Here is a 56440-nt window from a genome sequence, read left to right as displayed (position 1 = left end):
TCCCGGCTCCTGGAACCAAGCCACGCGAGTGACCGTCAGGCGCGCGGCGTCAACCACAACTGCGGGAACGCCAACATGTCGTCGAACAGATTGAACGCCGGGTGCTCCATGGTGACCGTTGCGGCGGCGCCGGTGAAGAGCTTCAACAGTCGGGCTTCGAGTGCCCGCATCTTCGGGTAGTCGTTTGCGACCGGCTGAACCAGGCGATAGCCGATGGTCGAGTGGAACTGGTAGGTGTCGAAGTTCGCCGCGCGTACCTCCAGCAGCGCGCTCAACTCGCGGCGGGCACGCCACAGGGCGTTGTGGGTGGCGTCGTCGGCCGGGGTCAGGTCCATGGTGAAGTTCGCCTCGAATGGACGGAACCCCTTGACCTTCATGTTGATCGGACCGAGCGGCGTCAGGCCGGAACCCTGCGCCTGGAGACGGGCGAGCACCCGTTGCGACGCCTGGGAAACGTCCGTGCAGTCAGCGAGCCACGCCGGGAGCGTCTTGTCCTTGACGTGGTTCTGGGTGATGACGTCGAAGACAGTCATGTGCAGGCTGTTGTGCGGCAGGCAGACGTACTGGGGCGCGAGGTCGGAGTCCTTCATGAGCGCCATGGCCTGCTGCTCGGCCTTGAAGAACGCCGAGTCCTGCGGCACCCGGCACACGAACGTGTTGCCCCGAAACCGCTGAGCATTGCCGTCCAGATCCCACTTCATACCGGGGCCGGCCGCCAGCGGAGCCCGGTACTGCCCGGAGTCGGCCTCGTTGTCCTTGCGGTTGCCCGCGTCGTACGCCGTGTCCGCAATGGGCTCGGCGGCCGCGTGACCCGGCAAGGCCAGACCGGTGGCAAGCGCACCCGCCGTACCAAGAAGCATTGAGCGTCGGTGCAGGGCGTTCATCGGGTTCCCTCTCGCCGGGTTGGGGATCGCCAGCTATGAGACGGTTACTGCTTGAACGGTCAATGAACTCCATCCATGAGTCGTCCCTTGGCGGGGCCAACAACCCGGAAGAACCGCCTACTCATGGCTCGACAGTGCGGCCCGAGTAGTCCAGCCGCTGCATGCTGGACGTGTCCAAGGTGCTGCCTTCAGCCGGTGCTGCATCGGGGTGAGGCGCGGATCACACACGGGTTACGACCGATCCGGGACGTTCTCACCCTGTTTCTGTTTGGCTGGTGGCATCGACGGTCATAGGGGGTCTGCACGCATGGCGCTCACACACTGGGGATTCATCTACACGGCGGCCGGGAGTGCCGCAGGCGGCGACGTCAACGTCGTGGACACCGGCACGTGCCGCACTGTCCTCGTCGGGGTGGAGAAGCCCGATCAGGGCCTTGACGCCGCGCGTCGCCTGGTGGGCGAGGGAGTGCAGCTGATTGAACTGTGCGGAGGATTCGGTCCTGTTTGGGCCGGGCGCATCATTGAGGCGATCGACGGGGCAGTCCCCGTGGGCACGGTTGGCTACGGTCCTGAAGCAGTCGACCAAGTGCACGCAATCTTCTCCTGATCATGAATGGGAGATCGTCCTTGGCTGTCCAGGACGTCTGCGGGTATTGCCGGAGGTATGCGTCTGTGTCTCGGCCGAACCGGCGGAGCTGTCAGCCAGCGGCGGCTGCGGTGTCGTCGTGGACGAGCAGGCCGTCGTGACGCAGCCGCAGCCCCGGGGTCGGCCGGTGGGGCACAAGCCGCTTGTCATGCATCAGGTGTTGCACGGTGGCGTGCCTGGACACGGTGGCGAAGTCGGCGATCAGGCGCCGGCGATGTGGCCGAGGTTCTTCAGGTGAGGCCGCCGTCGGTGCGGATGTTCTGGCCGGTGACCCAGCGGTTGTCCGGGCGGACGAGCAGGGCCACGAGGTCGGCCACATCCTCGGGCCGGCCGATCCGGCCGAGCGCGGTCATGGCGGCGGCGCCGTCCAGCGCGTCCGGGTGGGCGCCCGCCCGGAGGAGGTCGGTGTCGGTCGGTCCGAGCGAGAGGGTGTTGGCTGTGATGCCCCGGTGTCCGAGTTCGCGGGATGCGACATGGGTGATCTGTTCGACGGCAGCCTTGCTGGCTGCGTAGAGGGCCTCGCCCGGGCTGGGCCTGGCTGTTCAGGGGCATCAATGCGGCCTCGGCCGACGACTGAGGGCGGCCGCCATGACCCTGGACCGAACACGAGCAGGCTACGCAGCCATCGGCATCGTCATACTGCTCATGCTCCCGCCGTTGATACTGCGGGCACAACGCCACCTCGCCCCGAAGATCTACGAGTCCGAACACCCCGGCCGGTACGTGGCCCAACTGATCGCCACCAGGCTCCTGGTGCTGACAGCCACCTTCGGCGCGAACTACCTACTGGGCCGCCTGGTGGACCCACAAGGCGGCCAATCCCTCCTCCTGCCGGGTGCGGCACTCCTGCTCGCCGTCCTGTCGATTCCATGGCAAGTCCGCCACGCCTACCGCATGCGAGCGAGCGCCTCGCATCCCGCGAACCGGCCCGACTTGTCGGCGCCACGCCTGACCGTCGCGAAACTGATCCTGCTCTTTGCGGCCCTCCTCGCCCAGTTGCTGCTCGAACGGTACATCCCGCACTCCGCCGCCGTGGTCGCGGTGGCGATCGTCGTCGCACCACCTGGGAGGACTGCTGGCTGAAGGTCCGGTGGTGCTGACCTTCTATCGTGGCGCCTGGTGCCCGTACTGCAACATCGCCTTGCGCTCGCTACAGGAGCACCACGACGCCATCACCGCACGGGGTGCCAGGCTGGTGGCTGTCTCGCCGCAGGTGGCCGATGAGTCCTTGTCGCTGGCCGAGAAGCACCAACTGGCCTTCGATGTCCTCGGCGATGTCGGCTCCGAGACCGCCAAGCAGTACGGACTCGCATATGACCTCCCCGACGACCTAGCTGCCGTCTACGACACGCTCGGCAAGGACCTCCAGCGCGTCAACGGCGGCCACTCGCGCACCCTGCCTTTGCCCGCCACCTACGTCATCGACCGCGCCGGCACCATCGGCTGGGCTCCGGCAACATCCCCTCCCACGCCTGAGTCGCTCTCCCCGCTGCGAGCCCCCGCGCTCTTCAGTCCCAGCTGCCGATGCAGCCGAGCCGCCGACATTCCGCTGCAATGTCCGGCCCACGCCTGCGCATTGGCGTAGCGATCTGGCACACGTCCAAGTCGGGCGGGGTCGGTTCCCTTCGGGGCCGGCCCCGTTTCTGCGTCTGTGCCGAGTCTGTGCCGGGGCGTCGGTGTCACGGCGGGTGCAACGCGGCTCCCTCGACAAGACGCGGGCGGACGATCTGCTGGCCAGGCTCGACCGGCACACCACCGATCACCAGGAAGAATCCTCCGTCGTGCTGGCAGCATGATCAACCCCCGAAGGACTTACGGAGCCGACCACTTAGCCACAGCCTCATAGGGGGTGTCCGCCTTCAAGTACGGCGCAACCGGGCGCCCCTCCTCCGGGCCTCAGCCGGAAGCCTTGGGCGTGGGCCGACAGGGCTGGCCCGGTCTTCCGTTGAAGACGCCGCCGCAGGTGCCGTAGCGGCGGCCGTTTCCGGTGTAGAGGCGGAGGGTGTCCCAGACGAGGGGTCTGTGGGAGCCGGTGCGGTAGACGTATTGGGGTTGGTGCGGCTCGCCCACGTTGAAGCGGTTCGGCTCGTTGGTGTCCCGGGCTCCCTGCGGGCTGTCCGAACGGCTTTGCCAGAAGGCGTACCGGGAGAGCTTGTCCCAGTTGAGGGTGTAGTTGCGGACCTTCTGGCTCAGTACTCCGTTCTTGCCCTTCCAGTTGGTTTTGACTTGGTCGGTGACCTGCTTGAAGCGGGCGGCCTCGGCGAGGACCACGGCGGACTGGCAGAGCGACTCGGAGGAGGCGCGCGCGCCCCTGGCCGCGAAGTCCTGAACGGCCTTGTTCATCGTGTCCGCGGTGACCGCGAGCTTGCCCTTGTTGATGTCGGGGCAGAGCGCTTCGTAGCGCACGCCGTGCGGCCAGTCGTCGGTCTGCGCGGGGAACGGGTAGCGGCGCCAGGGCTTGACGTTGGTTTCCTTCTTCTCGAAATCGACGTATCTCCGGGTCCGGTTGTTGTACATCCCGGCCACGTACGCGTCGTCCTTGCGCAGCAAGAAGGTGACTCGTGCGTCCCCGTCCATGGTGCGGGCTTCGACGGCGACGAAGTCGGCCTCGCTGTACGGGCGCGGGGTTCCCTCGGTCTCGGCCTCCCGTTCCTTGCTCGACCGGGTCACACGGAGTTCTCGCGGGCCGTTCGAGGTCTGGTAGTTCGAGCGCGGGGCGAGAGCGCCGCGCAGTGCGTCGATGAATCGCGCGTATTCCAGGCCGGAGGCCCACTGGTTGCCGCCGAACTGCATGACCGGCGGCAGTGCGGGGGCCGACGCCTGCACCGGTGACGGGGCGCACGAGGCGAGGGGGGTGAGAGCCAGGAGGGCGGTGGCCGCGGTGACGGCCGTACGGGGCAGGCGGGAGTGGTGCCGCGGGGAGATGCGGGGGCGCATCGGCATGGACATGGGCTGCTATCTGCCTTCGAGCGTGGCGGGTACCGGTTCGGACCGCGTGTCGGGCTTGGTGGGACGTTCGGTGACCGTGGTGCTGGTGGGACCGGGCGTCGGCTTGAGGACCGTGCCTTTCCGGTCCTTGAGCGAGGGTGTGGCGGTGAGCCTGCCGGCCGAGGCGACCTGGCCGGCCAGCGTGACCGTGTACGCGGCCTGCGGGGCGAGGGCGGGCACCGGCACGGTGAGGACGGACCGGCCCTCCGCCGTGCCCACCGTCGCGCCGGCGACGGTGGAAGCGGGGTCGGGCTCGTATCCCGCGCCCGTCAGCTCGGCGGTGAACGTCGCCCCGCTCAGGGTGCACCTGCCGACGTTGGTCAGGTTCCACACGTGGGTGACGGTGTCACCGGTGTACGGCGCGGACGGGCGTACGGAGGTGACGACATCGGCCTTCGGCGCCACGGTGACGGTCACCTGGTCACCGCCCGCGGACACTTGGCTCCTGCTGCCGACGACGGCCGCTCGGCTCACGGTGAGCTCGCGCCGTGCCGGGTCGGCGCTGACCGCGGCCCGTACGCAGACCTGCACCGCGCCCTCCGGGGGAAGGTCTCCGACGGGGAGGCTCCACCGGCCGCCGTGTGCGGGGTCCGGTACGCCGCTGCACGGCGCCGCGTCCACGGTGGCGTAGCGGAAGGAGAGTTCGGCGGGCAGGGTGACGACCAGTGTGGCCGACTTGGCGGTCGAGGGGCCGGAGTTGGCAATCGTCCAGACCAGTGAGGTGTCGTCACCGGCGGCGACCGGGTACGGCAGCTGGAGTTCGCCGATCTCGACGGTACTGCGCACGGCGACCTGGAGCCGCGCCACATCACCGACCGGCTCCGCGCCGTCGGCGCTGAGCCGGGCCAGCACCTGGAGCGGCTGGGGGTCCGCCCCGCCGGTGCCGGTGGCGGGGAGGTCGGGCAGGACGTCCGCGGTGACGGCCACAGCGTGCTCAGCGCCCTCGCGGAGGCAGCCGAGTCCGATGATGAGCCGTCCGTTGTCCTGCCGCAGCGAGCTTGGGGGCTGCCCGTCGACGGTGACGCCGGCCGCGCGCAGCCCTGTGGGCAAGGTGATCTGAAGGGCGGCCTGGTCGGTGGCGCACCGGCCGGACTTGGCTGCGGTCCAGGTCAGGCAGGTCTGGGTGCCGGCCTCCACGGTGCGGGTCTTGGCGGTCTCCGCGTCGGGTGTGAGGCGCAGCGCGGCGTCGGAGCTGAGGTCGGCCCAGGCTGCGGCGCTGAGCGTGCTGCCCGTGTCGCTGAGTTCGGCGCGCGCGACCACTGGGCCGGGGGCCTGGCCGAGCTGATCGACATCCGCGGTGCCGGTGGCATGGACGCTCACCGTCGCGCCGGGGCTCAGCTCGCCCAGCGGCACCGGGGAGGCGGAGACCGTTTCGGCGCTGCCGTCCTGCTGCACGGTGATCCCGGGGTTCTTCAGTTCGGGTGGCAGGACGAGGGTGGTGGTGGAGCCCGCGGCGACCGAGGGACCGGTGTTGCGGACGGTCCAGACGAAGGCGACCGGTTGGCCGACAGGGGTCGGGCTGGGCGTCCCCAGACCGGTGATCTCCAGAGCACTGCGATGGGTGACCGGCACCGGGTCGCAGGTGGCGGACGCCTTGGCCGCGTTACGGGCGGTGGCCGTTCCCGTGACGCCGGAGGCGCGGTCCTCGGCAGCCGGGGCGAGCGTGACCGTGGTGGTGAACGTGCGCCGCTCGCCCGGCTGGAGCCGCTCGATCCGCGGCCAGGCCACCCGTTGGGCACCCTCGGCCGGGGCTCCGCCGTGCGAGGCGGCCCGGTAGGGGGACGAGGCCGGCAGTCCGGCGCCGAGCGTGACCTCCTCGGCCGCGGGCCCGCCGGTGTGTGCCAGGGTCCATACGTACGTGAGGTCCCGTCCCGCGATCACTTCGGCGGGCGCGGGCTGGACGGTGAGGCTCAGCGCGGCCCGGCACGTCGCGGTCTGCTGGTTGGTGACCTCGCGCGGGCTGTCCTCGGCCCTGGCGTAGGCGGTGGCGGGGAGGGAGGCGGGCGCCTTCTTGCCGACGACGGCGGTGGCCCGGAGGACCAGGGACCTGCCCTTGGCGAGCGTACCGAGGTCGGCGAACACCAGCTCGCGCTTGTCCGCCTCCCAGGTGGCGGTCTGGTTCCCGCCCTGGATCACTCGGCCCGCCGGATCGTTCACGCCCTCCGGCAGGCGGACGCGTGCGCGGGTCTTGGTGGCGGCCGACGGTCCCTTGTTGGTCAGGGTCCATGCGTAGGTGAGCTTCTGTCCGGGGTCGACGGGGTCGGGGCTGACCGAGCCGTCCAGCTCCAGGTCGGCCTTGGCCCGAGCCTTCGCCTCGGCGCTCTTCCACACCGGTTGCGCCTGGGCGGAGCCGGCCGTGGCACGGGCCTTGAGGGTTCCCGTGGTGGTGTCGTCGACGGTGCTGCGCACCGAGAGGGTGACCTGCCGGCCGGGGGCGAGCGACCTCAGGTAGCCGGTGATCACGCCTTTGGTGGGGACCGCGGTGAAGCCGCTGACAGCCGTGGGCGTGATGCCGGACGGCAGGGTGAGCACGAGGTAGACGTTGGTGGCGGTGATCTTACGGCCGGTGTTCTTCAGCACCCAGGTGTAGGTGAACCGGCCGCCGGCGTCGACGGATGCCGGATCCGCCTCGGCCTTGACGAATTTCAGCGTGGTGGTCTTGGTCTTCTCATCCTTCTTGTCGTGTTCCTTCTTCTTCTCCTCGCTCTCGTCCGAGTCGTCGGTCCCGGGCTCGTCTCCGCCGCCTCCGCCTCCGCCGCCGACCACCGGAGGAGGGAAGGGCGGGAACGGCGGGAAGGGCGGGATCGGGGCGGGGATGGTGAACGGTCCGCGGTCCTCCCTCTTGACCGGGACCCTGATGGCACGTTGCGCCTGGGGGGAGCCTTCCGTGCTGAACCGTCCGGTGGCGCTGACCTCCTTCTCACCGTCCGCGCCGCTGCCGACCACCGTGATCAGGGTGAACCACCCTTGCGCACCGGGTTCCAGGCCCGGGTGCACGTACGGCAGTTTCTGCCCTTCGGCCAGGGTGAGGGTGGCGGGCAGATCCACGTCGCAGGTCACACCGCGGGCGAGCGAGGGCCCCTGGTTGTGCAGGCACCAGGAGAGTGCGAGCTGGTCCTTGCCCTGGACGGTGCCGGGCACGAAGCGGGTCTCCGTGACGGTCAGCGGTGCTTTGACCGTCACGGGGACGGACGCCGGCCGTTCGCCGGTGGTGGCCGGGGCATCGGTCGCCGGGTCCTTGGTGGCCGCGTTCGCCCGTGCTGGGAGGGCAAGGCGGTCGCGGGCCTCCGGAGCGGCCCACACGGTGACCTTGAGCTCGACGGGGCCGGACGGCGGCAGGGCGGGCAGCTTCCAGCACGCCGTGCGGCCCTGAACGGTGGCGGCCGGCGACGCCGAGAGGTAGTGCGCATCGGCGGGCAGGCTGACGGACGCGGTGACCGCGGTGGCGGTGGACGGACCCGTGTTGGCCAGCGTCCAGCGGAGCGTCACGGGGCTGTCGCGGTTCCCGGCCACGACCGACGCCGGGTCGGCGCTGCCGGCCTTGAGGGAGAGGGCGGCCCGCGCCTCGGCGGTGGCGGTCGCCTCCGGCGCGGTGGCCTGGACCGGCTTTCCGGTCTGGCCGTCCGTGGTCGGCGAGGTGGCCCGCGCCGTGGCGGTCTGCGGGCCGACGCTCTCAGGGCGGACGGCCACGGTGACCGAGAGCGGGACGTCGCCGGGCGGGCACCGGCCGAGGTCCCAGCCGACGGTGTGGTCGGCCGGCCGGAAGACACCGCCGTGCGTGGCGGAGACGAAGGTGACGCCCTTGGGCAGGGACGCGGTGACGGTCAGATCCCGGGCGCTGGAAGGGCCCCTGTTGCGCAACTGCCAGGTATAGGTGAGGGGTTCCTTGCCGGCGACCACCTGCCGAGGCGACGCCGTCGCCGAGGGGAAAGCGACGGTGGCGCGTTCCTGGACCGGGACGGTGACGTGGTGTTCGCCGGTGCCGGCCGGATTGCCGGTGTCGTCGGGTGTGCTGGACCAGCCGGAGGCCTCGGCCCGCAGAGCGGTCCAGGCATCCGGGGAGGTGGCTGCTCGCACGGTGAGGATGCGCTGGGTGGCGGGCGGCAGGGTGCCGAGCTTCCACAGCACGGTGCCGTCCGACTGCGGGGTGCCGTTGTCGGTGGCGGAGGAGAAGGTGGTCCCCGGCGGCAGGGTGGCCTGTACGGAGGTGTCGGTCGCGGTCGACGGCCCGGTGTTCGTCAGCCGCCAGCCGAATGACGCTTCCTGGCCCGCCTGGACGGGGGTGGCGGGTTCACCCGCCAGCATGAGCTTCGTCCGGGCGGTGATGTCGACCGAGACCGTGTCGGACGGTTCGCGGGCGGCCCGATAGGCCCAGCAGGAGGCGTCGAGGTGCCCGCGGAGTTCTGGGGGGTAGCGGAAGGTCGCCACGATCTGCGCCGTGGCGCCGACGCCGAGGTACGGCACCATGAACTGCATCTCGCGGCCGAGGGACTGCCCGTTGACGGCGATGTCGACCAGCTCCGGGCCGGGCCCATGAGGCGGTTGCCCGTAGGACACGGCCGCGCCGACGTAGTCGGCGCTCGACGGGCCCTTGTTGGTGAGGGTCCATGTGAGGCTTGCCGCGGCCCCGCCGGCCACCGGGCGGGCCGGCTGGACGGTGCCCGGCGAGAGGTACAGCGCGCAGTTCTGGACGTACGGGATCTCCTGGAGCGGGCTCCCCGCCCCCGGTACGTCGATTCCCGTGCCGACGAACTCGGCGCGTGACCGCAAAACGGTATGGCCGAAGGCGGGGTCCCCCAGCACCCGCACGACCGGGAACGCCTGCGCCCCTGCGCGGGCGTCGTCGACCGAGATCTCCGCGGACTCCAGAACGATCTTGCCTTGGCTCTGCTCCGCCACGGTGAACAGGCCGTTGGGATCGGCGAACCGCTGGAAGGCATAGCCGCCCTCATAGGTGATCCGGAACCTGCCGGTCTTCCCCGCGCCGACCGGGCCCTCACCGATCCGGACGCTGGTCTCCAGCGTCAGGTCGAGCCCCTGAACGGCCGTCCGCGGATCGGGACGGACGCTCAGGGAGACACCATCCCCCTCGGACCGGATCTTTCCCTTGGCTCCCGTCATGGTGCCGGTCATCTCTCAACTACCTCCGTACGAGGGGATGTTGCCGGACGAGCGAGCGCGGCCGGCGCGGACCGGCCCCTGGATGAGGACGGGCCCTTGGCTGAGACGAGCTCCGGAGCGGGCCTCCGCGGCGGCTCGCGCACACCATCCCCGACGCGGCCCACCGCGTGGCCACGGCCGGGTGGCGCGGCGCCCGACTCCGCCGCCTTCGTGTTGCCTCGGTTCGGCCGCCCGGCGCAACGCGGGGCCAGAGCGGAGTACGGCCCTCCGCTCACCGGCGGATGACCGCCAGGGGCTCCGGCGTCCCGGCTGCCCGCCGTCCCGAATTCCCGTTCCCGCGAATGCTGAGGGCGCCCCTAAGGGGCGTTACGTGACTCGGCCGATGGAGGCCGTATTGCCCAGCCGTTCTCGTCGAGTACCTCCGTGCTGTCGCGGATGGCCTCGACGAGTTCGCCCCGCTGGACGGCTATGTCGTCGAGGGCGGCATCGTGACGCCGGCTGTGGCCAGGGCTGCCACTACCGGGTCACCTGATCTTTGCGCTGCCGCAGGTGAAGGTCGTTTTTTGAAGGAGTTCTGGTGTGCTGCGGACGCCGGTCAGATGCTCGGCCAGCGCGAACGCTGCTGGTGCCGATAGGTCCTGCGCGGTGTTGGAGGTCTCCTCCCAGAACTGGAAGCCGATGTCGTGCATGGCCTTCAGGAGTTCGTCGAGGGCCGTTCCCCATCGGCTGTCGGGGAATCCAGGCTCGAAGGCCAGGCGTCGTCGGAGTCCAGGAGGCCAAAGGCCGCCTCTACTATCTGCTCCGCCCCGGTCCGCGGAGGCTCGTCACGTCCCTGGAGACGGCGGAGAACCTTTGAAGGCGGCAGCCCGTGCACCAGGGTGAAGCAGTATGCCTCTGCGAGCTCGGGGAAGCGCTCCTCGAACCACACGTAATCGGCAGCAGTTGAAGTCATGCCCGAGATCCTCGCTGATGCCACTGACATCGGTGGCCAAGGTTGAGCCGGCGGGGGAGTGGCTTGGCCGGCGGCGTTCTGGAGGGTGTGCGCGATGACGCGGAGCTGGTGTGGGAACCAGGGCTTGGCCGTCGTGCGCAGAGAGCTCTCGTTGGGGAGCCGTGGTGTGAACTCGGCGTGGAAGGCTCGGAAGCCTTCCTTGTCGCTGGACACGGCCAGGTGGCGCCAGCAGGGCGCGGCGGGCTACGGCCGCACCCTGTGGCGGGCCGCGATGGCCTGGGGGCCGCCCACGGCGCCGACTGCCAGCTCCTCAGCGGCAACGACGGGGCTGCCTAACAGGTGAGGCGACGGGATCCAGACGATGCAGACCGTGTGAGGATTCGGGCCCGCGCCCCTGTCAGTGCTTGCCGGGCTTGTTGGCCTCCTTGGCCTTCTTGGGGCCTGGTTTGACGTCGGTCGCCCTCTCCGGCTTCTGCTTGGCAGGCTGTACCGGGGGTGAGGAAGCGGTCTCGTATGGCGTCGAGGGGGGCGGCGTGGCGGGGCTTGTGCTCGTAGACGGGTTGGTCTGCGGCCCCTGCGCTGAGCCGGTGCCGGGCGAGAACCACACCATGCCCAGCACCAACGCCAGGGTGAAGAGGCCGGTGCCGGCCAGCACGGCCACCAGCCGGGAACGGCGGAGGAACGGCAGGGGTGAGCGGCGGGACACGGCCCGGTGCACGCTCGTTTGCCACTCGGTGTCCGCCACCGGGGCGGAGGCACCGTCGGAGTGGCCGGTGGGAGCGGGGACGGAGCTTGCAGGGGCGGCGGCCGTCGAGCCGGTGGCATGCGGCCGGCCCGGGCGACCGTGAGCCTGTTGCTCGCTGGGCAGCGGCTCCGGCGCGCCGCGCCAGGCTCCGCGCCCGAACCAGTCGGCCGCCTCCTCGGCCGTGGGCCGGCCCTGGGGCTCCTTGGCCAGCAGACCGAGTAGGTAGTTCTCGAAGGCGGGCGGTAGATCGGCGCCGAGTTGCCGGGGTGGGACCGGGGCGGCATCGAGGTGTTGATGAAGCACCGCGACCGCACTGTCCGCCTGGAACGGCGGCCGACCGGTGAGGAGTTGGTAGAGCACACAGCCCAGGGAGTACACGTCGGATGCCGGTCCGGCGGTGCGGCCCAGGGCCCGCTCGGGCGCGAGGTAGAGGCTGGTGCCGACGATGTGCCCGGTGGCGGTGAGTGCGGCGCCGGGGTCGTCGAGGAAGCGGGCGATGCCGAAGTCGCCGATCTTCAGGGTGTCGCCGGCGTCCAGCAGGAGGTTGGCCGGCTTGATGTCCCGGTGCACGATGCCCTGCCGGTGCGCGGCGGCCAGCCCAACGGCGGCCTGTGCGGCGATACGGGCCACGTGCTCGGCGGGCAGCGGTCCGGAGACGGTGAGCAGGTCGGCGAGGCTGTCCCCGTCGACGAGCTCCATCACCAGGAACAGGCGGTCTTCGTGCTCGCCGAAGTCGAGCACGCCGACCACGTGTGGGTGGCTGAGGCGACCGGCGGTCTGTGCCTCCAGTCGGAAGCGGGAGGTCGCGGTGGGGTCGGAGTCGTGGGGGAGCATGAGTTTCACGGCAACCGGCCTGCCGAGCGTCTCGTCGATGGCCCGCCAGACCTCCCCCATCGCGCCCCGCCCGAGGGTGTTTCCCAGCCGGTATCGGCCCGCTATCAGCACTTGTTCTTCATCCTCATACCAAAGACGTCTTGATCGCTGCAAGCCATGGCTCGCCGTGGGGCGCGGATCAAGGTGCGGGGCCGCAGTGGCTCCAGCCTACCGGCCTTGCGACCTTGTCTTTCCGGGCGGCGCAGAGCCCGGCTGCTACGGGCAGCCCCGCCAGAGGGCGAGGATGCGTGCATGGTTCTCGGCTGAGTCGTGACAGCTTCAAGTTGCTCCATTCACAAGAGCGCTGGATTCGTGGCCATCTCCCGCCACCAGTGACATTTCAGGGACGTGGCGCGCAGGAAGGAGTGACCCGTTCATGAGGGTCGAGGCGCTCACCCTCATGGAGAGGTGCCTGGGCGCCGATCGCAGGAGCGGGCTGGTTCCCCCCGTGCCGGCCCGCTCCCGCGCACATACGACAGCCCGGGCGACCCACGTGGCATGGCACCCGGGCTGCTGTGAGTAGCCAATCCCTCAGAGGCCGTCGGATGGCACTGGCGGCCAGGATATTTGCCTTCTCGCACGCGCCGACGACGCCCTGCCCGGCATTCACGTCGGCGACGCGCGACTGGCAGTTTTCCGTCCGGAGCATCATCTCTACATCCGGAGCATCATCGCGCTCCGCCATTCTCCGGTGCAGCGGGCCCGCGGAAAGTGGATGAGGGGCATCAGAAGAAGCGGATGCTCTCACGCGGAGCGCCTATGGCGTTCGTCCGAGACGCGAGCGTCGGTGCTGGCTCCGTGCTCGGCGTCACTTGGCACCTCGGAGTTCTGAAATCGGGGTTCCCATGGCCCAACAATCCACGCCTTGGGCTCAAGGGACCGAAAGCAAGCACACTCGGATGATTACCTCAGGCCGGGCTTTTCACCCAATCGATGAGCCGAGCCCACCAGTCGCCCCTCGACCGGTCCGGTGCACTCGCCGGGGCGTCAGGGGCGCGTGTGCGTCGTGACGACCCGCCCTGTCGGGCCGGCGCCGATCCCGTTGGAGTCGCCGCTTTTACTGGGCGCGCACGCTTGCGTTCCGCAGGCTCACACATGCACCGCTGAGCGTTGGGTACGCCCTTGAGTACTTGCTCCACATGCCTCCCGCAACCCTCAAAGGTCAACTTCCGGCACGACGGACAGACAGCACGTTGGCACACGATTACTTCCCTTGGTTCTTCGCTTGAGATCCACGATATTCACGCCATCACCACAACAGGCTCCAGAATTTGCAACTCCTTCAGGAATACCTTCCTCGCGGCGGCGTGATCCGCCTTCATGAAGTCGAATCACGATCCAAGTTACCTCGCCGGCGGTCATGAATATCCGGACATGGCAGGCAGTGCCGCATATCCGTCGCGGAGAGAGTATCTCACTAAGTAGTGCCAAGTGACCTGTTTGAAAAAATTCCCAGAGTTGCTCGGGACACCGAAACGATGGTTGCATCTCGCCCGGTCGAGAAAGGGAGGCAAGCACCTCATGTCATTGCCCGTCACCGCATTGCTTTTGAGACCTTCGACCGGGCACAGCAAGGGCAGGAATCGAGAACGGCAACCACTCTCCCCGAACGAGTGGTGCGCCGGCCAGAAGGGAGCAACGTGAGTTGCTCGCATGCCGCAGGATGCCCCCTTTTCCCCCTACTCAGGGCGAGCTTGCAAGGTTGGCGCGAGTACTACTGCGACAGCGCAGATCGATGGCTCGGCTGTGCCCGCTACCAGATGTCACTCACCGGCGAGCGCGTGCCGATCAGCCTGCTGCCCAACGGAGCCAGCGCGCGACATCTCGAAGCCCCGGCCGAGGCGGGCCGATCCAGCGCCACCAGCGCGACGGCCGCCCCTCGACAGTCCCCGCCGTCACGACCCACTCCGGGGTCACCGGCGCCCGCGTCCTGGCCCCAGCCGGCACCGACCCAGCCACATGAGCAGTCACAGTCGGGGCCTGGAACCGCAACACCGGAAGCCATGGCCCAGTACGGAGCCACACCTCCACCAGCAGATGTCTGGCATGACCGGCCGTCACCGCCCCCACAGGTCGACCGACCTTCAGACAGCCTCGCTCGACAATCACGGCACGCGCCCGCCCCGAAGTGCGGCTGGTGGGCTCGTTTTGCCGATTGGATGAGAGGACCCGCATGAGTACCTACTGGCCCTGGTGGGCGGGCGCTATCGGGCTCGCTCTGGTCACCATCAACCACACCTTCATCACTGATCGGTCTCTCGGGGTGTCGGCCGCGTGGGATCGCGTGCTGCACTGGCGTCGCGAACGCGAGCTCGAACGGATGGATGAGGAGTTCGCCGACGATCAAGCTCTGGCCGAGGCGCTTGCCGCAGCCACAGCGGAGCATTTCGGCACCGGCACCGGCGCGTCCAGCGTGCCGCAGGCTCCGCACGAAAAGTCGCAACCACTGGAAGCCGACACCGAATCGGCAGCGAGTGAGCGTCCGGCAGCCACGAGCCTGCGCCCGGCCCCGCTGGTCACTCAGGCTGCCCTGCTGTTTTCGATTTTCCTCGGTGGGTTCATCGCCGCGGTCGCCTCCGGGCGGTTCCACCTCCGCTACGACATGGGCCCCGGTTTTCGGGACCTGGTCACCGCCGATTCGACCACCATGATCGCCATGCTGTTCGTGGGGGGTGTGCTGGTCGGCTTCGGCACCCGGCTGGCCGGTGGGTGCAGCTCCGGCCACGGACTCAGCGGCTGTGGCCGGCTGCGGCCGGTCAGCCTCGTCGCGACCGCCGTGTTCTTCGGCACCGCCGTCGCGGTGTCGTTCCTGCTGTGGAAGGTGATCTGATGCGTACTCGGGGCGCGATTCTGCTGGCCAACATCATCACCGGACTAGCTCTCGGTTACACCGTCACCAACATCGGTTTCGGCGACTTCGCTGAGCTGAACCGCATGTTCACCTTCCAGGACCTGCGCATGTTCCTCTCCTTCGCGGGTGCTGTGGTGATCCTCGTGTGCGCGTTCGCTCTGCTGCGGGTCCGCCGCACCCCGGGACGCATCCACGCCGGCGTGATCCCCGGCGCGGTGTTGTTCGGTACGGGCTGGGCGATTTCAGGCGGGTGCCCGGCAATCCCGATCATCCAGGTCGCCAGCGGATACCTACCTGCCCTGATCACTATCGTCGGCGTCATCGTCGGTATCCGGTTGTGCCGCTGGGCCAACGCCCGGTACTTCCACCTCGACCGCGGCTCCTGCGGGCTGTAACCCAGCACCCCACACCGAAACGAGCCATGCAGCTTGGGTCTCTCACTTTGACGATCCTTCCGACGGCCTCCGGCAGCGCGTGCACATCTGACAACGTGATCAAGCCCCACCGGAAGAGCAGCACGTACAGAGTAGGTACGCGACGTACATACGGCTCTCCCTCGCGCCCGTGCTCGGCACCAAGCGACTAGAGATCTTCGGCCGCGCCAACGGCCAGGTCAGCATGTCCATGGACGTATACGCACATCTGGCGCAGGACACACAGGGGAAAGTCCGGGCGAGCACCGCCCTGGCCGCGTTCTGGGCCTCGAGAGGGTCCCGCTTGCCGCTGTGAGAGGTAAGGGAACCCCCGTCGGCTTGCCGGCGGGGGCGATCTCCGCCAGCTCGGGGCAGCAGCGGCGCTGGCCGGGAGCTCTGCGACTCGGACCTGGGAAGACCGCGATGAAGTCCTCATGCTCCGCGAACCCGGGGCTGAGGAAATGACGCGTTGCTGAGACAGCAGCCCAGCGACATGGCCTGAGGCAACGAGAAGAATCACAGGTCAGAGCGGTCCGGCAGACAGCGATTCGACGGGACCATTGCGACAGAGGGTGTCGTGGTTCGTCGGTATCTTGGCTCCGCGGCGATCGGACAGCCCGATCGGCCACATCACGGAGGAGCGACAAGTGGGGTCTCAGGTCAATCCGTGCATCACGTTCAACGGCAACGCGCGGCAGGCGATGGAGTTTTACCGGGAGATCTTCGGTGGCACGTTGCAGCTGGGAACTGTGGCGGACTTCGGTTCACCGGACTCGCCCAACGCCGAGAAGGTCATGCACTCCCGGTTGGACACTCCCGCCGGCTACACGCTGATGGCATGGGACTATCCCGATGACCGGCCTGGCCACCCGCCCTATCGGCCAGGCAACAATGTCGCGGTCTTCCTCGACGGCGACGACCGGGGGCTTCGCGACTACTTCGAGAAGCTGTCCGTCGGTGGCACCGTCACGCTGCCTCTGGAAAGGCAGGTGTGGGGCGACGAGGCGGGCTCGCTGGTTGACCGGTTCGGGATCAGCTGGATGTTCAACATCACCGCCCAGAACCGCTGATCAGCAGACTTCCCATCGAGGCCGTCCTGGGGCATCCCGGCCTCCACGACGCCGTGTTCCGCGGAAGGTGCCGGCGGGCAGTCCCTCATTACACGTCCGGCAGCAACATCCACGCCCGGGGGAGCAGCCACTGGGACATCATCACCTACAAGTGCCCCAGGGCGCCCCGGACGCGTCACGGGCGTCTGACGGTGCGGCTGATCGCGCCGGCCACCTCCGGGTGGGACAGGTACTCCTCGATGTTGTGTGCCCGGTCGCGGGCGTTGGCGACGGCCAGTTCCGTCAGTTCGTCGCGCCAGCTGTCGCCCAGCGGACATCCGATGGCGACCGCGTCGGTCGGGCACCAGGCGTTGAGCCAGTGGTTCACCCGCTCGGGACGCTTGGGGCCGCCGGCGAGGAGCCGGCTGTACACGCTGTCCAGGCCGAGGGGGCTGCCGGCGGTGACGAGCAGGGTGAAGTCCAGTTCCGGCGCGAGCCGTTCGATGAGGTCCATGCCGACCACGGTGCCCAAGCTGTGGCTGACGAGGACGAGTTCACCGGAGGTGGGCATCGAGGCGAGCACGGCGTCCAGGACCGCGTCGCGGACGCCTGGATCGTCCAGGTACGCGGCGACGTCCCGGAGGGTCGTGGCGATGACCAGCTCGTCCAGGTCGGTCCTGGCGGCCAGCCAACTCAGCTGCCGTTGCAGGGCTCCCACCAGGGAGCCGCCGAAGCGCTCGGTGGCGAGCTGGTCCCCACCCGGCATTCCCGCGGCTTCCGCCGCTTCGGCCATCAGCTGCTCATACGTGCCTCTGGCCGGACCGGCGGGTGCGCAGGCCTCCGCCGTCGACCCGTCGGCCACCGCCTCGACGGGCTGGGGGGCGGCTTCGTGCGGCTGGATGGCCTGTACGAGGCGGTCTCCGTAGTACGGGAACCAGGCGTCCGCCGGGTCGATCGGGGTGAGGGCTGCGCGGGTCAGCCCGTAGTTGAGCCCCGCGGCCCAGGTGCGGCGCAGCTCCTCGGGGTCCTTGCCCTGCTGGCTCCTGCCGTGCAGGAAGACCAGGTGCCGGTTCCCGCCGAAGGCCGTCTTCCTGGCGCTGAGTCCGACGCGTACCGCGGCGGTTTCGGTGGCCGGTGCAGCAGCGGCGGCGAGGGGTGGGACAGCCGCTGCCTGCGGTGGTGCCGGTTGTACGGCCGGCACCGCCTCCTGGAGGCCGGAGTCCTCGCCCATCTCGGCCAGGAGCGCGCGGCGTGCGGGATCGAGCGGCAGGGTCGCGAGCTGTTTGAGGAGGGAGCTGATGCGGACGCCTTCGTTCGACACCCAGTTGATGGCGTCGTCACCGTCGCCGGGGCGCCAGACCTGGCCGTCCTTGCGCAGTGTGCGGCCCTGTGCGTCCTTCTCCGGCACCCCACTGTGGTGCAGCGCCACCACTTCCCACTGGTCGTTGAAGACGGGCGAACCCGAATTCCCCGGCTCGGTGTCGGTCTTGTAGTGCAGGAAGTCGTCCAGCCGCACCTGAAGTGCGTTGTCGCGGACGGCGATCTCCTTGAGGCGGCCCATGGGGTGACCGATGACGTTCACCGGTTCACCGATGACCAGCTTGCCGAACTGAACGCTGAGCCTGTTCCATCCGAAGGCCTCTCCCGGCTGCCGGTTGTCACTGAGGGGGCGCACCAGGACCAGGGCGAAGTCGAGCCGTTCGTCCGCGACGAAGAAGCTGCCGGGGTCGAGTTCGAGCCGGACCGGCGGGCCGGGGACGTTGTCGATGGTGACCTGGGCGTCGAACTCGACGAAACACTGCTGGGCGGTCGCCTCGTCGGGCAGCACATGGTGGTTGGTCATGAGCAGGCGCGGCGACACCAGGAATCCGGTGCCGAGCGGGAGCTCGCGACCGTTCTCCCTGGTCGAGATCCGGGCGACGGTGCGTGCCGCCCGTGCGCCGCGCGGCAGGAAGCTCCATGCCTGGAGTTCCTTGGAGAGGCCGAGAATGCGTTCGTACGCCTCGGGCGCTGCCAGCGGTGCTTCGCGGATGCTCTCCACCGCCGCCGCGGCGGGTACCCCGTGGCGGTCGAGCAGCCGTGTCGCTCGGGTGGCGATCGCATCCGGCGAGTCCGGGAACGGCACCCCCTCGTCCTGCTTCCGCTCGGCGGTCCGCCGCTCCGTGCCCGTCCGGCGGTACCGCTCGGCAGCGGCGTCGGCCTGCTTCCGTCGTTCCGTGCTCGTGCTGCCGGTCACTCCCATGGCCACCCACCGCTCCCGTCCTCGCCTGTGCCTGCATTCCTCTCCAGCAGGGAGGCAACGGGGAGACTGCGCGACAGGGAGGGGGCAATCGGGTGGCGGGACCTTGGTCCCGAGATGCGGGGGCCTGGGCGTCTGAATAACGTGATAGCAGGGGAATCCCTACGTGCGGATGCTGAGGGGAGGGGTTCCGCAGCGTCGTGGAGGCCGCAGCACCCGCGAGGAGATGCATCATGGCCAAGCCACGCGCGGCCCGCCGGCCTGTGTCGGTCTACGCACTGGCCGGGGTCCGGCTCTTCAACGGGGTGACCGGCCTGCTGACGCCCGCCCTGCTCATCCGGCGACTCGATCCCGGCCGTGAACTCAGTCCGGCGGCTGTCTACGCCTTCCGGCTCTTCGGGATCCGTACGGTCCTGCTCGGCCTCGACCTGCTGACCAACCGCGGCGAGCGGCTACGGGAAGACCTGCGCGAGGGTGTCCTCATCCACGGCAGCGACACCGCCACGGCGGCAATGCTCGGCATCCGTGGTCAAGTGCCTCCGCGTACGGCCGTCCTCACCACGCTCATTTCGGCCACCAATACGGTCCTGGCCGCCAACGGCGCGGACATCGGGAAAGCGCGCTCCAAGAAGGCGTGTGCCTGGAAGGCGTCCCTCGGGAAGAGGCGGCGGACGTGACCTTGGACCCCGGCGCTCCCCCGGTCGAGACGGGCTTCGACTACGTCGTCGTCGGCGCGGGCGCCGGCGGCGGACCGCTGGCGGCCAATCTCGCCGCCGCGGGCATGCGGGTGCTGTTGCTCGACGCGGGCGGCGCCGAGGAGAACGACAACTACCTGGTGCCCGCCTTCCACGGTGACGCCTCCGAGGACCCCGTCCAGCGCTGGGACTACTTCGTGCGGCATTACGCGGACGAGCAGCAGCAGCGGCGCGACAGCAAGCTCGTGCCCGGCGAGGGCGTGCTCTATCCGCGCGCAGGGGCGATCGGCGGGTGCACCGCGCACCATGCGCTGATCAGTGTCTATCCGTATAACCGTGACTGGGACGACATCGCCAGGGAGACCGGCGACGCGTCGTGGCGGAGTACGGCCATGCGCCGGTACTTCGAGCGGCTGGAGCACTGTACGTACCGTCCCCGGCCCAAGGAGCCGCCCGGGCACCCGCTGCTGGCCGCGTTGCTGAGGCATCTGCCGTTCGTCTCGGCCCGTTACCGCAACGACGCATGGCACGGCTTCGACGGCTGGCTGCCGACCGCCCTCGCTGATCCCGAACTGGTCGTCCAGGACGGGCAGTTGCTGAAGGTCATCCTCGCCGCGGCGCAGGACACCCTCACCGATTTTCTCGGCCGGCCGCTGTCCCCGCTGGAGGGGTTCGGTTCCTTCGTTGATCCCAATGACTGGCGGGTGCAGACCCACGCTCTGCAAGGGCTGTGGCAGATCCCGCTTTCCACGGCCGACGGGCGGCGCAGCGCCGTCCGCGAGCGCGTCGAGGCGGTCCGGCGCAGCCACCCGCACCGCTTGGTCGTACGGACGAATGCCCTGGTGACCCAGGTCGTGTTGGACGAGCGCGGGGCGGCGACCGGTGTCGACTACCTCGACCAGGCGCACGCCTACCGGGCCGCCCCCGGCAGCGGGGGAGACGTGCCGCCCCCGGCGTTGCGCAGGGTGCTCGCCTCCCGCGAGGTGATCCTGGCCGCGGGGGCCTTCAACACGCCCCAGCTGCTGATGCTTTCCGGTATCGGCCCGCGGGCGGAGCTGGCGCGGCACGGCATCCCGGTGCGGACCGAGATCCAGGGTGTGGGCAGCAATCTCCAGGACCGCTACGAAGTGGGCGTGGTCAGCCAGATGGACCGTGAGTTCCCGGTCCTCAAGGACTGCGACTTCCACGCGCCGGAGCCCGGGCGGACGCCGGACCGCTGCTACCGGGAGTGGCAGCTGGGCGAGGGTGTTTACACGACCAACGGAGCCGTGGTCGGGATCACCCGCAAGTCCCGCCCGGAGCTGGACGCCCCCGACTTGTTCATCTTCGGCGGCCCCTTCGACTTCCGCGGCTACCGTCCAGGCTACGCGCAGGATCTGACACGCCACGGGGACCGATTCACCTGGGCTGTTCTGAAGAGCCGCACCCGTAACACGGCGGGCACGGTACGGCTGCGCTCCGCCGACCCCCGCGACACCCCGCTGGTGAACTTCCGGTACTTCACCGAGGGCACGGACCAGGAGGGCGTGGACCTGGAGGCGATGGCCGATGCGGTGGAGTTCGTCCGCGGGATGAACCGCCGGGCCGGCTCGGTGATCCTCAAGGAGTTGTGGCCCGGCGAGGAGGTCGGGAGCCGTCCGGAGCTGCGCCGCTTCGTGCGGGACGAGGCGTGGGGGCACCATGCCTCGTGCAGTTGCAAGATGGGCCGGGCCGACGACCCCTCGGCCGTCGTGGACAGCCGCTTCCGGGTGCGCGGTGTGGACCGGTTGCGGATCGTCGACGCCTCGGTCTTCCCCCGTATTCCCGGATTCTTCATCGCTGTCCCGGTCTACATGATCAGCGAGAAGGCGAGCGACGTGATCCTCGGCGACGCGGAGCGTACTGGTACCGGCACGGCCCCGTCGCTGCAGGCGAAATGAACAGGACCGACGCAAGGAGCACTGCAATGAGCGCGCACCGACACAGCCCCCGGCGATCCCCTTCCTGTTACCGCGCCTCTCTCCCCTGGCGGATCGTCACCGGCGTCGCCACGTACCTCGACCGGCGTCTCGGATGGGACAAACTCCCCGTCATTCCCGGGCTGTTGACCCTCCTCGGGCTGCGGGTCCGGCTCCGCCAGAAGAACCTCCACGACACCGGCGCCCTGCCGTCCGTCAATCTTCCCGATCCCGCTCCGCCCTCGGCGAGCCACCAGGTCAACCGGACCCCCGATGGCAGTCACAACGACCTCGCCGAGCCGCGGATGGGCATGGCGGGAACGCGCTTCGGCCGTAACATCCCACTGGACCGCATCGCCCCGGCCACGCCCGAATCGGTGCTCTCCAGGCCGAACCCGCGGGAGGTCAGCCGCGCGCTGCTCACCCGCCACGAGCTGACGCCCGCCGAGACGGTCAACTCCCTGGTCGCCGCATGGCTCCAGTTCATGATCCGCGACTGGTTCAGCCACGGTACGAGCCCGGAGGAGCGGCCCTGGGAAGTGCCGCTCATGGACGACGACCCGTGGCCGGAGCGCCCGATGCGGATCATGCGGACGCCGGACGACCCGACCCGGGACCCGCAGGCGCCTGCCGGGACGCCCGACACCCGCGTCAATGTCTCCTCCCACTGGTGGGACGCTTCGCAGCTCTACGGAACCAGTGAAGAGCAGCAAAGCCAGTTGCGTACCGGTGAGTTGGGCAAGCTCCATATCTGGAACAACCACAACGACCGGTCCCCGTTCTTCCAGGACCCGGCCAACGATCCGTCCCGCATACCCGGCTTCTGGCTGGGCCTCGCCATGATGCAGAACCTGTTCACCCACGAGCACAACGCGATCTGCGACCATCTGCACACGGCCTACCCGTCCTGGGGCGACGAGGAGCTCTTCCAGCGTGCCCGGCTCGTCAACGCCGCACTGCTCGCCAAGATCCACACCGTGGAGTGGACGCCCGCGGTGATCAGCCACCCCACCACCGTCAAGGCCCTGCGGGCCAACTGGTGGGGCATCGCGGGTGAGCGCGTCCACAACCTCTTCGGGCGGATCAGCGAGAGCGAGGTCATCAGCGGCATCCCCGGCGGCGACACCGACCACTACGGCATCCCGTACGCCCTCACCGAGGAGTTCGTGGCCGTCTACCGTATGCACCCGCTGATCCGCGACGAGTGGCATCTGCGCTCCGCCACCGACAACGAGACCCTGAGCGAGTGCACCTTCCGCGACATCGCCGGACCCGCGGCGCTGAAGGTCCTCACGACCACGCCGATGGCCGATCTGCTCTACAGCTTCGGCACCCTCCACCCCGGTCTGGTCACCCTGCACAACTTCCCCAAGTTCCTTCAGGAGTACGAGCGTCCCGACGGTCATCTCCAGGACCTCGCCGCGACCGACATCCTGCGCAGCCGGGAACTGGGCGTCCCGCGCTACAACGAGTTCCGGCGGCTGCTGGGGCTGAAGCCCGCGGAGAACTTCGAGGAGCTGACGTACAACCCGGCGTGGGCCGGGGAGATCGAGCGCCTCTACGAGGGCGACATCGAGAAGGTCGATCTGACGGTGGGGATGTACGCGGAGAAGCTTCCGGCCGGCTTCGCCTTCAGCGACACGGCGTTCCGCATCTTCATCCTGATGGCCTCGCGGCGGCTGAACAGCGACCGCTTCTTCACCGAGTACTACACGCCGGAGGTCTACTCGAAGGCCGGTATGGCCTGGATCGACGACAACACCATGGTCACCGTGCTGCTGCGCCACCACCCGGAGCTGCGTACGGCCCTCGCGGGCCTGGACAACGCGTTCGTACCGTGGCACACGGCCCGGGGCAGCCGGTCCCGGACGTGACCACCCGGCCGTACGGCCCGCGTCGTACGGCCGCCGCCGTGGGTTGCGGGTCAGGTCTCGCAGTTCGTGCACTGGCTGCGGCGGGATGAACGAGGGTTTCACCAGGCCGTGGGCGCCGATCTGGGTCAGCCAGGCCGCTTCCGAGGCGTTCGTCTTGTGGCCGGGCAGGTTCTTGATCTGGCGCGCTTTGACCAGGATCACTTCAAGTCCTCGCCCAGCAGGTAGTAGAACGGCTTCCAGTAGTGCGACGTCGCCTCGATCACCACCAGGGTCACCTGTGCGGCGAGCAGGTGATCCCGGAGGGCGAGCACCGCGCCCGTCGTCGATCCCCAGGCTGTGGTCCCTGTCGTGAAGGACCCCCGCCGCTTCGTACTCGGGGTGCGGACGCACGCCTTGGTGTGACCGCCCCATCAGACGCCTGCGGCCTTGCCGGTGAGCACGACGAGCTCCAGCTCCTCATACTGCTTGTCGTCCTCCGCAGGGGTGCCCCTGCGGCGGCGGTCCAGGACGCTTGCGAGCCAGCCGAGGGCGAACCCGACCGGGACGGTCACCAGACCAGGTGTCAGCAGCGGGAACCAGTTGAAGTGCTGGTCTGGGAGAACCGCGCCCGGGCTGCCGGAAATCGCCGGCGAGAAGATGGTCAGCACTATCACCAGGGCAGATGACCCGCACATGCACCACAGTGCCCCGACCTTGGTAAATCCTCTCCAGAGCAGGCCGTAGAGCAGCACAGGCGTCAGGGCGGAAGCAGCGAATGATAGTCCGAGCACAAGCATGAACTCGTGCTTCCACTGAACGGTCACCGCCGCCAGGGCGACCCCCAGCGCGCCGATGACTGCCGCGCTCCAGCGCGCCGCGCGCACCTCCCTCCCTTCGGCGAGGTGACCGCGATGAACCGCGTGGGCGTATATGTCGTGAGCCACCGAAGATGCCGCGGCAAAGGTGACGCCGGCGACACCCGCGAGAGCCGTCACGAACACCGCGCAGGCGACTGCGGTCAGCAGCAGACCGCTGCTGTCAAGGGCGAGCGCCAGCATCGGGATCCCGCCGACTCCGCCCGCGTTCGTTTGGCGGAGCGGCTCGGCACCGACGATCGCCGCAACGCCCACACCGATCACCACGACCATGGTGCAGAGCGCGGCAGTCAGGCCGACCGCCCAGCGCATGGACGTTCGCAGGGATCGCGTGTCCCGGGCGCTGTACAGGTGCATCGTGAGGTGCGGCAGAGCGACCACGCCAAGGATGCCGGTGAGGTGCAGCCCGAAGAGATTCAGCGTGTGGTGGGGGCCGGAGCCGAACTGCTGGTCGGGGCGCAGGAACGCGGTGCCCAATCCGCTGCCCTTCTCCGCGGCACCGAGCAGGCCATTGATACTCCAGTCGAACCGGTTGAGCACCATGACGGTGATGACCGCCATGGTGGTGAAGAGCAATGCGATCTTGCAGATCTGCACCAGGACGGTGGCTTGCATTCCCCCGAAGGGGGCGTAGCAGACCATGAGAACGCCCAAGCCTGCGATGCACGCTGTTTCCGCCCCTGCGCCGGAGAGCCCGAGCAGATAGGTGGTCGTCGTGCCTAGGCCGGAAAGTTGGAGGACGAGATACGGCAGACATACGGCCAGGACCAGCACGCCCATCATGATTCTGACGGCTCGTCCGGGAAACCGTCGCGCCAGTGCATCGCCCATGGTGTAGCGGCCGGCGTTGCGTAGTGGTTCGGCCAGCAGCACCATCAGGAGAGCGGGCGCCGTCACACGACCCAAGGCGAGCCACACGCCATCGGATCCGGCGAACACGATGACGTTGGTGGTGGCCAGCACGGTCAGCAGGGTGATGTATTCGCCGGCGATGGCGAAACCCCTCTCCCACGCCTTGATGACCCTGTTGCCCGTGAAGAACTCGGCCGCGCTGTCCGCCCCTGATTCCGCGAACACGCACAGGAACAGGCACAGAAAGATGAAGAGCAGAAAGAAGATGATGATCAGCGACTGCGTCGCGGGCGACGTTTGGCTCACAGCGCATCTCTCCGCCCACCGGCGGCCAGACGGTCCCTGACCCGATCCGCTGCGGGGTCTTGGTGCTCCTTGGCAGCCCGGCCGTAGTAGCACACGGTCCAGAGAACGATGATCAGTTGGAGGGTCACCAGGAGCAGTCCGGCACTGACATGTCCGAGCACTTCGGTGCTGAGGGCGGGTGCGGCGATGCAGCAGACCGCCGTGAACAGCAGGTGCGAGGCCAGGAGCCAGCCCGCTGTGCGGCGGCGAATCCGCCGGGACACGGCGCGAAGGCGGCGGAGTTCCGGGCCCGCGGGTGACGGCGGTGGGGGTGGCGGCACCCACGCTCGGGGATCTTGCCGCAGAGGATCGTGCCAGAGGTCGCGCGGTGAGGTCACAGGGGAAGCTCCAATGTTGTCCTGATGACCCGCGAATGCGAACTGCCGCGGGCGGTCGAGTCTTCGCCGCAACGGAATCCATGTACGTGCGCGCCGAGTCGGGTCACGCCAGCAGGGCGTCGATGCTGGGGGTTGGGCGCTCCCACGGCGGCCTCCGAACTCTTGGCGGCGCCGACCAGCGCGTCCATCTCGAGACTGGTCCGGCTTCGGCGTCCCGCAGCATGGAGGTCTTGAACGCGCCGACCTCGCGGGGGACCGTGTCCCCGCCGCCTCGCACGTATCCGAAACAGGATCATCCGTCTCGGGGAAACCGATTTGGGTGGCCTGAAGTTATGTCTATTGATGACTGCCGTCAAGTATGTGCACAGCATTGGCAGGGTAGTAGGAGGATGTGCCTGTGAAGCGGTACGTGAAGGCGTGGACGGGAGGTCAGCATGACGGACGTGGAGGTGGAGAACGAGCGACCGGCGCTGCGGCCGCAGTCGATCACGCCGGCGCTGCTGGGTGACTATGTCCTGGGACGCGACGTGGTGGTGTTCTCGGGCAGCTACATCGAGGCACTTGGGCGCGTTGGGGTCTCCGAGCAGGCGACCCGCTCCACCCTCACCCGGATGGTCAATCGCGGGCTCCATCAGCGCTGTCGCCGAGTTGCCGCACGTACTTGGGACTGACTCCACGCTCGGTGGCGATCCTCAGTAACGGCGGAACTCGCAGGCCGTCTCTTGCGTGATCGCCAGCCGGGACAGCCGCTCCTCCTCGAGAATCAACTGCTCGCTCAACCGGGCCATCTCCTCACGAAGTTGCTTCACACGTTCCCGCGCGGCAGCTTCCCGACCCACCAACCGACCCAGCAACGATCGCAAGCGAGCTACACCCATCAGCAAATGTGAACACCGGGCGGAACTGCACCTCTTCGGACACGTCACCACCAGCCATGCACGAGCTCGAAAAGCGTGTTGCCGAAGGCTGTGATCCGGGAGTTCCTGCGGATCGGGTCCTGCTGGTGGCCGTCTGCTATCGCACGAATCTCGCGATGCGGCAGCTCGCGCCGCTGTTCAGGCATCCGCACAGTCCTCTGCAACACGCTTCAGCCGCCGGACACCTTTAGCTCGGCCTCGATATTGGCCGCGGTGGCCAGCAGTGGCGGCAGCAGATGACTGCATATCGAGTCCGGCGTACCCCGGCTGATGTGTGTGGAGAGGTTGACGCCGGCTACCACCTGCTGGGACTCGTCCCGGATGGGCGCGGCGATCGCTATCAAGCCCTCCTCCAACTCCTGGTCCACCAAGCACCAGCCCCGTGCCCGTACCTCCTCCAGCTCGGCGGCGAGCACCTCCTTGCGGGTGATCGTCCTGGGAGTCAGCGGAGCCAGGGACACGGTGTCCAGATAGCGCCGCAGCGGAGCGTCCGGCAGACCGGCCAGCAGGATCCGGCCGAGAGAGGCGGCGTACGCGGGGAACCGGGTCCCGACACTGATCGATACGGTCATGATCCGCCGGGTGGGAACCCGGCTGACGTACACCGCGTCCTCACCGTCGAGCACCGCCACCGACGAGGATTCGTGAACCTCGGCGACCAGCCGCTCCAGGTGGGGTGCGGCGATCTCCGCCAGCGACAGACTCGACAGGTAGGAGTACCCCAGCTCCAGGACCCGTGGGGTGAGCCGGAAGAGCCGGCCGTCGGTGGCCATGTACCCCAGGTCGTTGAGGGTCAGTAGGAAACGCCGGGCGGTGGCACGGCTCATGCCGGTGATTCTGGCGACCTCGGCGAGGGTCATCTCGGGCGCGTCAGCGGTGAACGCCCGGATCACGGACAGTCCGCGTTCCAGGGATTGCACAAAGTGCGGCTCGCGTTCGTTGTCCTTCACTGTGCCCACCATCTTTCGTCGACCGTGTCGCTGTGGAGCCGTCCAGGCCGGGCCCAGCGGGAGAAACCCTTCGCGCATGGAACACCTGTTCCGGGCAAATGCTAGGGCTTGGTCGTTTCGAGAGCCCAACCCTGACTGTCCGCAGGTACTGCCGCATCCGCGGGTGCCGCCGAGTCTGTGTCGCCGCTGTGGTGTTTGGCGCGCTGGATCTGCTCGTAGACATGCGCGCGCAGCTCGGCGAAGCGCGCACTGGAGCGGGTGTGCAACTGGTCGCGCTCATCGGGGAGATCGATGACCAAATCCTCCTGCACCACGGTCGGTGACTTGGATAGAATGATGGTGCGCTGGCCGAGGTAGACGGCTTCGTCGATGTCATGGGTGACGAAGAGGACGGTGACTCCCAGCTCGTGCCAGAGGCGCCGGATGAGGTCCTCAAGCTCGGCGCGGGTCTGCGCGTCGACCGCGGCGAAGGGCTCGTCCATGAGCAGGACCTTCGGCTCGAACGCGACAGCGCGGGCGATGGCGACGCGCTGTTGCATGCCTCCGGAGAGCTGCCAGGGGTAGGCCTGGTGGGCGTCGGCGAGACCGACCACCTCCAGCGCGTGGTTCACCAGTTCCTTCTCCCGCGGCTTGCCCAGCTTCTTGTGGCGCAGCGGCAGGGCCACGTTGTCGCGCACGTTCATCCAGGCGAACAGGGAGCGGCCGTACTCCTGGAACACCACCGCCATGCCGGGCGGCGGGCCGTCGACCGGTCGGCTCTCCAGACGTACCTCTCCGTCGCTGGGGGTGAGCAGTCCCGCCATGCACTTCAGCAGCGTGGTCTTACCGCATCCGGATGGGCCGACCAGGCACACCAGTTCTCCGGCATCGATATGGAAGGTGAGGTTCCGTAGCGCTTCGACGTTGCGGTGGCGGCCGGTGTAGATCTTCTGCAGGTCTCGAACGTCGAGCATCGACGCCTCCTTCATGCGAATGTCCGGTTCAGTGGCCGGTTCGGCGGGCGGTCATGAGTTCCGCTGGGCACGGCGCAGGCCGTGGTACCAGGCCAGGACCCGGTTCTCGGCGAACCGGAAGAGCAGCGACAGGACGAAACCGAGCAGGCCGAGCAGCAGCACACCGCTCCACATCTCGGGAATGGCGAAGGAACGCTGAAACTGCACGATGGTGAAGCCCAGGCCGTTGCTGGCGGCGAACATCTCGCTGATGACCATGAGGATGATCCCGATGGGCAGGGCCTGGCGCATGCCCGTGATGATCTGAGGGCTGGCCGAGCGCAGTATCAGATGCCACAGGCGGGAGGGGCCGCTGATGCCGTAGGACCGGCAGGTGTCGCTCAGCACCTCGTCGACGGCGCGGACGCCCTCGACGGTGTTGAGGAGGATCGGCCACATACAGCCGCCGACGATGACGAGCACCTTCATGGTGTCGCCGATGCCCACGAATAGCATGATCACTGGTACGAGCACCGGCGGCGGGACGGCCCTGAAGAGTTCCAGGACCGGCTCCAGGACATCCCGGACGACGCGGCTCGTACCGATCAGCAGGCCGAGTCCGACGCCGATGACAACGGCGAGGAGATAGCCCTCGGTGAGCCGGGCCAGGCTGGGCACCACGTCCGACAGCAGCCGGTCGGCCGTCCAGACCCCCCCGGATTTCTGCAGGACGTCGGAGAGCGCCGGGAAGTAGAAGTTGGTGCTGCCCGCGGTGGCGTACCACCAGAGGGCGAACAGGACCGCGGGCAGGCCCAGGGCCAGCAGGATCCGTCGTGCCACTGTGAAGACGGTCATCCGACTATCCCTCCTTGCGCATGGATTGGTGCCAGTGCATCGCTCGCCGCTCGATCACCCGTGCCACCAGGTTGACCGCCACTCCCAGAAGTCCGCTGACCAGGACCAGGGCGTAGACCTGGGGCACCGCGCCGGACACCTGCGCGACGGCGATCTGATGGCCCAATCCGGGTGAGCCGATGATGAGTTCGGCGGTGATCGCGAGCACCAGTGCCACGGTGGCGGCCAGCCGTAGACCCGTCATCACATAGGGCAGGGCGGTGGGCCACAGGACGTACCGCACCCGTCCCCAGCCTCCGAGTTGGTAGCTACGGGCGGTGTCGTCCGCGACCGGGTCGAGGTCCTGCATCCCGGCGAGCACCTGGATGAGCACCTGCCAGAAGGAGGCGTACACCACCAGCAGCAGCGTTGACATCAGGTCGGTGCCGTAGAGCAGCACCGCCACCGGTATCAGGGCCACGGACGGGATCGGCCGCAGGAACTCGATGGTGGAGGCGGTCACGGCGCGCAGCACGGGAATGGAGCCGATCACGACACCGACCACCACGCCCGCGACGACGGCGATGGCCAGGCCCAGGCCCCACCCGGTCAGGGTGTCACCGAGCGCGGTCCAGAACGCGCTGTCGTCGAGCATGTGCCACAGGGCACGGCCCATCTCCGAGGCCGGCGGGAGGTAATCGGGGGAGACCAGACCGGTGTGCGGCAGTACCTCCAGCAGCGCCACCAGTCCGGCCAGTCCGGCCAGTCCGCGCAGCGGGGTGGCCGCACGGCCCAGGCCACGCCGGGCGAGGGGCGCGCCGGGGCCGGGGGCCTTCCGCACAGGATGGAGCGTCGACGGCGTCGTCATGAGAACAGGGCGCGGAGGTCCGGTGACTTGGTGAAGATGCCGTCCTTCTCGCCGAGCGAGGCCAGTGTCTCCACGGACGCCCGGTTGACCTCCGTAGGCCAGCGGGGGAGCGTGAGCGCCTTCACCACCGAAGCGTCGATCTTGGTGTAGGCGGTGAGTATCTGGCGCGCCTCGTCCGGGTGCTGGTCGGCGTACTTCAGCGACTCGGTCATGGCGGCGACGAACTTCTTCACCAGTTCGGGGTTCTCCTTGGCGAGCTTGGCCGAGGTGAAGTACGTCGCGACGGTGAGATCCGGGTCGGTCTCGGCGAACGGCGACGCCACGACGCGGGCGCCCTGGGCCTTGGCGATCGTCAGCGCGGGCTCGCCCATCCAGGCCGCCTCCACCTGCCCGCCGTCCAGTGCGGCCGGCATCTGGTCGAACGGCATCTCGACGAACTTGATCTTCGAGGGGTTGCCGCCGGCCTTGCGCACCGACTCGCGCACGGTGGTGTCCCCGATGTTCTGCAGCGTGTTCACCGCCACCGTGCGCCCGGCGAGGTCCTTGGCCGACTTGATCGGGCTGTGCTTCTTGACCGCCACACCGCTGACGTCGGCTCCGACCTTGCCCGTGGAGGCCGCCCCGTTGACCACGGACTTGATCGGCACCCCCTTGCTTTGGGCGATCATCAGCGAGGTGACATTGCTGAACCCGAACTGGAACTGCGCGCTGACCACACCGGGAACGATGGCGGCGCCGCCCTGGGCGCTCTCCACCGTCAGCTTGATGCCGCGGCTGCTGAAGAAGCCCTGCTTCTCACCCAGGTAGAGCGGCGCCACATCGACGATCGGGATGATTCCGACTTTGACCTGCGTCGTTCCGCTTCCGTCGGCTGGCGCCGAACCACCGGACGAAGAGGTCGAGGCTCCGCATCCGGCCGTGGCGACAACCGTCGTTGCCGCTATGGCCATCCCAACAAATCGTCTTCGCATTTTGCCTCCTGGTAATAACAGCCAAGTGTGCGCGATGCGAACACTCGTTCACTCGTCGAACTTGGCGGAACGGTAGAGCCGCGGTTGCGGGCGCGTCAATGGGTGATGTCGAAGGTGTTCCGAATTGAGTCCGGGAGGCGGGGGAACGGCTGACCGGCGCGGCCGGGTGGCGGCGCACGATCAGTCCGACCACGTCCCCCACGGACAGTGCGAGGTGCGCCTGCAAATTGCTCACTCGGAGCCGGCCGGCAATGGCCGCCGACCTGTATGCCGGAACCGCCGCTCACGCCGTGACAGCAACGGTTCAAGACGGTCCCGAAGCTCATCCGACGCGATCCACGGCGACGTTCCCACATCGAACCGAACGCTCAACTCCCTGGTTTGGTAAGCGAGAGCGGGTTTCGGTGCACCTTCTGACGCCGGTCGGGAATCTTGGCTGGTCAGGCCGATTTGTCTAGGGCGAGGCTGGTGAACTGCCGGGTGGAGTGGCTGGGTGGCTGGCGCCCTCGGGGGCGGGTGCCGGGTGGTGAGCAGCGGGGAAGGGGCGCCATCGACCTGGGCACGCTGAGTGCGCTGGTGCACTGCGTGCGAACTCAGCAGGGTGTGTAGTCGGACTTCATTGACGCTGAGAATCCGCGGGACGGTTCCTCGGGCGCGGGGCACGCCGTGACGGGCGCGTGGCACCTGGCGAAGGTCGAGGAGTGTGTACGTATCGCCAAGTAGGAGCGGGGCGACCCGTGCCCACGGGGTGGGGCGCGGTTCCAGCCGGGCATCGCGGCGGACCTGGGGACCTGGCCGCTCGGCACGGCTCAGCCCCGGTCCCGGTCGGACACCCGCAGCAGCAGTGTGTGCGGGGCCTTGCGCTGCTCGGCGCCCAGCGGGGCGAGCGGGTCGTCGGTGACCCGGCGGCTCGCCTTGTCGGTGTCGCGTAGCGCGTCCCGGCCCGCGTCCGCCAGGACCGCGATGCGGCTGCGGCGGTCATCGGGGGAGGGGTGGCGCTCGACGAAGTCGAAATTCTGCAGGTCGTCCACGAGGCTCACTGTGGCGCTCGGGTCGTAGTCGAGCCGTTCTCTGTGCCGGTGATCTCTTGCTCCTGGCGCCGGGGCCGTGCCGGGGCTTGAGGTGTGTTCTTGCCAGCATGCTGGATACCAAGGTTTCGGGAAACTATTGACGACAACAATGATTGGTCATAACTTCTATTTCGTGAGTCACTCGGGACCGGGCAGCAGTGTCCCTGCGTCCCCGCAGCACCCTCACCCTCGTCCGGCCGAAGGGGCACCAAGCCGTGCCGAACGCTTCCACCGACCTGACCGGCAAGGTCGCCGTCGCCACCACAGAGGCCGCTGAGCGCATGGCCGGCCGCGCTGTCTCCGAGTTCGGGCGACTGGACATTGTGGTCACCAACGCGGGCATCCTGCGCGACAAGGTGCTGTGGAAGATGTCCGATGAGGACTTCGACGCCGTCATCACCACCCACCTCAAGGGCACCTTCACCCTCGCCGCCGCCGTCTAGATGCGCGAGCAGGACGAGGGCGGCAGCCTTCTCCTCGTCGGCTCCCCAGCCGGTCAGCGTGGCGACTTTGGCCAGACCAACTACGCCGCCGCCAAGGCGGGCATCGCCCCCGTACATCGGGTCGAACCGCAACGGCGAGCCGCTGCCGGATTTCCTGCGCAAGGGCGAGGCTTCGGCGCCGCCGACGACTGCCCCGCTCTCGTTCCCTTCCTCGCTTCCTCCGCCGCCCGTGACGTCACCGGCCAGTACATCGGCATCGGCGGTGACAAGCTGGATGTGTGGTCGCACCCACAGGAGACCAAGGTGGCGTACGCCGACGGCGGCTGGACCCTGAGACCATTGCCGCCACCTGGCACAGCTCGGTCGGCAGCGAGCCGGAGTCCGTCGGCATCCCGGCACCCAAGATCCCGGAGGCGTGAGTATGTCTGCCATTAGCGTGGACGATCTGGTCGCCATCGACGTCCACATGCACGCCGAGCTCTCGTCCAAGGGAAACTCCTCCCTGGACGACGACCTGCACGATGCCTCCAGCGCGTACTTCAAGGTCGAGGGCAAGCGGAAGCCGACGCTGGAGGAGACCGCCGCCTACTACCGTGAGTGCAGGATGGCCGCTGTCATCTTCACCGTTGACGCCGAGTCGGCCACCGGCACCGAGCCTGTCCCGAACGAGGAGGTCGCCGAGGCGGCCGCCGCCAACGCGGATGTGCTGATCCCCTTCGCCTCCATCGACCCCTTCCGGGGCCGGGCCGGGGCGAAGCAGGCCCGGCGCCTGGTCGAGGAGTACGGAGTCAAGGGTTTCAAATTCCACCCCAGCATCCAGGGTTTCTTCCCCAACGACCGCGCGATCGCCTACGAGTTGTACGAAGTGATTGAGGAGACGGGCTCCATCGCCCTCTTCCACACCGGCCAGACCGGCATCGGCGCGGGCGTACCGGGCGGCGGCGGCATCCGGCTGAAGTACTCCAATCCGCTGCACATCGACGATGTGGCCGCCGACTTCCCGCACCTGAAGATTATCCTGGCGCACCCGTCCCTCCCCTGGCAGGACGAGGCGCTGGCGGTGGCCACCCACAAGCCGGGCGTCCACATCGACCTGCCCGGCTGGTCGCCGAAGTACTTCCCGCCGCAGCTGGTGCAGTACGCCAACACGCTGCTGAAGGACAAGGTCCTCTTCGGCTCCGACTACCCCGTCCTGACGCCCGACCGGTGGCTCGCCGACTTCGACAAGCTGGCAATCAAGGACGAGGTACGCCCGAAGATCCTCAAGGACAACGCCGCCCGGCTGCTCGGGCTCACCCACTCGTAGCTCACCCACTCGTAAAGGGGCGCGACGATGCGCAACGAGGGACTGGGATCGTGGCCCGCGCGCCGGGCCCGCAAGACCCCACACCGCGTGGTCCTGATCCACCGAGACGTGGCGGTCAACTATGCCGCACTGCACGCGCGTACCATCCGCCTCGCCCACGTCCTGCGCGCGGCCGGCATCCGGCGCGGCGACCGGGTCGCCTACCTGGGTGCCAACCATCCGTCCTACCTGGAGACCCTGTTCGCCGCCGGGGTGCTGGGCGCGGTCTTCGTACCGCTCAACACTCGGCTGGCAGGACCCGAGGTCGCCTACCAGTTGGCGGACTCCGGGGCCAAGGCGCTGATCCACGCCCCCTCGCACGGTGTCCTGGCGGAGGGTTTGCGCGGCGAGACCGACGTACGGACCCGTATCGTCGTCGGTCCCGACTACGAGCACCTGCTCGCCGACGCCTCCACCGAGCCGATCGACGAGCCCGTCGGGCTCGACGACATCTGCATCATCATGTACACGTCCGGGACGACCGGCCGCCCCAAGGGCGCGATGCTCACTCATGGCAATCTCACCTGGAACGCCGTGAACGTACTGGTCGACCAGGACCTCATCGCCGACGAGGTCGCGCTGGTCTCCGCCCCGCTCTTCCACACCGCTGGGCTGAACATGCTGACGCTCCCGGTGCTGCTCAAGGGCGGCTGCTGCGTCCTAGTGGAGGCGTTCGACCCTGGCGGCACCTTCGAGCTGATCGAGGACTACAGGATCACCTTTATGTTCGGGGTGCCGGCCATGTTCGACCAGATCGCCCGCCATCCGCGCTGGGCCGGGGCGGATCTGTCGTCCCTGCGCATGCTCTCCTGCGGCGGCTCGCCCGTACCGACCTCGCTCATCGCCACGTACCAGAGCCGCGGTCTCACCTTTATGCAGGGATACGGGATGACCGAGGCGGCGCCCGGCACCCTCTTCCTGGACGCCGAGCACGCGGTCAGCAAGGCGGGGTCGGCCGGTGTGCCGCACTTCTTCAGCGACGTACGGGTCGTCCGGCCCGACCTGAGCCCGGTCGGGGTGGGGGAGACCGGCGAGATCCTGGTGCGCGGGCCGCACGTCATGCCGGGGTACTGGGGGCTGCCTCAGGAGAGTGACGCGGCGTTCGCCGACGGCTGGTTCCGTACCGGGGATGCTGCCCGGGTCGACGAGGACGGCTTCGTCACCATCGTCGACCGGCTCAAGGACATGATCATCTCGGGCGGGGAGAACATCTATCCGGCCGAGGTGGAGGACGTGCTGCTCGCCCATCCCGGCATCGTGGAGTGCGCCGTCATCGGCGTGCCCGACGAAAGGTGGGGCGAGGTCGGCCGCGCGGTGGTCGTGGCCCGCGAGGGAGTGCGGATCGACCCCGACGAGGTGCTGGCCTCGCTGGCCGGACGGCTCGCCAAGTACAAGATCCCCAAGTCCGTCGTGGTCGTGGAGGCGCTGCCCCGAACGGCCTCCGGCAAGCTCCTCAAGACCCGGGTCCGGCGCCAGCACGGCTCGGCCTGACCACGGCGCCGACCACCCCCGATTCCCGTCACGAAAACACCGAGTCACGAAACCGGAGACCTTCCATGGGCATCACCGTCAACGGCCTGGACGAATTGAAGAAGCTCGCCGGCGCCGACCTGGGCACCAGCGACTGGATCGACATCACCCAGGAGCGCATCAACACCTTCGCGGACGCCACCGGCGACCACCAGTGGATCCATGTGGACGTGGAGAGGGCCAAGGAAGGCCCCTTCGGCGGCCCCATCGCCCACGGCTACCTGACGCTGTCCCTCTTCATCCCGATGTTCACCGAGCTGTTGGACGTCGAGGGCGTCACCACCAAGGTCAACTACGGCCTGAACAAGGTCCGTTTCCCCTCCCCGGTGAAGGCCGGCTCCCGGGTCCGGCTGGTGGCGCGGCTGGCTGAGGTGGAGGAGGTGGCCGGCGGCGTGCAGATCACCGTTGAGGGCACCATCGAGACCGAGGGCGGCGCCAAGCCTGCCTGCGGCCTGCAGAGCGTCTCGCGCTTCTACGCGTAGCGACACCCCAGGAGACGGAGCCCGGCGACTTGGCGGATACGCCGTCAGGCCACGGGCACCCGGGCGGCCACATGCAGGTCGTTCTCGATGTGCGTGGCCGCCTCCCGCAGCGGGGGCAGCAGCTCGGCACGCGCCTGCCCGGCGGAGCGGCGGCTGGCGTGCATTGAGACCGCCGCTATGACGTGTCCGGCGCGGTCGTGGACTGGTACGGCGATCGACCGCAGGACCTCCTCAAGCTCCTCGTCGATGAGCGAGTGGCCGTCCCGGGCGACCTGGTCGAGGATCTCGGCCAGGCGGTCCGGGGAGGTGACCGTGTGCCCGGTGACCGGCTTGAGGACCGCGTGCGACAGGCGCGTTCCTTGGAGGGCAGGCCCGCGAGCAGTACCCGGCCCATTGAGGTCGCGTACGCCGGGAAGCGCGTCCCCACCGTGATGTTGACGCTCATGATGCGCACCGTGGGGACCCGGGCCACGTACTGGATGTCGTGCTCCAGCAGCACCGCCATCGATGCCGAGTCGTGCACCCGCTTCATCAGCTGAACAAGGTGCGGCTCGGCGATCTGGGGGAGTGTCAGCCCGGACAGGTGGGCGAACCCGAGCTCCAGGACGTGCGGGGTGAGCAGATGGCGCGACGCCGGGTCGCCTGGTGGACGAAGCGCAGTCCGTCCGAGTCCGGGACCGCTATCGACACCGACTCGTCGAGACTGTCGGCGAAGGGCGTCGGCCAGGGGGCCCAGCACGCCCGGCAGGCGGCAGGCTTCCAGATAGGCGTTGCCGAGTTCCATCAGCCGGGGGGGGTGAGCACGGCGTCGCGGCCTTCGACGCGCAGATACCCGGCGCGAGCGAGGGTGCTCACCACCCGGTCGACCGTGGAGCGGGCCAGCCGGGTGGCCCGTACGAGATCGCTCACGGGCTGCCGTCCGTCGGCCGCGGCCAGTTCGCGCAGTACCGCGAGGCCTCGGATCAGGGGCCCACGCACTCTTTCGGGGTCGCGGCAGTGGCGGCGTGAGATGTCATGGGCACTTCAGTGTGACGAAATCTCGTCGCAACCGTACTGGCTCGCAACGTTGACAGCGGCAACGGCCTGGGAGCAGACTCTGGAAATTCGCATTATGGACTAAAGTTCACTGGACGAACAAGCTTCGAGGATGGGAACCGTGGCTGACATCCGGACTCTGCAGGAGGCGGTGGCGGAGCTGATCCATGACGGCAACACTGTCGCCATGGAGGGCTTCACCCACCTGATCCCGTTCCAGGCGGCACACGAAGTGATCCGCCAGGGGATCACCGACCTGACGCTGGTACGGATGACACCCGATGTGGTCTATGACCAGCTGATCGGTGCCGGACTGGTGAAGAGGCTGGTTTTCTCCTGGGGCGGCAACCCCGGCGTCGGCTCGCTGCACCGCTTCCGCGACGCTGTCGAGAACAGCTGGCCGCGGCCCCTGGAGGTCGAGGAGCACAGTCACGCGGGCATGGCCAACCGCTATGTCGCCGGCGCCTCCAGTCTGTCCTTCGCCGTGCTGCGCGGCTACCGCGGGACCGGCCTGGTCGAGCGGACCGCCACGGTCGCCACGGTGACCTGCCCCTTCACCGGCGAGGAACTCGCGGCCGTCGCCGCCATCAACCCGGACGTCACCGTCATCCACGCCCAGCAGGCAGACCGCGCCGGAAACGTACAGCTATGGGGCCTGCCAGGAATCCAGAAGGAGGCCGCGCTAGCCGCCGAGCGGGTTCTGGTCACCGTCGAAGAGATCGTCGACGAGCTGGAGCCGAAGCCCGGCACCGTGTTCCTGCCGACCTGGGCCATTACCGCGGTCGCCGAAGTCCCGGGCGGCGCCCACCCGTCGTACGCCGCCGGATACACGGTCCGCGACAACGACTTCTACCGCGCCTGGGACTCGATCGCCCGGGACCGCGATGCGTTCCAGTCCTGGATCGAAGAGCACGTGCTGCAGACCGACGGAAACGTGCTGAAGACCGCAGGAGCGGCCTGATGGCCACCCCCACCGCGACCGCGACCTGGACCACCGACGAGCTGATGGAGGTCAACGCCGCCCGCGCGCTGGCCGGAGCCAGGACCTGCTTCGTCGGCATCGGCTTGCCGAGCACTGCGGCCAACCTTGCCCGCAACACCGTCAACCCCGGTCTCGTCCTCATCTACGAGTCCGGCGCCATCGGCTCCAAGCCCGCCCGGCTCCCGCTGTCCATCGGCGACGGCGAACTCGCCGAGACGGCCGACACCGTCGTCTCCGTACCCGAGATGTTCAGCTACTGGCTCCAGGCCGGCCGGATCGACGTCGGCTTCCTCGGCGCCGCCCAGCTCGACCGGTACGCCAACATCAACACCACGGTCATCGACCGCGGCCCGGACAAACCCGAGGGCCGGCTCCCCGGCGCGGGAGGCGCCCCCGAGATCGCCGCCAACTGTGGCGAAGTACTCATTGTGCTCCGCCACTCCCCACGCAACTTCGTCGGCGAGCTCGACTTCGTCACCTCCGTCGGCCACGGCTCCGGCCCCGACGACCGCAGGAGGCTCGGCCTGCGCGGCAAGGGGCCGACCGCTGTCATCACCGACCTCGGCGTCCTGCGGCCCGACCCGGCCACCGCCGAGCTGGTCCTGACAGAACTCCACCCCGGTGCCACCGTGGAACAGGTGCGGGCGGCGACCGGCTGGGAGCTGAAGACAGCCGACGCCATCGGCACCACCGCCGAGCCCACCGCCGGCGAACTCACCGCGTTGCGCGCCCTCAAGGCTGCCGGAAAGGCCGGTAGGTGATGAGTGACCGCATGAAGGACGTCTACATCGTTGATGCCGTCCGCACCCCGGTCGGCAAGTACGCAGGCGCACTGTCCGGCGTGCGCCCCGACGACCTCGCGGCCCATGTCGTGCGGTGCCTCCTCGGCCGTACGCCGGACCTCGACCCGGCCCGTATCGGTGATGTCTTCTTCGGCAACGCCAACGGCGCCGGCGAGGACAACCGCAATGTCGCGCGGATGGCGGTGCTGCTGGCCGGGCTCCCGGTCACCGTCCCCGGTGTGAGCGTCAACCGGCTGTGTGCCTCCGGCCTCGAAGCCGTCATCCAGGCCGCCCGGTCGATCGCGGTCGGTGACACCTCCATCGCGCTGGCCGGCGGCGTCGAGTCGATGTCCCGCGCGCCATGGGTCCTGCCCAAGCCTGAAGGGGGCTTCCCCGCAGGACACCAGGAACTGTACTCGACCACGCTCGGCTGGCGCATGGTCAACCCGAAGATGGAGCCGCAGTGGACGGTTCCGCTCGGCGAGAGCGCGGAGCTGATCGCCGAGAAGCACGGCATAACCCGTGAGCAGCAGGACGCCTACGCGCTGACCAGTCACGAGAAGGCCGCGCGCGCCTGGAAGGACGGCCTGTTCGACGCGGAGTTCGTGCCTGTCGAGATCCCGCAGAGCAAGGGCGAGCCGGTGCTCTTCGCCCGCGACGAATGCGTTCGCGACACCGCCTCTCTTCAGGCCATGGCCAAGTTGAAGCCGTCCTTCCGTAAGGAGAACGGCACAGTCACCGCAGGCACCGCCTCGCCGCTCAACGACGGTGCGGCCGCGCTGCTGCTCACCGACGAGGAGGGGCTCGAAGCCACCGGCCGGGAGCCGCTCGCCCGGATCCGGGCCTCCGCCGTCACCGCGATCGAGCCGCACTACTTCGGGCTCGGCCCCGTCGAGGCGGTCAACCGGGCCCTCGCCAAGGCCGGAAAGAGCTTCGCGGACCTCACCACCCTTGAGCTCAACGAGGCGTTCGCGGCCCAGGTCCTCGGCTGTGTGGCCGAATGGCCCGACCTGGACCCCGCGATCCTCAACCCGCGTGGCGGAGCCATCGCCATCGGCCACCCGCTCGGCGCTTCCGGCGCCCGCATCGCCGGGGCGGTCGCCCACCAGCTTGCCGCCGCCGGTTCCGGCACCGGGGCCGCCGCCCTCTGTATCGGCGTGGGCCAGGGGCTGGCCCTGGTGCTGGAGCGATGAGGCACCCCCGCGCAAGCGCGCCCCGCACCCTGCCGGCCACCGAGGAGATCCAGTCATGACCGCAGCCGCCCCCAGCGCGGAGCCCCTGAAACAGGAGCAGATCACCCGCGAGATCGTTGACGAACGAGAGGCGTACGCCAAGCGCGTCGCCGACGGCGCGCCTGTCGAAAACCACCCGAACCGCGACTACGCCCCCTACCGAAGCAGCACGCTGCGCCACCCCAAGCGGCCGCTCGTCGCCCTGCGCGACCCCGAGGCCGTCGAACTGTCCGGCCCGGCCTTCGGTGTCACCGACGTCACCGCCCTCGACCACGACCTGACCCGCCAGCACCAGGGCGAACCGCTCGGCGAGCGCATCAAGGTCACCGGCAGGGTCCTGGACCGCGCCGGACGCCCCGTGCGCGGCCAGCTCGTCGAGGTCTGGCAGGCCAACGCGTCGGGCCGCTACGCCCACCAGCGCGACGACCACCCGGCGCCACTCGACCCCAATTTCACCGGCGTCGGCCGCTGCCTGACCGGCGAGGAGGGCGAATACGAATTCGTCACCGTGAGGCCCGGCGCCTACCCCTGGCGCAACCACCTCAATGCCTGGCGACCTGCGCACATCCATTTCTCGTTCTTCGGGACGGCGTTCACCCAACGGCTGATCACCCAGATGTACTTCCCCGGCGACCCGCTCTTCGCGTACGACCCCATTCTGCAGTCCGTGGCCGACGACGCCGCCCGTCAGCGTCTCGTCGCGGCCTACGACCACGACCTGTCCACCCCCGAATGGTCACTGGGCTACCGCTGGGACATCGTCCTCGACGGCCCGTCCGCCACCTGGATGGAGGAGGGTCGCTGATGCCGTCCCCGCTGCCCACGCCGTCGCAGACCGTCGGCCCCTTCTACGGTTACGCCCTGCCCTTCCCGAAGGGCGAGGAGGTCGCCACCGCCGGACACCCCGACACCATCACCGTGCACGGCCAGGTGTACGACGGCGCCGGCCTACCGGTCCCCGATGCGCTGCTGGAGTTCTGGCAGACCGCCCCCGACGGTTCGCGCCCCGCTGCCTCAGGATCACTGCGCCGCGATCCCGTCACCGGCGGCTATCTGGGACGCAACGGTGTGGACTTCACCGGCTTCGGCCGGGTCGCCACCGACGCGGACGGCCACTACACGCTGCGTGCGCTGCCGCCGGGCGGCGTGCCGTATCTCGCGGTCATCGTCTTCGCACGTGGTCTGACGCGCCACCTCCACACCAGGGCGTATGTGACCGAGGGCGCGAACGACCCCCTGCTCGCCTCCCTGGAACCGCAGCGCCGGGCCACGCTGCTCGCCGCCCCCGAGGGCGAGCGGGTCCACCGTTTCGACATCCGTCTGCAGGACGACGGAACGCATGAGGAGACGGTCTTCCTTGACTTCGACTGACGACGACGGCGGGCTGCTCTGTCCGGGCTGGACGGGATCGGCCGCGGAGCAGGCGACGGGCGACGCCGCGTACGTGCGGGGCATGCTCGACGCGGAGGCGGCGCTGACTCGGGCCCAGGCCACGCTCGGGCTTGCGCCCGAGGGGGCGGCAGCAGCGGTGACCGCGGCCGCTGCCGATACCTCGCGCTACGACGCCCGCGACCTCGCGCTGCGCGCCCGCACCGGTGGAGACCCGGTCATCCCGCTGGTCGCCCACCTCACCGCGGCGGTCGCCGAGCGTGACCCGGACGCGGCCCAATACGTCCACCGCGGCGCGACCAGCCAGGACATCCTCGACACGGCCACGATGCTGGTCGCGGCGCGGGCCCTGGAGCCCGTCGTCGCCGACCTGGACCGTACGGCACAGGCCTTGGCGCGCCTCGCGGCCGAGCACCGCGACACCCCCATGCCCGGCCGTACCCTCACCCAGCACGCCGTCCCCACCACCTTCGGCCTCAAGGCCACGGGCTGGCGCGCCCTGGTCCTCGACGCGCGTGACCGCCTCGCCGCCGTCCGCTCGGCCCTGCCCGCCCAACTCGGCGGCGCGGCCGGCACCCTGGCGGCGTTCCACGCCTTCGCGGAAGCCGACGGCTCACCCGTGGGGCCCGATCTCGGCCTGCGGCTGCTCGCCGCCTATGCCGCCGAGACCCGGCTGGCCGAACCCACGCTGCCCTGGCACACCCTGCGGACACCGGTCGCCGACCTCGGCGGGGCGCTGGCCTTCACCGCCGGGGCGCTCGGCAAGATCGCGGCCGATGTGCTGCTGCTGTCCCGTACGGAGACTGGTGAGGTCGCCGAGGGCCGCGGCGGCGGCTCGTCGGCGATGCCGCACAAGGCCAACCCCGTACGGGCGACCCTCGTCGCGGCCGCCGCCCGGCAGGTGCCCGCGCTCGCCTCCGTCCTGTACGGCTGCCTCGTTACCGAGGACGAGCGCCCCGCGGGTGCCTGGCACGCCGAGTGGCAGCCGCTGCGACAGGCACTGCGGCTGACCGGTGGCGCCGCACGCGACGCTACCGAACTCGCCGAAGGGCTGCGGGTCCACCAGCACCGCATGCGCGAAAACCTCCACGCCACCGACGGCCTGATCGTCTCCGAACACGTTGCCGCAGCCCTCGCCGCCGTCATCGGCCGGGGCGAAGCCAGAGCGGTCATGGAACGGGCTGCCCGCCGCGCTGTCGAAGAGGGCCTCGATCTCGACGCGGCGCTCCAGGAGGAGCCCGACCTCGCCGAAGCCCTTCCCAGGAATCGCCTGCGCGAACTGACAGACCCGGCAGCCTACTTGGGCTCGGCGGGTGCCCTCGTGGACCGTGCGCTGCGGGCTCCCGGCAGCGAGGGGTTTGCTCCATGACCGCGTCTGATCGCCGCCGTCTGCGAGGGATCCGCCGCTCGGGGTGCCCGTTCGCAGCCGACGTCCGGCCCGGTGGATTGCGTCGATCAGGAGTGCCGGCCTGTCCTGGGATGGCCGGCGCTTGCCCTCGTCGTGGCGGGATTCCCCGTCCCGGACGGGCCCCGTGGCACCGCACCACCAGTTCGAGGAGACCGCATGATCACCCCTGGCCCTGCGCAGCGGCTGCTGCATCACCGCGAGGACGGGCCGGACTCCGCGCCGCCGCTGATCCTCGGGCCGTCGCTCGGCACCTCGCTGGCTGTGTGGGAGCCCCAGGTCCCCAGCCTCGCCCAGAGCCACCGGGTCATCCGCTGGGACCTGCCCGGGCACGGCGGTTCACCCGCCGGCCTGCTCACGGACACCGAAGGCGGCGCGGCCACCGTCGGCGGCATCGCGCGGCTGGTGCTCCAACTCGCCGACGCGCTGGGCATCGACCGTTTCGCGTACGCCGGGATCTCCCTCGGCGGTGCCGTCGGCGCTCATCTCGCCGCGCACAACCCCGAGCGGATAGAGTCGCTGGCCCTCCTCTGCTCCTCGGCGCGTTTCGGCGAGCCGCAGGGCTGGCACGAGCGGGCGGCGCTCGTCCGCGCCAAGGGCACCGACCCGGTCGCGGACACGGCAGCCACCCGTTGGTTCACCCCCGAATTCGCGGCCGACCCAGCCGCCGAGGCACTGGTGGCCGACATGCGGGCCGCCGACCCGGAGGCGCACGCCGTCTGCTGTGACGCGCTGGCCGCGTTCGATCTGCGCGCCGAGCTGCCGCGCATCATCGCGCCCACCCTCATCGTCGCGGGCCGTCTGGACATGGCGGTGCCGGTTGGCCAGGCCCGCGAACTCGCCGACCGCATACCCGACGCGAGCCTGATGGAGGTGGCGCACGCCGCTCACCTGGCGAGCGTCGAACGCCCGGCGCCCGTCCTGGCCGCCCTTCTCTGCCACCTCGCCGAAAACGGGGAGAGCCAAGGCGCGGAAGCCTCCCAGCCGTCCGCCGCTATGGCCGTGCGCCGTGCCGTCCTCGGTGACGCGCATGTCGACGGAGCCATCGCCGCGACCACCCCCTTCACCTCCGTCTTCCAGGACTTCATCACTCGCTACGCGTGGGGCGAGATCTGGACCCGGCCCGGCCTGAGCCGGAAGACCCGCAGCTGCATCACCCTCACCGCGCTGGTGGCCCACGGGCACCACGAAGAGCTGGCCATGCACATACGCGCCGCGCTGCGCAACGGCCTCACCCCCGACGAGATCCAGGAAGTCCTGCTCCAGTCGGCGATTTACTGCGGTGTCCCCGCGGCGAACGCCGCGTTCGCCATCGCCAACCGAATCCTCGAAGAAGAGGTGCACTGATGCACACCACCGTCGGCATCATCGGCGGCGGCCCCGGCAGTTCGGTGACAGCGGGCCGGACCCGGAGTTCGACCGCAAGGCGGTCGAGTGGATATCCGGCGGCGACATCGAGAAATGCCTCGGTGAGCCTGGAAAGCCTGTACCTGCCGGGCAAGGCCACCTTCACCCTCTTCATCGCACTGTTCGAAGAGGACTACGATGAACCTCTCGGCTTCCAGCAGGAATACGCCCGACGCCTTGCGCACGCCACGATGCCCTACCCCGACATCACCGTCTGAACAGCGTTGGCCCAGCGAACGGTAAGCACAGGAGCCTCGGTGAAACAGCCTGTTGTACGGTCCGGTTCCGGCACCGGGCCCGTGTTGAGCCGGGCCCTGCAGATCCTCGGCGCCTTCCGCGCGGACTGCACGGAGATGACGTTGAGCGAGCTGTCCCGGCGGTCCGGGCTGCCGGTCTCGACCGTGCACCGCATGCTCGGCGAGCTCCTTGCCTGGGGAGCCCTGGAGCGCGACGCTAACGGCTGCTACCGCGTCGGCCTGCGACTGTGGGAGGTCGGCTCGTTGGCACCGCGCGGGCAGGGGCTGCGGGAACGGGCGCTGCCATTCCTCGAGGACCTCTCGCAGATCACCCGCGAGAACGTGCAACTCGCGGTGCGGGAAGGGAGAGAACTCGTCTTCGTGGAGCGCATCGCAGGCTCCGGTGCGGTTCCCGTCCTGACCCGGGTCGGTGGGCGCTTCGCGCTGACCGCCACCGGCGTCGGTCTCGTCCTGCTCGCCCACGCTCCCACCGAGACGCAGGACACGGTGCTCGACGGCCCGTTTGAGCGCTTCACCCCGCACACGGTCACCGACCCTCATACGTTGCGGCGCATGCTGGCCGAGGCACGCACCAATGGCTATGCGGTGAGCGACCGCCAGGTCACGACGGACTCCCTGTCGGTTGCCGCGCCGGTGCGCGGCGGCGACGGTGCGGTGATCGCAGCGGTCTCACTGGTGGTACGCCATGGCAGCACCTCCCCGCACGCGCTGGCCCCGCTGATCTGCACCAGCGCCCGGACAATCTCCCGCGCCATGGCCGCGCCGCGTATCTGAACCACGCTCTCGCTCCGGCCTGCCGCGCGCGGCCGGCAGTTCGGGAATGTTTCCCGGCATCCGGAAGGGCCCCTGGTGACCCGCCGACCACCGCACGATGGTCGTACTGTCGATGCCCAAGCCCCGGCCCGCCCGGGACGCACCCGCCTGGTAGCGCCGGGTGTCGACGGCCACCACGCAGTCGACAACGGAGTGCTGCCATGGTTATGCCGCTCTCTTCCCCTACACCAGGAACCGTCCGGTGAACGGCTCCCTGCGCGCCGCGCTCGACGAAGGGCCGATGAGCCGGCTCCAGTGGGGCGGGATCGCGGTGTGTGTCCTGTTCAACGTGCTCGACGGCTTCGAGGTGCTTGTCATGGCCTTCACTGGCAAAGCCATGTCGCCGGAGTGATAGCTCAGCTCCTCCCAACGGTGGCTGCTGCTCAGCGCGATCTTCGTCGCCTCCGCGGCCCTTCTTCTGCTGCTGTGGCCCGCCGCGGCACCGGGCACGGCGCCTGCCACCGCGGCCCCGGCCGCCGGGGCCGCGCCGAGCTGACCCACCTCTATGCCCCACACCCACACCTACAAGGAGAGACGATCATGACTGCTTTCGTACGCGACCAGTGGTACGTCGCCGCCTACGGCCGCGAGGTCGGGCGTGCACTGCTCGGCCGCACTGTGCTGGATGAGCCGGTCCTGCTGTACCGCACCGAGGATGGGCGTGCTGTGGCGATGTCCGACCGCTGTGTGCACCGCCGCTTCCCGCTGTCGCAAGCGCCGAGCCGGCTGGACGGCGACCGGGTGGTGTGCGGCTACCACGGTTTCACCTACGGCACCGACGGCGGCTGCGTGTCCGTGCCCGGACAGCAGCGCATCCCGCGTACCGCGCGGCTGCAGACCTACTCGGTGGTCGAGCAGGACTCCTTCGTGTGGGTGTGGATCGGCGACCGCGAGCCGGGCGCCACCCTGCCGCCCCGGGCCCCGTGGATGGACTCGCCCGACTACACCGTCGTGTCCGGCATGGAGCCGATCGACGCCAACTACGGTCTGCTCGTCGACAACCTCATGGACCTCTCCCACGAGACGTACCTGCACGGCGGCTACATCGGCACTCCTGAGGTAGCGGAGACCCCGATCACCACGGAGGTCGACGACACCGCGGGTGTCGTGTACGTCAGTCGGCACATGAACGACGCGGAGTGCCCACCGTTCTACGCCAAGTCCACCGGCATCGAGGGGCGCATCAGCCGCTGGCAGGACATCGAGTACCACGCTCCGGGCCTGTACCTCCTGCACTCCCGCATCGCCCCCGCCGGTGCACCTGGACCTAACGCGGACGGCAGCGACCCGCACGCCTTCCATGTGGAGGTCGTCTACGGCATCACCCCCTCCACGGAGAAGACCACGTACGACTTCTGGGCCGTCGCCCGGGACTTCGCCCTCGGCGACCAGACGGTCACCGAATTCCTGCGTACCAACAACCACACGGTGGTCATGCAGGACGTCATGGCCCTCCACGTGCTGCAGAAGTCCCTGGACACCGAGGAGGCCGGCTACCAGGAGCTGAGCATCAACATCGACACCGGCAGCCTCGCCGCCCGCCGCATCCTCGCCCGCCTGGCGCAGTCCGGTGCCGAGCAGCCGGCGGCGACGGTCCGATGAACCCGCATCACCCCGCCGTCCTGACGGGCGACGACGTCTACCGCATCCACTGGGTGCTCGGCACCGACCGGCTGCTGGCCGTCTGCCACTGCGGAGCAGAGCGGGAGTTCGAGGAGCCGGTGGAGTTGTGGGACTGGCTGCTGGGCCACCCCGCGAACCACCGCCCCGGCCCGGCACCCAAGTCCGCTCCCGCACCCGTCCCTCACCCTGTGCATGCTGCCTTCACCTGAAGCGGCCCGAGGCCCGGAAAGAGAACCACCATGACCCCCACGAGCCCTCCGCGCACCGAGGTCGAACTCGACCTGACCCTGGCACGCAAGGAACCCCTCGCCGACGGCGTCGTCCGGCTCACCTTCTCCCACCCCGCGGGCGAGCGGCTGCCCGCATGGCGCCCGGGCGCCCACATCGACCTGGTACTCGGCCCGGACCGGGTTCGCCAGTACTCGCTGTGCGGCGACCCGGGGGACACCTCCGTCCTCCAAGTGGCTGTGCTGCGCGAGGCATCGGGCCGCGGCGGCTCCCTCCACGTGCACGACGAGCTGGCCGAGGGCGACACGGTCCGAGTGCGCGGCCCCCGGAACCACTTCCAGCTGGTCGGCTCCCCCCGCTACCTGTTCATCGTCGGCGGCATCGGCATTACGCCCATCCTGCCAATGGTGGCGGAGGCCGAGCGGCGGGGCGCCGACTGGCAGCTGGTGTACGGCGGACGCAGCCGCGCCAGCATGGCCTTCTGTGAGCATCTGGAGGCAGCGTATGGAGAACGGGTGCTCATCCGCCCGCAGGAGGCCCACGGTCTGCTGGACCTGGACGGGCTACTGGCCGCCCCCCAGCCGGGCACACTGGTCTACTGCTGCGGCCCGGAAGGCTTGCTGACGGCCGTCGAACAGCGCTGCGCCAGCTGGCCGCCTGGTGCGCTCCACGTCGAGCGATTCGCCCCCAAGGAGCGCGTCCCGCACGGTCGGGACGACGCCTTCGAAGCCGAACTGGCCCACAGCGGCATCACGGTGACCGTACCGCCGGGCAAGACTGTCCTCCAGGCGGTGGAGGAAGCCGGTGTCCAGGTTCTCTCCTCCTGTCAGGAGGGCACCTGCGGCACGTGCGAGACTGCGGTCCTCGACGGCGTGGTGGACCACCGCGACTCCCTGCTCACCCCGGAGGAACAGGCGGCGCACGACACCATGTTCATCTGTGTGTCGCGCGCCGCCTGCCCCCGCCTCGTCCTCGACCTGTGACACGCAGCGCTTGCCGAGGCGAGATGCGGGCCGGTGGTGACGCGGATCGGGATTCTTCCTGCCTTCCTCCGCATCCTCGGGATCACCCATGCAGCTCTGCCTCGCCGTCATTGCCGCCGGCATCGCTCTGCGTCAGATCAACCGGCTCCGCTTCGCGCGCCGCCGTCCCCGCACTGCCGGCGCCGCCCAGCTCATAGCCCCCCAGCGCGCCCGCGCGAACGACTGGACCCCCACCGCTCTACTGGCTGGCCAGTGGGCGCAGATCACGGGCTGGTGGATGCTCGCTGCGGCGACCTGGCTCCCCTACGGCGACCTGCAACAATACGCCCACTCCACCCACCCGCGCGTGCGCTGGAACTACCTGCCCGCCCTCCAACAGCACCTGGCTGCACTGCACTTCACTCCCGACGGTCTGCTCCTGGGCCCCGGCTCCGTCGCCCGCCGGCACCTCGCCGCGCTCCAGGCCGCCGCCCCCGCGTCGGTTCCGCGGCCCGCACGGGCCGCCTGACCCCACAACGGAGGCTGCCCGGACCTGAAGATCAGATCCGGGCAGCCTTTTGCGTTCGAGGGGATGGTCGGCTGGCGTCCAGAGGGGAGAACAGCTCCAAGATCCGCGCGGTGCCTCTACGCACCTCGCCGCCAAGGCGTCGAGATGAGCGTTGCCCCTCAGTGAATCCGTCGCGCGCCTCATGACGCAGCACCGCTGCGCGCTCGATGACGGCAGCGGTGTTCCAGGCGGTCTGGGCATGGAACGCGCGGGCCCGAGCCTGGGCTGGCCGGCTGCGATGCTGTCTCCAGCCGCAGACCACTGGCCCGTCAGTGGAAGCCCAGCATTCCGGGTGAGTCGATGTCGACGGTGACCACGCCGGGCGGATAGGCGTCCTCGGTGCCGGTCAGCAGGAACGCCATACCGGTGAACTCAGGGCGCGGCAGTGCACAGTACGGGGCGTGGCAGGTATCCGGACCGCCATAGCCGTCGAGGATCATGGTGCCCACGCTGACGGCAGCCATCGTGTCGAGGCTGTCGACAACCACGGAGGAGAAGGCGAGGACACGCTGAGAGAGGTTCTCTTCACCGGCTTCGGCCTGCGTCAGGCACAGGGCGGGGATGCTGAGGCACTCGCCGGGCGTCTTGGCCATGTTGCCTGCCAGGAGGCTCAGCGTCTTGTGGCCGCCGGCGAGCGCCCTGACGGCACTGGTGTCCAGGATGATCACGCCGCGGTGCCTCTGTCAGCCCGGACCTTCTCGGCAGCGATCTTGTAGATGTTGGCGAGCACGTCGGGTGCCTGCTCGAACTCCTTGTCGCGGATGTCCACCCCCATCATGCGGCGTACGACCTCCCGGTCGGCAGCCAGCCGCTCGGCCCGCTGTGCCGCAGTCGGCTGCTCCGCGGCAAGCGCTTCGACCAGCTGGCCGATGCTCACACCACGCTCCTTGGCCAGCTCGGCAAGGTGATCACGGGTCTCCCGCTCACCTGAATCGTCATCGAAGCCATAGCATTGCTATAGGCCCACTACAGCCCTGCGTCGGCCGTGTCGGCAACTGCCCTCCCCCGGCTGAGCAGGACCTGGGGCTTGAGACTGGGAAGCCCACACGTTGGCGTATCGCCTATTCCTCCGCGGCATGGCCCTGATGTGACCGTGAGTGATCATTATGGGCGTGCCGGTTCCGGGTGCGCGGTTCCACGAGACACTGAGTGCTGTATGCGGTCTCGGAGGGGCAGTCGCGGGGGCGATTGCCGGAGTGTATGGCCCTGTCCTACTGGAGAGACTCCGTAACAACATTCAGCAAGGCAGCGATGCCCATACGGCAGTAGCGAAGGCGCGGCAGGCCGGGCATGCATGGCTTCGGGTGGTGCATCGCGCCATTCAGGGTCTCCTGGCTGGCAGAGCTGTCGATGTCACTGATGTCGACCAGGCCACCGAGATGGCGATGGACGTGGTCACCGCGGCGGTGACCGGTCTCGCACGTCCTGGTGTCGAGCTTCGCGCGTCCGAGAGACCCAGTACGGCTTTGCGTACTTGCCGGGTGATCTCCCGCATCTTCCCAACGACGGGACCGCTCCAATCTCCGATGCCGGACGGCATAAGGGCACGGTCTCGGCCGGAGTGCAGCGCCGGTACTCCGGTACCGCCGGCCGCACCGAGAACTGCCAGATCGGCGTCTTCGCCGCCTACGCCTCATCCAACGGCCGGGCACTGGTGGACCGGGAGCTGTATCTGCCCAAGTCCTGGATGCCCGACCGGGATTGCTGCCGGGCGGCACGGATCCCCGACGAGCGGGAGTTCGCCACCAAGGGCGACCTGGCCAAGGCCATGGTGATGCGGGCACTGGCCTCACCGCTGCCCATCGCCTGGGTGACCGCGGACTCCGCCTACGGCCAGGAACGGCGGCTGCGCCGCATGGTGGAGGAGGCCGGCGTCGGCTACATCCTGGACGTGCCGAAGTCCCAGCACGTCCACGCCCTGGGCCGCATCGACTTCGCCATCGCCCAGGCACCCGACAACGCCTGGGAGCGCCACTCCTGCGGCAACGGCGCGAAAGGCCCGCGCGTCTACGACTGGGCTGCGGCCCAACTGCCCGCCATCGACGACTCCGACGGCGATCAGCCCACCCACCAACGCTGGGTCCTGACCCGCCGGTCAAGCTGTCTGCTGAGGAGTTCGCCGAGTTGTCGCGCTGGGCGAGGCGGGCGAAAACCGCTCAGTTCCTGGCGCTGCGGGCGAAGATTGCGCTGCGGTGTGCCGAGGGCGGGGCGAACAAGCAGGTGGCGGCTGAACTCGGAGTGGGCGAGCAGTCGGTGAACCGCTGGCGGGCCCGGTTCATCGAGCGGCGGCTGGACGGGCTGTGAGGGTGCAGCCGAATGGGTGCCGGAGTCAACTTCCAACTCTCCAGCATGAACGGCGTTTTCCAAACTTCCAGGCGATCAGCGCGCTGATCCGCGCCTTCGCGGTTCTCTCGCCAAACCGCTCACCGGCCTCGTACTGAATCCAATCGGTGAAACCGCTGACGCCCTGTGGTAAGCCAGTCCTGGGCGTCAACAAACGCCCGATTGCCAGGCGTCTGTGAGCGCGTTCACGATTTCCCAGACAGACATGATCGGGGCACCGAGCTGCTCGCTACCCGAAATTCTACTATAAAATCGTAAGTGGCGGCCTGCGTGAAATGAGCACACATCGTGGTATCACGAGATAGTCAGGGGAATGGGGTCTGTGGCGACCTTCCCCTCCCTGAAGTCGCGGTTATCGAGCTTGACGAGCGGGGAGTCATCAGCGGGTGGCGGCTCGGCTCCGAGCGCCTGCTCGGGTACACGGCTGCAGAGGCGGTGGGGCGTCCTGCCGCGGATCTCTTCGAGGGGTTGCCTGACATTTCGTTGTCCGGCGGGGCGGCAGTGACCCGGTGGCGTCGTCCTGTCACGGCGAGGCACCGGGAAGGACATACGGTGCCGATGGTCGTGGCGGCAGCGCCGTTGGGCGGGGAGCAGGTCCGGTGGGTGCTCACCGGCGCAGTAATGGTGGAGGCGGGTGAACCAGATGCTCTGGACCTGCTGGTATGGGCTGCTCAGCAGGGACCCTTCGCGCTGGTGATCCATGACGCGGAGCTGCGGTATGTCTGGGTCAGCGAGGAGTGGCGTCGTCTGTTTGACCTGCCTGGAGACGATCAGGTGCTGGGACGCCACTTTAGAGAGGTACGTCCAGAGCTGTTCTACACCGAGGCCGAGAGCGGGATGCGTCAGGTACTGGCGAGCGGGCAACCGCAGCTGCGCGAGGTTCGAACGGTTGTGCCAGGCCAGGCCTCGGATCGTGCCTGGGCGATCTCCTTCTCGCCGTTGAAGGACGCGAGGGGAGTCGTGCACGCCGTGTGCGTCACGGCCGTCGAGACCACCGAGCGGTACTGGGCGCGCAGGTGGCTGTCGATGCTGAGCGAGGCGGGCACGCGCGTCGGGACCTCGCTGGACATAATCAAGACCGCGACCGAGCTCGCGGAGATGGTCATCCCCAGGTTTGCTGACATAGCCACGGTCGACTTGCTCGATTCGGTATTCCGTGGCGATGAGCCGACGGTAGAGCTCGCGCCCGGGGCGGTCGCGTTGCGCCGGGTTGCCCATCGGGCGAACTCCCCGGGCATCCCCATGGGCGCTGAGCTCGGCGAGACGCAGTCCTATCCCGACTACTCGCCGCCGGCACGCTGCATCGCTGGTGGACGGGGCCTGCTCAGCGCCGAGGACGACCCCGGCTTCATCAAATGGATCAAGCTCAGCCCGTACCGGACCGCCGCGCTGGTGAGTTATGGGATGCGATCGATAGTCGCGGTACCGCTGCAGGCGCGAGGCACGATCCTCGGCGTGCTGATGTGCGGCCGCAGCCGCCCCGAGGCTTTCACGGAGGGCCATCTCCAAGTGGCGGAAGAGCTCGCCGCCCGGGCGGCTCTCTCCCTGGACAACGCCCGCCGTTACACCCGTGAACGCACCACCGCTATCGCGTTGCAGCGCAGCCTGCTGCCGCGCAGGCCCCCCAAAGGGATCACGGTGGACGTCGCTACACGATACTTGCCACACCTGCCGGCCGACTTCCGGATGTGCGTGGGCGGCGACTGGTTCGATGTCATCCCGCTGTCGGGGGCGCGGGTCGCCCTGGTGGTCGGCGATGTGATCGGACATGGCATACGTGCCTCGGCAACCATGGCCCGGTTGCGTGGGGCCGTGCGCACCCTCGCGGACGTCGATCTGCCGCCGGACGAAGTGCTCACCCACCTCGATGACCTCGTCATCCAGTTGTCCGCCGAGTCGGGCGACGAGACAGGCGCCGACGAGGACGCCGAAGGCGTGGGCGCGACCTGCTTGTACGCGGTATACGACCCGGTCCGGCGACAGTGCACGATGGCTACCGCTGGCCATCCGCCGCCTGTCGTGGTATTGCCCGACGGCACGGCCTCCACTCCTGACCTGTTGGCCGGTCCGCCCCTCGGAGTGGGGGGACTGCCCTTTGAGTACGCCGAGGTCAATGTCCCGGAGGGGAGCATGCTGGTGCTCTTCACAGACGGGCTCATTCAATCCCGCACACGCGACGCGGATGCCCGCCTCGGTGAACTGTGCCGTGCCCTGACCCTGCCCGCTCCCACGCTGGAAGCCCTGTGTGACGTGGTGCTCAAGGCGATGCTCGTCGAGCTGCCCGCTGACGATGTGGCCCTCCTGATCGCCCGGACTCGCGCTCTGGACCCCAGCCAGGTCGCCACCTGGGACGTCCCCGCGGACCCTGCTGCGGTCGCGACCGCCCGCGAGAACGTGCTTTTGTGTCTGGCCGAGTGGCGGCTGGAGGAGCTCGCGTTCGGCACCGAACTGATTGTCAGCGAACTGGTGACAAACGCGATCCGCTACGGTCGGCCGCCGATCCAGCTCCGGCTGATCCGGAGCAGCGCACTGATCTGTGAGGTCTCCGACACCAGCGATACTGCGCCGCACCTGCGCCGTGCCCACGTCTTCGACGAGGGTGGACGCGGCCTGTTCCTAGTGGCCCAGCTCTCCCAGCGATGGGGAAGCAGGCACACACCGCAAGGCAAGACCATCTGGTGCGAACAGAACTGCGGCACCAGCTGAGCGGTAAAGCGGTGGAGGGCCGACGCCCGGCTGGCAAGTAGCCGACAGAGCACCGTAGGACTGCCCCATTTGGCATCGGGAGTGGAGGGTTGTAGCCGAAGCCAGCCCATCCGTCCAGCTCGGAGCATGAGATGTGCCGGAACGGGCGCTCCAGGCACTCGGAGCCGCCTCGATGCCGCTGGGGCTGCTGGATAGGCATGTGGGACCCTTTGGACGGGTGCTCAGCGTTGCGTGAGGCGAACTTGTGCGTCTGATTGACTCGTCAACTATCTGCACAACATTGCTTTTCAGGCGGGCATGCTCGACCGGGCCTGCCCCGGCTCGGGAACCACTCGGAGACGTCACTTTGAACGACACGCCACAGCCGCCCGTCGCCGCGAATGGCCAGTCCCTGCGCCCGCAGTCGCTGATGTTCGGCTTTCTCGGGAGCTGCGTCCTCGGACAGAACATCTGCGTCTTCTCGGGCAGCATCATCGACGTCTTCGCCCGCCACGGCGTGTCCGAACAGGCAACCCGCTCGACCCTCACCCGCATGGTCAACCGCCAACTTCTCCGGCGCCAGCGCCACGGCCGCCGGATGTACTTCGGCCTCAGCCCACGCTCCAGGGAGATCCTTGAGGACGGGAAAGAACGGATCTGGAAGATGGGAGCGGTCAACGAGAGCTGGGACGGCACCTGGACCCTGCTCGGCTTCTCACTCCCCGAGTCCTGGCAGCGCCAGCGCCACGACCTGCGGTCGAAACTGGTGTGGGCGGGCTTTGGGCCGGTGCTCAGCGGGCTGTGGATCGCTCCCGGCGAGGTGGACGTTCACGAGATCGTCGCGGAACTGGGCCTGGAGGCGCACGTCAAGGTCTTCCGCGCGCAGGCGTATCCCGGTACGGACATCGAGGAGATGCTCAGGGACGCCTACGACCTGGAGGAACTGGCCGCCCAGTACCGGGCCTTCCATGACGAATGGGCGAGTCTGGCCAGCACGTCCTCGCCGGGTGAACCCGCGGATTCGCTCGTGCTGCAGCTCCGACTCGAGACCCAATGGCTCCGGATCATCAGAACCGATCCGCGGCTACCCGTGCAGCACCTGCCCGAAGACTGGCCCGCCGGGCCCGCGCAGCGGGTGTTCCACCAGGTCCACGACAAGGTCTCGGGCCCGGCCCGGGAAATGGCGGACCGCATGCTCGACACCGTGCCCGACGAGACGGCGAGCTGACGGACGGCGGGCACACCCTCCCGGCCTCACGCCGCCGTCGCGCGGCCCTCGCCTTACGCGGCTCCAGGCGGCTCACCCTTCCGCGGCCGGTCCTCCATGACCGGCCGCCCCTCGGTAGGCTGCGGCTCCGGCGGGCGGGCCGCGGGCGCCGGCGACTGAGCGACACGGGCAGCGATCCCGGTCGCCCGTCCAGGCTCATGTAGTCGACGAGGAGGTACCCGGCCAGGAGGCGAGCAACGGCTCGATCACCGCCCACGACTCATCAGTCAGCTCATGACGACGCACCACGAACAGTCCAACGATCCAACGACTTTGCGGACACGACCTAGGTGTATTGATCACGAGCGTTGTTGACAGCCGGCTGGGTTTGATCAATGGCGAAGACCTCCGGTGTGGTGGAGGTGTCTAGGCTTCACCGCACAACGGAGGTCTTCGTGTCCCACCGTAATGCCCGGTTGACTGTTCACGGCAGGAGGCTGCTGGTCGACCGAGTTCGGTCCGGTCGCCCCGTGGCCCATGTGGCAGCCGAGATGGGAATCTCACGCACCACAGCTCACAAGTGGGTCCGGCGGTTCGTGGCTGAAGGCGATGCGGGACTGCACGACCGTGCCAGCTGTCCGCACAGGACCCCGCACCGCACCTCGGCAGCAGATGAAGCGTGTGTGTGCCACCTACGTACAAGCCACAAGCTCGGACCCGCCCGCATCGGGCCGATCCTGGGGATGCCCGCCTCCACCGTTCACCGTGTCCTGACCCGCCACGGTCTGGGCCGCCTGGCCTTCCTCGACCGGCCCACCGGGCAGGTCATCCGCCGCTTTGAGCGCGACCGCCCCGGCGAGCTGGTCCACGTGGACGTGAAGAAACTCGGCCGGATCCCCGACGGCGGCGGCCACAAAGTCCTCGGCCGCCAAGCCGGCCGCGCCACCCGCAGCAGCATGGGCTTCGACTACGTCCACTCCGCCGTCGACGACCACACCCGCCTCGCCTACAGCGAGGTCCACGGCGACGAGAAGGCCGCCACCTGCGCGGCCTTCCTCGACAGGGCAGCCACGTTCTTCCAGAACGTGGGCATCGACCGCATTGAACGCGTCCTGACCGACAACGCCTGGCCCTACCCCAAGAGCTTCGCCTGGCGCGACGCTCTGGCCCGTCTCGGCGCCACCGGCAAGCTCACCCGCGCCTACAGGCCGCAGACCAACGGCAAGGTCGAACGCTTCCACCGCACCCTGCTCGACGAATGGGCTTATCAGCGTCCCTACACCAGCAACGACGAACGCACCGCCGCCCTGGACGCCTTCCTGCACATCTACAACCATCACCGATGCCACACCGCACTCGGAGGCCAACCCCCGATCAGCCGCGTGAACAACCCTGCGGGTCAATACACCTAGGCGCTGTTTCTCGGATCATGTTCGGAGCCAGATCATGAGGGTCGCGACCGTGACGGTTCCGAGGTAGACGTAGGCGCGTTTCTCGTAGCGGGTGGCGACAGCCCGGAAGCTC

General features: G+C 68.9%; 52 protein-coding genes and 6 pseudogenes. 33 read left to right on the top strand and 25 right to left on the bottom strand.

Annotation, left to right across the window (positions count from 1 at the left end; genetic code table 11):
• Window positions 1-35: 35 nt before the first annotated feature.
• The gene (locus tag AC3EUV_RS30755; protein WP_432144755.1) at window positions 36-884 is read right to left on the bottom strand and encodes a DUF1868 domain-containing protein; all 849 of its coding nucleotides are present in this window, start codon (window positions 882-884) and stop codon (window positions 36-38) included.
• Window positions 885-1191: 307 nt separating this feature from the next.
• Here AC3EUV_RS30755 and AC3EUV_RS30750 point away from each other — a divergent pair, with 307 nt between their 5' ends.
• Window positions 1192-1491: a DUF6506 family protein gene (locus tag AC3EUV_RS30750; protein ID WP_432144756.1), complete on the top strand. Its 300-nt coding sequence runs from the start codon at window positions 1192-1194 to the stop codon at window positions 1489-1491.
• Between the two features lie 269 nt (window positions 1492-1760).
• On the opposite strand, the pseudogene AC3EUV_RS30745 reads toward AC3EUV_RS30750, so the two are convergent.
• Window positions 1761-2054, bottom strand: a pseudogene (locus tag AC3EUV_RS30745) (SDR family oxidoreductase); the annotation flags it as partial.
• 64 nt (window positions 2055-2118) lie between these two features.
• On the opposite strand from AC3EUV_RS30745, the gene AC3EUV_RS30740 reads away from it, so the two are divergent.
• Complete coding sequence (locus AC3EUV_RS30740) at window positions 2119-2613, top strand: hypothetical protein (RefSeq protein ID WP_432144757.1); 495 nt, start codon at window positions 2119-2121, stop codon at window positions 2611-2613.
• Window positions 2594-2980: pseudogene (locus AC3EUV_RS30735) on the top strand (peroxiredoxin-like family protein); the annotation flags it as partial. The gene AC3EUV_RS30740 and the pseudogene AC3EUV_RS30735, both read left to right, overlap by 20 nt.
• 446 nt (window positions 2981-3426) lie before the next feature.
• Here the strand turns inward: AC3EUV_RS30735 and AC3EUV_RS30730 are convergent.
• The 6 genes from AC3EUV_RS30730 to AC3EUV_RS30705 form a co-directional block, all read right to left on the bottom strand.
• Window positions 3427-4479, bottom strand: a complete 1053-nt coding sequence (locus AC3EUV_RS30730) for a ribosome-inactivating family protein (RefSeq protein WP_435604348.1) — start codon at window positions 4477-4479, stop codon at window positions 3427-3429.
• 6 nt (window positions 4480-4485) lie between these two features.
• Window positions 4486-9651 (bottom strand): hypothetical protein, encoded by a 5166-nt coding sequence (locus tag AC3EUV_RS30725; RefSeq protein WP_435604347.1) that lies wholly within the window; start codon window positions 9649-9651, stop codon window positions 4486-4488.
• 512 nt (window positions 9652-10163) lie between these two features.
• Window positions 10164-10394 carry a DUF6461 domain-containing protein gene (locus AC3EUV_RS30720; RefSeq protein ID WP_435604362.1) on the bottom strand — a complete coding sequence of 77 codons (231 nt, stop codon included), beginning with the start codon at window positions 10392-10394 and terminating at the stop codon, window positions 10164-10166.
• Window positions 10334-10591, bottom strand: a complete 258-nt coding sequence (locus AC3EUV_RS30715; protein ID WP_435604346.1) for a DUF6461 domain-containing protein — start codon at window positions 10589-10591, stop codon at window positions 10334-10336. Before AC3EUV_RS30715 ends, AC3EUV_RS30720 begins: the two co-directional genes overlap by 61 nt.
• Before the next feature lie 397 nt (window positions 10592-10988).
• Complete coding sequence (locus tag AC3EUV_RS30710) at window positions 10989-12281, bottom strand: serine/threonine-protein kinase (RefSeq protein WP_435604345.1); 1293 nt, start codon at window positions 12279-12281, stop codon at window positions 10989-10991.
• A gap of 836 nt (window positions 12282-13117) precedes the next feature.
• Window positions 13118-13411 (bottom strand): hypothetical protein, encoded by a 294-nt coding sequence (locus tag AC3EUV_RS30705; protein WP_488187892.1) that lies wholly within the window; start codon window positions 13409-13411, stop codon window positions 13118-13120.
• A gap of 971 nt (window positions 13412-14382) precedes the next feature.
• Between AC3EUV_RS30705 and AC3EUV_RS30700 the strand changes: the two genes are divergently transcribed.
• The 3 genes from AC3EUV_RS30700 (at window position 14383) to AC3EUV_RS30690 (ending at window position 16543) form a co-directional block, all read left to right on the top strand.
• On the top strand, window positions 14383-15039 hold the full coding sequence (locus AC3EUV_RS30700) for a YeeE/YedE family protein (RefSeq protein ID WP_435604344.1): 657 nt from the start codon (window positions 14383-14385) through the stop codon (window positions 15037-15039).
• Window positions 15039-15455: a YeeE/YedE thiosulfate transporter family protein gene (locus tag AC3EUV_RS30695; RefSeq protein WP_109893874.1), complete on the top strand. Its 417-nt coding sequence runs from the start codon at window positions 15039-15041 to the stop codon at window positions 15453-15455. The genes AC3EUV_RS30700 and AC3EUV_RS30695 overlap by 1 nt, the downstream gene beginning before the upstream one ends.
• 665 nt (window positions 15456-16120) lie before the next feature.
• Window positions 16121-16543, top strand: a complete 423-nt coding sequence (locus AC3EUV_RS30690; protein WP_432144764.1) for a VOC family protein — start codon at window positions 16121-16123, stop codon at window positions 16541-16543.
• Between the two features lie 175 nt (window positions 16544-16718).
• Here the strand turns inward: AC3EUV_RS30690 and AC3EUV_RS30685 are convergent, their stop codons facing one another.
• Window positions 16719-18764, bottom strand: coding sequence for a trypsin-like serine peptidase (locus AC3EUV_RS30685; protein ID WP_435604361.1), 2046 nt, complete (start codon window positions 18762-18764; stop codon window positions 16719-16721).
• Between the two features lie 230 nt (window positions 18765-18994).
• Between AC3EUV_RS30685 and AC3EUV_RS30680 the strand changes: the two genes are divergently transcribed.
• Genes AC3EUV_RS30680 through AC3EUV_RS30670 form a run of 3 tightly spaced genes read left to right on the top strand, consistent with a single transcriptional unit; the run spans window position 18995 to window position 23267 of the window.
• On the top strand, window positions 18995-19438 hold the full coding sequence (locus AC3EUV_RS30680) for a hypothetical protein (protein WP_432144765.1): 444 nt from the start codon (window positions 18995-18997) through the stop codon (window positions 19436-19438).
• Window positions 19435-21375 (top strand): GMC family oxidoreductase, encoded by a 1941-nt coding sequence (locus AC3EUV_RS30675; protein WP_435604343.1) that lies wholly within the window; start codon window positions 19435-19437, stop codon window positions 21373-21375. Before AC3EUV_RS30680 ends, AC3EUV_RS30675 begins: the two co-directional genes overlap by 4 nt.
• A 26-nt stretch (window positions 21376-21401) precedes the next feature.
• Window positions 21402-23267 (top strand): peroxidase family protein, encoded by a 1866-nt coding sequence (locus AC3EUV_RS30670; protein WP_435604342.1) that lies wholly within the window; start codon window positions 21402-21404, stop codon window positions 23265-23267.
• 410 nt (window positions 23268-23677) lie between these two features.
• Here AC3EUV_RS30670 and AC3EUV_RS30665 read toward each other — a convergent pair whose 3' ends face one another.
• Together AC3EUV_RS30665 and AC3EUV_RS30660 are read right to left on the bottom strand one after the other, a co-directional pair.
• Window positions 23678-25279: a sodium/solute symporter gene (locus tag AC3EUV_RS30665; protein ID WP_435604340.1), complete on the bottom strand. Its 1602-nt coding sequence runs from the start codon at window positions 25277-25279 to the stop codon at window positions 23678-23680.
• Window positions 25276-25599 carry a DUF485 domain-containing protein gene (locus tag AC3EUV_RS30660; RefSeq protein WP_435604339.1) on the bottom strand — a complete coding sequence of 108 codons (324 nt, stop codon included), beginning with the start codon at window positions 25597-25599 and terminating at the stop codon, window positions 25276-25278. The genes AC3EUV_RS30665 and AC3EUV_RS30660 overlap by 4 nt, the downstream gene beginning before the upstream one ends.
• Before the next feature lie 491 nt (window positions 25600-26090).
• Between AC3EUV_RS30660 and AC3EUV_RS30655 the strand changes: the two genes are divergently transcribed.
• The gene (locus AC3EUV_RS30655; protein WP_435604338.1) at window positions 26091-26327 is read left to right on the top strand and encodes a hypothetical protein; all 237 of its coding nucleotides are present in this window, start codon (window positions 26091-26093) and stop codon (window positions 26325-26327) included.
• A 251-nt stretch (window positions 26328-26578) separates the two neighbouring features.
• On the opposite strand, the gene AC3EUV_RS30650 is transcribed toward AC3EUV_RS30655, so the two are convergent.
• The 8 genes and pseudogenes from AC3EUV_RS30650 to AC3EUV_RS30615 all read right to left on the bottom strand — a co-directional run bounded on the left by AC3EUV_RS30650 (window position 26579) and on the right by AC3EUV_RS30615 (window position 32159).
• Window positions 26579-26719, bottom strand: coding sequence for a hypothetical protein (locus AC3EUV_RS30650; protein WP_432144802.1), 141 nt, complete (start codon window positions 26717-26719; stop codon window positions 26579-26581).
• Window positions 26720-26743: 24 nt separating this feature from the next.
• Window positions 26744-27535, bottom strand: a complete 792-nt coding sequence (locus tag AC3EUV_RS30645) for an IclR family transcriptional regulator domain-containing protein (RefSeq protein ID WP_432144771.1) — start codon at window positions 27533-27535, stop codon at window positions 26744-26746.
• Window positions 27536-27624: 89 nt separating this feature from the next.
• Window positions 27625-28476 (bottom strand): ABC transporter ATP-binding protein, encoded by an 852-nt coding sequence (locus AC3EUV_RS30640; protein WP_435604337.1) that lies wholly within the window; start codon window positions 28474-28476, stop codon window positions 27625-27627.
• Between the two features lie 51 nt (window positions 28477-28527).
• Window positions 28528-29310: an ABC transporter permease gene (locus AC3EUV_RS30635; protein WP_432144773.1), complete on the bottom strand. Its 783-nt coding sequence runs from the start codon at window positions 29308-29310 to the stop codon at window positions 28528-28530.
• A gap of 4 nt (window positions 29311-29314) precedes the next feature.
• Entirely contained in the window at window positions 29315-30157 is an 843-nt protein-coding gene (locus tag AC3EUV_RS30630) for an ABC transporter permease (protein ID WP_432144774.1), read from the bottom strand.
• Window positions 30154-31128, bottom strand: a complete 975-nt coding sequence (locus tag AC3EUV_RS30625; RefSeq protein WP_432144775.1) for an ABC transporter substrate-binding protein — start codon at window positions 31126-31128, stop codon at window positions 30154-30156. The genes AC3EUV_RS30630 and AC3EUV_RS30625 overlap by 4 nt, the downstream gene beginning before the upstream one ends.
• A gap of 246 nt (window positions 31129-31374) precedes the next feature.
• Window positions 31375-31500: pseudogene (locus AC3EUV_RS30620) on the bottom strand (IS5/IS1182 family transposase); the annotation flags it as partial.
• Between the two features lie 437 nt (window positions 31501-31937).
• Window positions 31938-32159: a hypothetical protein gene (locus AC3EUV_RS30615; protein WP_435604336.1), complete on the bottom strand. Its 222-nt coding sequence runs from the start codon at window positions 32157-32159 to the stop codon at window positions 31938-31940.
• 287 nt (window positions 32160-32446) lie between these two features.
• On the opposite strand from AC3EUV_RS30615, the pseudogene AC3EUV_RS30610 reads away from it, so the two are divergent.
• The 4 genes and pseudogenes from AC3EUV_RS30610 to AC3EUV_RS30595 all read left to right on the top strand — a co-directional run.
• Window positions 32447-33060, top strand: a pseudogene (locus tag AC3EUV_RS30610) (SDR family NAD(P)-dependent oxidoreductase); the annotation flags it as partial.
• A 2-nt stretch (window positions 33061-33062) separates the two neighbouring features.
• Entirely contained in the window at window positions 33063-33947 is an 885-nt protein-coding gene (locus AC3EUV_RS30605) for an amidohydrolase family protein (protein ID WP_435604335.1), read from the top strand.
• A gap of 27 nt (window positions 33948-33974) precedes the next feature.
• Window positions 33975-35477, top strand: coding sequence for an acyl-CoA synthetase (locus AC3EUV_RS30600; RefSeq protein WP_435604334.1), 1503 nt, complete (start codon window positions 33975-33977; stop codon window positions 35475-35477).
• A gap of 65 nt (window positions 35478-35542) precedes the next feature.
• Complete coding sequence (locus tag AC3EUV_RS30595) at window positions 35543-35998, top strand: MaoC family dehydratase (RefSeq protein ID WP_432144779.1); 456 nt, start codon at window positions 35543-35545, stop codon at window positions 35996-35998.
• Window positions 35999-36042: 44 nt separating this feature from the next.
• On the opposite strand, the gene AC3EUV_RS30590 is transcribed toward AC3EUV_RS30595, so the two are convergent.
• The 3 genes from AC3EUV_RS30590 to AC3EUV_RS30580 form a co-directional block, all read right to left on the bottom strand.
• A complete protein-coding gene (locus AC3EUV_RS30590) occupies window positions 36043-36291 on the bottom strand; it encodes an IclR family transcriptional regulator domain-containing protein (protein WP_488187894.1) in 249 nt (82 codons plus the stop codon).
• Window positions 36174-36530: an IclR family transcriptional regulator domain-containing protein gene (locus AC3EUV_RS30585; protein WP_488187987.1), complete on the bottom strand. Its 357-nt coding sequence runs from the start codon at window positions 36528-36530 to the stop codon at window positions 36174-36176. The genes AC3EUV_RS30590 and AC3EUV_RS30585 overlap by 118 nt, the downstream gene beginning before the upstream one ends.
• Before the next feature lie 251 nt (window positions 36531-36781).
• The gene (locus tag AC3EUV_RS30580; RefSeq protein ID WP_435604333.1) at window positions 36782-36976 is read right to left on the bottom strand and encodes a helix-turn-helix domain-containing protein; all 195 of its coding nucleotides are present in this window, start codon (window positions 36974-36976) and stop codon (window positions 36782-36784) included.
• Window positions 36977-37154: 178 nt separating this feature from the next.
• On the opposite strand from AC3EUV_RS30580, the gene AC3EUV_RS30575 reads away from it, so the two are divergent.
• The 14 genes from AC3EUV_RS30575 (at window position 37155) to AC3EUV_RS30510 (ending at window position 48642) form a co-directional block, all read left to right on the top strand.
• Window positions 37155-37994, top strand: coding sequence for a CoA transferase subunit A (locus tag AC3EUV_RS30575; RefSeq protein ID WP_435604332.1), 840 nt, complete (start codon window positions 37155-37157; stop codon window positions 37992-37994).
• The gene (locus AC3EUV_RS30570) at window positions 37994-38776 is read left to right on the top strand and encodes a CoA-transferase subunit beta (RefSeq protein ID WP_435604331.1); all 783 of its coding nucleotides are present in this window, start codon (window positions 37994-37996) and stop codon (window positions 38774-38776) included. Before AC3EUV_RS30575 ends, AC3EUV_RS30570 begins: the two co-directional genes overlap by 1 nt.
• An 11-nt stretch (window positions 38777-38787) precedes the next feature.
• Window positions 38788-39990 carry a thiolase family protein gene (locus AC3EUV_RS30565; RefSeq protein WP_432144798.1) on the top strand — a complete coding sequence of 401 codons (1203 nt, stop codon included), beginning with the start codon at window positions 38788-38790 and terminating at the stop codon, window positions 39988-39990.
• 55 nt (window positions 39991-40045) lie between these two features.
• Window positions 40046-40834, top strand: a complete 789-nt coding sequence (gene pcaH, locus AC3EUV_RS30560; protein WP_432144781.1) for a protocatechuate 3,4-dioxygenase subunit beta — start codon at window positions 40046-40048, stop codon at window positions 40832-40834.
• Window positions 40834-41400, top strand: a complete 567-nt coding sequence (pcaG, locus tag AC3EUV_RS30555; protein ID WP_432144782.1) for a protocatechuate 3,4-dioxygenase subunit alpha — start codon at window positions 40834-40836, stop codon at window positions 41398-41400. The genes pcaH and pcaG overlap by 1 nt, the downstream gene beginning before the upstream one ends.
• Entirely contained in the window at window positions 41387-42787 is a 1401-nt protein-coding gene (gene pcaB, locus AC3EUV_RS30550) for a 3-carboxy-cis,cis-muconate cycloisomerase (RefSeq protein ID WP_435604330.1), read from the top strand. The genes pcaG and pcaB overlap by 14 nt, the downstream gene beginning before the upstream one ends.
• A 195-nt stretch (window positions 42788-42982) precedes the next feature.
• Window positions 42983-44170, top strand: coding sequence for a bifunctional 3-oxoadipate enol-lactonase/4-carboxymuconolactone decarboxylase PcaDC (pcaDC, locus tag AC3EUV_RS30545; protein WP_435604329.1), 1188 nt, complete (start codon window positions 42983-42985; stop codon window positions 44168-44170).
• Window positions 44170-44448: a hypothetical protein gene (locus AC3EUV_RS30540; protein WP_432144785.1), complete on the top strand. Its 279-nt coding sequence runs from the start codon at window positions 44170-44172 to the stop codon at window positions 44446-44448. Before pcaDC ends, AC3EUV_RS30540 begins: the two co-directional genes overlap by 1 nt.
• A 39-nt stretch (window positions 44449-44487) precedes the next feature.
• Window positions 44488-45261 (top strand): IclR family transcriptional regulator, encoded by a 774-nt coding sequence (locus AC3EUV_RS30535; protein ID WP_432144786.1) that lies wholly within the window; start codon window positions 44488-44490, stop codon window positions 45259-45261.
• A 241-nt stretch (window positions 45262-45502) separates the two neighbouring features.
• Entirely contained in the window at window positions 45503-45652 is a 150-nt protein-coding gene (locus AC3EUV_RS30530; RefSeq protein WP_432144787.1) for a hypothetical protein, read from the top strand.
• A 188-nt stretch (window positions 45653-45840) separates the two neighbouring features.
• Window positions 45841-46902, top strand: a complete 1062-nt coding sequence (locus AC3EUV_RS30525) for an aromatic ring-hydroxylating oxygenase subunit alpha (RefSeq protein ID WP_432144788.1) — start codon at window positions 45841-45843, stop codon at window positions 46900-46902.
• Complete coding sequence (locus AC3EUV_RS30520) at window positions 46899-47132, top strand: hypothetical protein (protein WP_432144789.1); 234 nt, start codon at window positions 46899-46901, stop codon at window positions 47130-47132. Before AC3EUV_RS30525 ends, AC3EUV_RS30520 begins: the two co-directional genes overlap by 4 nt.
• A 30-nt stretch (window positions 47133-47162) precedes the next feature.
• Window positions 47163-48134: a PDR/VanB family oxidoreductase gene (locus AC3EUV_RS30515; RefSeq protein ID WP_435604328.1), complete on the top strand. Its 972-nt coding sequence runs from the start codon at window positions 47163-47165 to the stop codon at window positions 48132-48134.
• 88 nt (window positions 48135-48222) lie between these two features.
• Window positions 48223-48642 (top strand): hypothetical protein, encoded by a 420-nt coding sequence (locus AC3EUV_RS30510; protein ID WP_435604327.1) that lies wholly within the window; start codon window positions 48223-48225, stop codon window positions 48640-48642.
• Window positions 48643-48950: 308 nt separating this feature from the next.
• Here the strand turns inward: AC3EUV_RS30510 and AC3EUV_RS30505 are convergent, their stop codons facing one another.
• Together AC3EUV_RS30505 and AC3EUV_RS30500 are read right to left on the bottom strand one after the other, a co-directional pair.
• Window positions 48951-49349 carry a hypothetical protein gene (locus AC3EUV_RS30505; RefSeq protein ID WP_435604326.1) on the bottom strand — a complete coding sequence of 133 codons (399 nt, stop codon included), beginning with the start codon at window positions 49347-49349 and terminating at the stop codon, window positions 48951-48953.
• Entirely contained in the window at window positions 49346-49558 is a 213-nt protein-coding gene (locus AC3EUV_RS30500; RefSeq protein WP_435604325.1) for a hypothetical protein, read from the bottom strand. Before AC3EUV_RS30500 ends, AC3EUV_RS30505 begins: the two co-directional genes overlap by 4 nt.
• 654 nt (window positions 49559-50212) lie before the next feature.
• On the opposite strand from AC3EUV_RS30500, the pseudogene AC3EUV_RS30495 reads away from it, so the two are divergent.
• From AC3EUV_RS30495 to AC3EUV_RS30475, 5 genes and pseudogenes are all read left to right on the top strand, one after another.
• Window positions 50213-50779 (top strand): annotated as a pseudogene (locus AC3EUV_RS30495) (IS701 family transposase); the annotation flags it as partial.
• A gap of 122 nt (window positions 50780-50901) precedes the next feature.
• Entirely contained in the window at window positions 50902-50985 is an 84-nt protein-coding gene (locus AC3EUV_RS30490) for a hypothetical protein (protein WP_432144799.1), read from the top strand.
• Between the two features lie 597 nt (window positions 50986-51582).
• The gene (locus AC3EUV_RS30485) at window positions 51583-53730 is read left to right on the top strand and encodes a SpoIIE family protein phosphatase (RefSeq protein ID WP_435604360.1); all 2148 of its coding nucleotides are present in this window, start codon (window positions 51583-51585) and stop codon (window positions 53728-53730) included.
• 346 nt (window positions 53731-54076) lie between these two features.
• Window positions 54077-54937 (top strand): PaaX family transcriptional regulator, encoded by an 861-nt coding sequence (locus tag AC3EUV_RS30480; RefSeq protein ID WP_435604324.1) that lies wholly within the window; start codon window positions 54077-54079, stop codon window positions 54935-54937.
• A 434-nt stretch (window positions 54938-55371) separates the two neighbouring features.
• On the top strand, window positions 55372-56328 hold the full coding sequence (locus AC3EUV_RS30475; protein ID WP_435604359.1) for an IS481 family transposase: 957 nt from the start codon (window positions 55372-55374) through the stop codon (window positions 56326-56328).
• 15 nt (window positions 56329-56343) lie between these two features.
• Here AC3EUV_RS30475 and AC3EUV_RS30470 read toward each other — a convergent pair.
• A pseudogene (locus tag AC3EUV_RS30470) lies at window positions 56344-56440 on the bottom strand (IS5/IS1182 family transposase); the annotation flags it as partial.

The organism is Streptomyces sp. bgisy130 (genome assembly GCF_057708345.1).
Note: the sequence above shows the minus strand (reverse complement) of the source record. Positions and strands in the feature narration are given on the sequence as shown.

Coding starts and splice junctions, on each gene's coding strand:
- AC3EUV_RS30755 (WP_432144755.1), bottom strand. CDS start 884: ATGAACGCCCTGCACCGACGCTCAATGCTTCTTGGTACGGCGGGTGCG.
- AC3EUV_RS30750 (WP_432144756.1), top strand. CDS start 1,192: ATGGCGCTCACACACTGGGGATTCATCTACACGGCGGCCGGGAGTGCC.
- AC3EUV_RS30740 (WP_432144757.1), top strand. CDS start 2,119: ATGACCCTGGACCGAACACGAGCAGGCTACGCAGCCATCGGCATCGTC.
- AC3EUV_RS30730 (WP_435604348.1), bottom strand. CDS start 4,479: ATGTCCATGCCGATGCGCCCCCGCATCTCCCCGCGGCACCACTCCCGC.
- AC3EUV_RS30725 (WP_435604347.1), bottom strand. CDS start 9,651: ATGACCGGCACCATGACGGGAGCCAAGGGAAAGATCCGGTCCGAGGGG.
- AC3EUV_RS30715 (WP_435604346.1), bottom strand. CDS start 10,591: ATGACTTCAACTGCTGCCGATTACGTGTGGTTCGAGGAGCGCTTCCCC.
- AC3EUV_RS30700 (WP_435604344.1), top strand. CDS start 14,383: ATGAGTACCTACTGGCCCTGGTGGGCGGGCGCTATCGGGCTCGCTCTG.
- AC3EUV_RS30695 (WP_109893874.1), top strand. CDS start 15,039: ATGCGTACTCGGGGCGCGATTCTGCTGGCCAACATCATCACCGGACTA.
- AC3EUV_RS30685 (WP_435604361.1), bottom strand. CDS start 18,764: ATGGGAGTGACCGGCAGCACGAGCACGGAACGACGGAAGCAGGCCGAC.
- AC3EUV_RS30680 (WP_432144765.1), top strand. CDS start 18,995: ATGGCCAAGCCACGCGCGGCCCGCCGGCCTGTGTCGGTCTACGCACTG.
- AC3EUV_RS30670 (WP_435604342.1), top strand. CDS start 21,402: ATGAGCGCGCACCGACACAGCCCCCGGCGATCCCCTTCCTGTTACCGC.
- AC3EUV_RS30655 (WP_435604338.1), top strand. CDS start 26,091: ATGACGGACGTGGAGGTGGAGAACGAGCGACCGGCGCTGCGGCCGCAG.
- AC3EUV_RS30650 (WP_432144802.1), bottom strand. CDS start 26,719: ATGCCTGAACAGCGGCGCGAGCTGCCGCATCGCGAGATTCGTGCGATA.
- AC3EUV_RS30645 (WP_432144771.1), bottom strand. CDS start 27,535: ATGGTGGGCACAGTGAAGGACAACGAACGCGAGCCGCACTTTGTGCAA.
- AC3EUV_RS30640 (WP_435604337.1), bottom strand. CDS start 28,476: ATGCTCGACGTTCGAGACCTGCAGAAGATCTACACCGGCCGCCACCGC.
- AC3EUV_RS30635 (WP_432144773.1), bottom strand. CDS start 29,310: ATGACCGTCTTCACAGTGGCACGACGGATCCTGCTGGCCCTGGGCCTG.
- AC3EUV_RS30630 (WP_432144774.1), bottom strand. CDS start 30,157: ATGACGACGCCGTCGACGCTCCATCCTGTGCGGAAGGCCCCCGGCCCC.
- AC3EUV_RS30625 (WP_432144775.1), bottom strand. CDS start 31,128: ATGCGAAGACGATTTGTTGGGATGGCCATAGCGGCAACGACGGTTGTC.
- AC3EUV_RS30605 (WP_435604335.1), top strand. CDS start 33,063: ATGTCTGCCATTAGCGTGGACGATCTGGTCGCCATCGACGTCCACATG.
- AC3EUV_RS30600 (WP_435604334.1), top strand. CDS start 33,975: ATGCGCAACGAGGGACTGGGATCGTGGCCCGCGCGCCGGGCCCGCAAG.
- AC3EUV_RS30595 (WP_432144779.1), top strand. CDS start 35,543: ATGGGCATCACCGTCAACGGCCTGGACGAATTGAAGAAGCTCGCCGGC.
- AC3EUV_RS30585 (WP_488187987.1), bottom strand. CDS start 36,530: ATGAAGCGGGTGCACGACTCGGCATCGATGGCGGTGCTGCTGGAGCAC.
- AC3EUV_RS30570 (WP_435604331.1), top strand. CDS start 37,994: ATGGCCACCCCCACCGCGACCGCGACCTGGACCACCGACGAGCTGATG.
- AC3EUV_RS30565 (WP_432144798.1), top strand. CDS start 38,788: ATGAAGGACGTCTACATCGTTGATGCCGTCCGCACCCCGGTCGGCAAG.
- pcaH (WP_432144781.1), top strand. CDS start 40,046: ATGACCGCAGCCGCCCCCAGCGCGGAGCCCCTGAAACAGGAGCAGATC.
- pcaG (WP_432144782.1), top strand. CDS start 40,834: ATGCCGTCCCCGCTGCCCACGCCGTCGCAGACCGTCGGCCCCTTCTAC.
- pcaDC (WP_435604329.1), top strand. CDS start 42,983: ATGATCACCCCTGGCCCTGCGCAGCGGCTGCTGCATCACCGCGAGGAC.
- AC3EUV_RS30540 (WP_432144785.1), top strand. CDS start 44,170: ATGCACACCACCGTCGGCATCATCGGCGGCGGCCCCGGCAGTTCGGTG.
- AC3EUV_RS30525 (WP_432144788.1), top strand. CDS start 45,841: ATGACTGCTTTCGTACGCGACCAGTGGTACGTCGCCGCCTACGGCCGC.
- AC3EUV_RS30520 (WP_432144789.1), top strand. CDS start 46,899: ATGAACCCGCATCACCCCGCCGTCCTGACGGGCGACGACGTCTACCGC.
- AC3EUV_RS30515 (WP_435604328.1), top strand. CDS start 47,163: ATGACCCCCACGAGCCCTCCGCGCACCGAGGTCGAACTCGACCTGACC.
- AC3EUV_RS30510 (WP_435604327.1), top strand. CDS start 48,223: ATGCAGCTCTGCCTCGCCGTCATTGCCGCCGGCATCGCTCTGCGTCAG.
- AC3EUV_RS30485 (WP_435604360.1), top strand. CDS start 51,583: ATGGTCGTGGCGGCAGCGCCGTTGGGCGGGGAGCAGGTCCGGTGGGTG.